General features: G+C 40.8%; 62 protein-coding genes, 2 rRNA genes, 4 pseudogenes, 2 riboswitches and 1 other annotated feature (2 of these 71 only partly in view). Of the genes and pseudogenes, 31 read left to right on the forward strand and 37 right to left on the reverse strand.

Annotation, left to right across the window (positions count from 1 at the left end; all coding sequences use genetic code 11):
• From MUO15_RS07560 to MUO15_RS07570, 3 genes are all read right to left on the reverse strand, one after another.
• A 23S ribosomal RNA gene (locus tag MUO15_RS07560) occupies nucleotides 1-587 on the reverse strand (it extends 2334 nt beyond the left edge of the window).
• Between the two features lie 234 nt (nucleotides 588-821).
• A 16S ribosomal RNA gene (locus tag MUO15_RS07565) occupies nucleotides 822-2387 on the reverse strand.
• The 16S and 23S rRNA genes sit together here, the layout of an rRNA operon.
• Before the next feature lie 390 nt (nucleotides 2388-2777).
• Entirely contained in the window at nucleotides 2778-3653 is an 876-nt protein-coding gene (locus MUO15_RS07570) for a nucleotidyltransferase-like protein (protein ID WP_245034909.1), read from the reverse strand.
• Between the two features lie 133 nt (nucleotides 3654-3786).
• Here MUO15_RS07570 and MUO15_RS07575 point away from each other — a divergent pair, with 133 nt between their 5' ends.
• Nucleotides 3787-4164: a YgzB family protein gene (locus MUO15_RS07575; RefSeq protein ID WP_244752243.1), complete on the forward strand. Its 378-nt coding sequence runs from the start codon at nucleotides 3787-3789 to the stop codon at nucleotides 4162-4164.
• Between the two features lie 87 nt (nucleotides 4165-4251).
• Here the strand turns inward: MUO15_RS07575 and perR are convergent, their stop codons facing one another.
• From perR to MUO15_RS07605, 6 genes are all read right to left on the reverse strand, one after another.
• A complete protein-coding gene (gene perR / locus MUO15_RS07580) occupies nucleotides 4252-4695 on the reverse strand; it encodes a peroxide-responsive transcriptional repressor PerR (protein ID WP_396266327.1) in 444 nt (147 codons plus the stop codon).
• A 126-nt stretch (nucleotides 4696-4821) separates the two neighbouring features.
• Entirely contained in the window at nucleotides 4822-5376 is a 555-nt protein-coding gene (locus MUO15_RS07585) for a cob(I)yrinic acid a,c-diamide adenosyltransferase (protein ID WP_245034912.1), read from the reverse strand.
• A gap of 1 nt (nucleotide 5377) precedes the next feature.
• The gene (locus MUO15_RS07590; RefSeq protein ID WP_245034913.1) at nucleotides 5378-6331 is read right to left on the reverse strand and encodes a D-2-hydroxyacid dehydrogenase; all 954 of its coding nucleotides are present in this window, start codon (nucleotides 6329-6331) and stop codon (nucleotides 5378-5380) included.
• A 33-nt stretch (nucleotides 6332-6364) separates the two neighbouring features.
• On the reverse strand, nucleotides 6365-7474 hold the full coding sequence (locus tag MUO15_RS07595) for an aminopeptidase (protein WP_245034914.1): 1110 nt from the start codon (nucleotides 7472-7474) through the stop codon (nucleotides 6365-6367).
• Between the two features lie 114 nt (nucleotides 7475-7588).
• Nucleotides 7589-8050, reverse strand: a complete 462-nt coding sequence (gene bcp, locus MUO15_RS07600) for a thioredoxin-dependent thiol peroxidase (protein ID WP_245034916.1) — start codon at nucleotides 8048-8050, stop codon at nucleotides 7589-7591.
• 65 nt (nucleotides 8051-8115) lie between these two features.
• Entirely contained in the window at nucleotides 8116-8523 is a 408-nt protein-coding gene (locus tag MUO15_RS07605; RefSeq protein WP_245034918.1) for a potassium channel family protein, read from the reverse strand.
• Nucleotides 8524-8570: 47 nt separating this feature from the next.
• Here MUO15_RS07605 and MUO15_RS07610 point away from each other — a divergent pair.
• The 6 genes and pseudogenes from MUO15_RS07610 (at nucleotide 8571) to MUO15_RS07630 (ending at nucleotide 13984) form a co-directional block, all read left to right on the forward strand.
• A pseudogene (locus MUO15_RS07610) lies at nucleotides 8571-9269 on the forward strand (response regulator transcription factor).
• A complete protein-coding gene (locus MUO15_RS07615; protein ID WP_245034920.1) occupies nucleotides 9266-10267 on the forward strand; it encodes a sensor histidine kinase in 1002 nt (333 codons plus the stop codon). Before MUO15_RS07610 ends, MUO15_RS07615 begins: the two are co-directional and overlap by 4 nt.
• A 116-nt stretch (nucleotides 10268-10383) precedes the next feature.
• A complete protein-coding gene (locus MUO15_RS21885) occupies nucleotides 10384-10827 on the forward strand; it encodes an ABC transporter ATP-binding protein (protein ID WP_318036203.1) in 444 nt (147 codons plus the stop codon).
• An 18-nt stretch (nucleotides 10828-10845) separates the two neighbouring features.
• Nucleotides 10846-11280 (forward strand): hypothetical protein, encoded by a 435-nt coding sequence (locus tag MUO15_RS21890; RefSeq protein ID WP_318036204.1) that lies wholly within the window; start codon nucleotides 10846-10848, stop codon nucleotides 11278-11280.
• Nucleotides 11281-11402: 122 nt separating this feature from the next.
• Nucleotides 11403-12698 (forward strand): glutamate-1-semialdehyde 2,1-aminomutase, encoded by a 1296-nt coding sequence (locus MUO15_RS07625; protein ID WP_245034921.1) that lies wholly within the window; start codon nucleotides 11403-11405, stop codon nucleotides 12696-12698.
• Nucleotides 12699-12916: 218 nt separating this feature from the next.
• A complete protein-coding gene (locus tag MUO15_RS07630; protein WP_245034922.1) occupies nucleotides 12917-13984 on the forward strand; it encodes an FUSC family protein in 1068 nt (355 codons plus the stop codon).
• Nucleotides 13985-14341: 357 nt separating this feature from the next.
• Here MUO15_RS07630 and MUO15_RS07635 read toward each other — a convergent pair whose 3' ends face one another.
• The 5 genes from MUO15_RS07635 to mutY all read right to left on the reverse strand — a co-directional run bounded on the left by MUO15_RS07635 (nucleotide 14342) and on the right by mutY (nucleotide 19799).
• Nucleotides 14342-16114, reverse strand: coding sequence for an ABC transporter ATP-binding protein (locus MUO15_RS07635; RefSeq protein WP_245034924.1), 1773 nt, complete (start codon nucleotides 16112-16114; stop codon nucleotides 14342-14344).
• A gap of 60 nt (nucleotides 16115-16174) precedes the next feature.
• Entirely contained in the window at nucleotides 16175-16702 is a 528-nt protein-coding gene (gene ntdP / locus MUO15_RS07640) for a nucleoside tri-diphosphate phosphatase (protein WP_245035901.1), read from the reverse strand.
• 193 nt (nucleotides 16703-16895) lie between these two features.
• A complete protein-coding gene (locus MUO15_RS07645) occupies nucleotides 16896-17078 on the reverse strand; it encodes a gamma-type small acid-soluble spore protein (protein ID WP_245034926.1) in 183 nt (60 codons plus the stop codon).
• A gap of 164 nt (nucleotides 17079-17242) precedes the next feature.
• On the reverse strand, nucleotides 17243-18274 hold the full coding sequence (locus MUO15_RS07650) for a C40 family peptidase (RefSeq protein WP_245034928.1): 1032 nt from the start codon (nucleotides 18272-18274) through the stop codon (nucleotides 17243-17245).
• A gap of 439 nt (nucleotides 18275-18713) precedes the next feature.
• Nucleotides 18714-19799 carry an A/G-specific adenine glycosylase gene (gene mutY, locus MUO15_RS07655; RefSeq protein ID WP_245034929.1) on the reverse strand — a complete coding sequence of 362 codons (1086 nt, stop codon included), beginning with the start codon at nucleotides 19797-19799 and terminating at the stop codon, nucleotides 18714-18716.
• 59 nt (nucleotides 19800-19858) lie between these two features.
• Between mutY and MUO15_RS07660 the strand changes: the two genes are divergently transcribed.
• Entirely contained in the window at nucleotides 19859-20869 is a 1011-nt protein-coding gene (locus MUO15_RS07660) for a metal-dependent hydrolase (protein ID WP_245034930.1), read from the forward strand.
• 33 nt (nucleotides 20870-20902) lie between these two features.
• Here the strand turns inward: MUO15_RS07660 and MUO15_RS07665 are convergent, their stop codons facing one another.
• Nucleotides 20903-21169 (reverse strand): YfhJ family protein, encoded by a 267-nt coding sequence (locus MUO15_RS07665; protein WP_245034931.1) that lies wholly within the window; start codon nucleotides 21167-21169, stop codon nucleotides 20903-20905.
• A gap of 120 nt (nucleotides 21170-21289) precedes the next feature.
• Here MUO15_RS07665 and sspK point away from each other — a divergent pair, with 120 nt between their 5' ends.
• Complete coding sequence (gene sspK / locus MUO15_RS07670; RefSeq protein ID WP_256464169.1) at nucleotides 21290-21454, forward strand: small, acid-soluble spore protein K; 165 nt, start codon at nucleotides 21290-21292, stop codon at nucleotides 21452-21454.
• Nucleotide 21455: 1 nt separating this feature from the next.
• Complete coding sequence (locus MUO15_RS07675) at nucleotides 21456-21587, forward strand: YpzG family protein (RefSeq protein ID WP_245034932.1); 132 nt, start codon at nucleotides 21456-21458, stop codon at nucleotides 21585-21587.
• Nucleotides 21588-21629: 42 nt separating this feature from the next.
• Here MUO15_RS07675 and MUO15_RS07680 read toward each other — a convergent pair whose 3' ends face one another.
• Nucleotides 21630-21962 (reverse strand): YfhH family protein, encoded by a 333-nt coding sequence (locus tag MUO15_RS07680; RefSeq protein WP_245034934.1) that lies wholly within the window; start codon nucleotides 21960-21962, stop codon nucleotides 21630-21632.
• Nucleotides 21963-22147: 185 nt separating this feature from the next.
• On the opposite strand from MUO15_RS07680, the gene MUO15_RS07685 reads away from it, so the two are divergent.
• Nucleotides 22148-22807, forward strand: a complete 660-nt coding sequence (locus MUO15_RS07685; protein ID WP_245034935.1) for an SDR family NAD(P)-dependent oxidoreductase — start codon at nucleotides 22148-22150, stop codon at nucleotides 22805-22807.
• A 162-nt stretch (nucleotides 22808-22969) separates the two neighbouring features.
• Here MUO15_RS07685 and MUO15_RS07690 read toward each other — a convergent pair whose 3' ends face one another.
• The 3 genes from MUO15_RS07690 to glcT form a co-directional block, all read right to left on the reverse strand.
• Nucleotides 22970-23236, reverse strand: coding sequence for a phosphocarrier protein HPr (locus MUO15_RS07690; protein ID WP_245034937.1), 267 nt, complete (start codon nucleotides 23234-23236; stop codon nucleotides 22970-22972).
• Between the two features lie 15 nt (nucleotides 23237-23251).
• The gene (gene ptsG, locus MUO15_RS07695) at nucleotides 23252-25240 is read right to left on the reverse strand and encodes a glucose-specific PTS transporter subunit IIBC (protein ID WP_396266346.1); all 1989 of its coding nucleotides are present in this window, start codon (nucleotides 25238-25240) and stop codon (nucleotides 23252-23254) included.
• A 337-nt stretch (nucleotides 25241-25577) separates the two neighbouring features.
• Entirely contained in the window at nucleotides 25578-26420 is an 843-nt protein-coding gene (glcT, locus tag MUO15_RS07700; RefSeq protein WP_245034941.1) for a glucose PTS transporter transcription antiterminator GlcT, read from the reverse strand.
• Nucleotides 26421-26603: 183 nt separating this feature from the next.
• On the opposite strand from glcT, the gene MUO15_RS07705 reads away from it, so the two are divergent.
• On the forward strand, nucleotides 26604-27395 hold the full coding sequence (locus MUO15_RS07705) for a Cof-type HAD-IIB family hydrolase (protein ID WP_245034943.1): 792 nt from the start codon (nucleotides 26604-26606) through the stop codon (nucleotides 27393-27395).
• A 37-nt stretch (nucleotides 27396-27432) separates the two neighbouring features.
• Here MUO15_RS07705 and MUO15_RS07710 read toward each other — a convergent pair whose 3' ends face one another.
• Both MUO15_RS07710 and recX read right to left on the reverse strand, forming a co-directional pair.
• Nucleotides 27433-28188: an NUDIX domain-containing protein gene (locus MUO15_RS07710; protein ID WP_245034945.1), complete on the reverse strand. Its 756-nt coding sequence runs from the start codon at nucleotides 28186-28188 to the stop codon at nucleotides 27433-27435.
• A 21-nt stretch (nucleotides 28189-28209) separates the two neighbouring features.
• Nucleotides 28210-29028, reverse strand: a complete 819-nt coding sequence (recX, locus tag MUO15_RS07715) for a recombination regulator RecX (protein ID WP_245034947.1) — start codon at nucleotides 29026-29028, stop codon at nucleotides 28210-28212.
• 112 nt (nucleotides 29029-29140) lie between these two features.
• On the opposite strand from recX, the gene MUO15_RS07720 reads away from it, so the two are divergent.
• The 3 genes from MUO15_RS07720 (at nucleotide 29141) to MUO15_RS07730 (ending at nucleotide 31087) form a co-directional block, all read left to right on the forward strand.
• Nucleotides 29141-30046, forward strand: a complete 906-nt coding sequence (locus MUO15_RS07720) for a TIGR01777 family oxidoreductase (protein WP_245034949.1) — start codon at nucleotides 29141-29143, stop codon at nucleotides 30044-30046.
• 81 nt (nucleotides 30047-30127) lie between these two features.
• Entirely contained in the window at nucleotides 30128-30262 is a 135-nt protein-coding gene (locus MUO15_RS07725) for an amidohydrolase family protein (protein ID WP_256464185.1), read from the forward strand.
• A gap of 273 nt (nucleotides 30263-30535) precedes the next feature.
• Nucleotides 30536-31087 carry a GNAT family N-acetyltransferase gene (locus tag MUO15_RS07730; RefSeq protein WP_245034953.1) on the forward strand — a complete coding sequence of 184 codons (552 nt, stop codon included), beginning with the start codon at nucleotides 30536-30538 and terminating at the stop codon, nucleotides 31085-31087.
• 94 nt (nucleotides 31088-31181) lie between these two features.
• Here MUO15_RS07730 and MUO15_RS07735 read toward each other — a convergent pair whose 3' ends face one another.
• Both MUO15_RS07735 and MUO15_RS07740 read right to left on the reverse strand, forming a co-directional pair.
• On the reverse strand, nucleotides 31182-31853 hold the full coding sequence (locus MUO15_RS07735) for a DUF3298 and DUF4163 domain-containing protein (protein ID WP_245034955.1): 672 nt from the start codon (nucleotides 31851-31853) through the stop codon (nucleotides 31182-31184).
• A 70-nt stretch (nucleotides 31854-31923) separates the two neighbouring features.
• On the reverse strand, nucleotides 31924-32259 hold the full coding sequence (locus tag MUO15_RS07740; protein ID WP_245034957.1) for a hypothetical protein: 336 nt from the start codon (nucleotides 32257-32259) through the stop codon (nucleotides 31924-31926).
• Between the two features lie 88 nt (nucleotides 32260-32347).
• Between MUO15_RS07740 and MUO15_RS21895 the strand changes: the two genes are divergently transcribed.
• From MUO15_RS21895 to MUO15_RS07750, 3 genes are all read left to right on the forward strand, one after another.
• Entirely contained in the window at nucleotides 32348-32506 is a 159-nt protein-coding gene (locus MUO15_RS21895) for a hypothetical protein (protein ID WP_318036205.1), read from the forward strand.
• Nucleotides 32476-33165 (forward strand): GNAT family N-acetyltransferase, encoded by a 690-nt coding sequence (locus MUO15_RS07745; protein ID WP_318036206.1) that lies wholly within the window; start codon nucleotides 32476-32478, stop codon nucleotides 33163-33165. Before MUO15_RS21895 ends, MUO15_RS07745 begins: the two co-directional genes overlap by 31 nt.
• A 286-nt stretch (nucleotides 33166-33451) precedes the next feature.
• Nucleotides 33452-33811, forward strand: coding sequence for a Lin0512 family protein (locus tag MUO15_RS07750; protein WP_245034959.1), 360 nt, complete (start codon nucleotides 33452-33454; stop codon nucleotides 33809-33811).
• Between the two features lie 45 nt (nucleotides 33812-33856).
• Here the strand turns inward: MUO15_RS07750 and MUO15_RS07755 are convergent, their stop codons facing one another.
• From MUO15_RS07755 to MUO15_RS07780, 6 genes and pseudogenes are all read right to left on the reverse strand, one after another.
• A complete protein-coding gene (locus MUO15_RS07755) occupies nucleotides 33857-34498 on the reverse strand; it encodes a TraR/DksA C4-type zinc finger protein (RefSeq protein WP_245034961.1) in 642 nt (213 codons plus the stop codon).
• Nucleotides 34499-34636: 138 nt separating this feature from the next.
• Nucleotides 34637-35773 carry a bifunctional cystathionine gamma-lyase/homocysteine desulfhydrase gene (locus MUO15_RS07760; protein ID WP_245034963.1) on the reverse strand — a complete coding sequence of 379 codons (1137 nt, stop codon included), beginning with the start codon at nucleotides 35771-35773 and terminating at the stop codon, nucleotides 34637-34639.
• 5 nt (nucleotides 35774-35778) lie between these two features.
• Entirely contained in the window at nucleotides 35779-36696 is a 918-nt protein-coding gene (locus tag MUO15_RS07765; protein ID WP_245034964.1) for a PLP-dependent cysteine synthase family protein, read from the reverse strand.
• A 21-nt stretch (nucleotides 36697-36717) separates the two neighbouring features.
• The gene (locus MUO15_RS07770; RefSeq protein ID WP_245034965.1) at nucleotides 36718-37176 is read right to left on the reverse strand and encodes an S-ribosylhomocysteine lyase; all 459 of its coding nucleotides are present in this window, start codon (nucleotides 37174-37176) and stop codon (nucleotides 36718-36720) included.
• Between the two features lie 3 nt (nucleotides 37177-37179).
• On the reverse strand, nucleotides 37180-37821 hold the full coding sequence (locus tag MUO15_RS07775) for a class I SAM-dependent DNA methyltransferase (RefSeq protein ID WP_245034967.1): 642 nt from the start codon (nucleotides 37819-37821) through the stop codon (nucleotides 37180-37182).
• A 217-nt stretch (nucleotides 37822-38038) separates the two neighbouring features.
• A pseudogene (locus MUO15_RS07780) lies at nucleotides 38039-39219 on the reverse strand (DEAD/DEAH box helicase).
• 138 nt (nucleotides 39220-39357) lie between these two features.
• Here MUO15_RS07780 and MUO15_RS07785 point away from each other — a divergent pair.
• A pseudogene (locus MUO15_RS07785) lies at nucleotides 39358-40544 on the forward strand (M14 family metallopeptidase).
• A gap of 16 nt (nucleotides 40545-40560) precedes the next feature.
• On the opposite strand, the gene MUO15_RS07790 reads toward MUO15_RS07785, so the two are convergent.
• The 4 genes from MUO15_RS07790 to MUO15_RS07805 form a co-directional block, all read right to left on the reverse strand.
• Nucleotides 40561-41046: a DinB family protein gene (locus MUO15_RS07790; RefSeq protein ID WP_245034968.1), complete on the reverse strand. Its 486-nt coding sequence runs from the start codon at nucleotides 41044-41046 to the stop codon at nucleotides 40561-40563.
• Nucleotides 41047-41061: 15 nt separating this feature from the next.
• The gene (locus tag MUO15_RS07795) at nucleotides 41062-41349 is read right to left on the reverse strand and encodes a hypothetical protein (RefSeq protein ID WP_245034970.1); all 288 of its coding nucleotides are present in this window, start codon (nucleotides 41347-41349) and stop codon (nucleotides 41062-41064) included.
• 350 nt (nucleotides 41350-41699) lie between these two features.
• A riboswitch (SAM riboswitch) is annotated at nucleotides 41700-41806 on the reverse strand.
• An 89-nt stretch (nucleotides 41807-41895) separates the two neighbouring features.
• A complete protein-coding gene (gene argH, locus MUO15_RS07800) occupies nucleotides 41896-43269 on the reverse strand; it encodes an argininosuccinate lyase (protein ID WP_245034971.1) in 1374 nt (457 codons plus the stop codon).
• Complete coding sequence (locus MUO15_RS07805; RefSeq protein WP_245034972.1) at nucleotides 43262-44500, reverse strand: argininosuccinate synthase; 1239 nt, start codon at nucleotides 44498-44500, stop codon at nucleotides 43262-43264. Before MUO15_RS07805 ends, argH begins: the two co-directional genes overlap by 8 nt.
• Nucleotides 44501-44551: 51 nt before the next feature.
• Nucleotides 44552-44780, reverse strand: a binding site (T-box leader).
• Between the two features lie 299 nt (nucleotides 44781-45079).
• On the opposite strand from MUO15_RS07805, the gene MUO15_RS07810 reads away from it, so the two are divergent.
• The gene (locus MUO15_RS07810) at nucleotides 45080-46531 is read left to right on the forward strand and encodes an MDR family MFS transporter (protein WP_245034973.1); all 1452 of its coding nucleotides are present in this window, start codon (nucleotides 45080-45082) and stop codon (nucleotides 46529-46531) included.
• Nucleotides 46532-46596: 65 nt separating this feature from the next.
• Here MUO15_RS07810 and MUO15_RS07815 read toward each other — a convergent pair whose 3' ends face one another.
• The gene (locus MUO15_RS07815; protein WP_245034975.1) at nucleotides 46597-47079 is read right to left on the reverse strand and encodes a GNAT family N-acetyltransferase; all 483 of its coding nucleotides are present in this window, start codon (nucleotides 47077-47079) and stop codon (nucleotides 46597-46599) included.
• Nucleotides 47080-47790: 711 nt separating this feature from the next.
• On the opposite strand from MUO15_RS07815, the gene MUO15_RS07820 reads away from it, so the two are divergent.
• From MUO15_RS07820 to MUO15_RS07830, 4 genes are all read left to right on the forward strand, one after another.
• Nucleotides 47791-48342 carry a redoxin domain-containing protein gene (locus tag MUO15_RS07820; RefSeq protein ID WP_318036207.1) on the forward strand — a complete coding sequence of 184 codons (552 nt, stop codon included), beginning with the start codon at nucleotides 47791-47793 and terminating at the stop codon, nucleotides 48340-48342.
• The gene (locus MUO15_RS21900) at nucleotides 48321-48503 is read left to right on the forward strand and encodes a peroxiredoxin (RefSeq protein WP_318036208.1); all 183 of its coding nucleotides are present in this window, start codon (nucleotides 48321-48323) and stop codon (nucleotides 48501-48503) included. Before MUO15_RS07820 ends, MUO15_RS21900 begins: the two co-directional genes overlap by 22 nt.
• Before the next feature lie 274 nt (nucleotides 48504-48777).
• A complete protein-coding gene (locus MUO15_RS07825; protein ID WP_245034976.1) occupies nucleotides 48778-49251 on the forward strand; it encodes a hypothetical protein in 474 nt (157 codons plus the stop codon).
• Nucleotides 49248-49754 (forward strand): hypothetical protein, encoded by a 507-nt coding sequence (locus tag MUO15_RS07830; protein ID WP_245034977.1) that lies wholly within the window; start codon nucleotides 49248-49250, stop codon nucleotides 49752-49754. Before MUO15_RS07825 ends, MUO15_RS07830 begins: the two co-directional genes overlap by 4 nt.
• A gap of 24 nt (nucleotides 49755-49778) precedes the next feature.
• Here the strand turns inward: MUO15_RS07830 and MUO15_RS07835 are convergent, their stop codons facing one another.
• Nucleotides 49779-50288, reverse strand: coding sequence for a hypothetical protein (locus MUO15_RS07835; protein ID WP_245034978.1), 510 nt, complete (start codon nucleotides 50286-50288; stop codon nucleotides 49779-49781).
• Nucleotides 50289-50462: 174 nt separating this feature from the next.
• Nucleotides 50463-50507, forward strand: a riboswitch (PreQ1 riboswitch).
• Nucleotides 50508-50638: 131 nt separating this feature from the next.
• On the opposite strand from MUO15_RS07835, the gene queC reads away from it, so the two are divergent.
• From queC to queE, 3 genes are read left to right on the forward strand one after another with little or no spacing between them, the layout of a single operon-like run.
• Nucleotides 50639-51304, forward strand: coding sequence for a 7-cyano-7-deazaguanine synthase QueC (gene queC, locus MUO15_RS07840; protein ID WP_245034979.1), 666 nt, complete (start codon nucleotides 50639-50641; stop codon nucleotides 51302-51304).
• Entirely contained in the window at nucleotides 51304-51777 is a 474-nt protein-coding gene (gene queD / locus MUO15_RS07845; protein ID WP_245034980.1) for a 6-carboxytetrahydropterin synthase QueD, read from the forward strand. The genes queC and queD overlap by 1 nt, the downstream gene beginning before the upstream one ends.
• Nucleotides 51770-52498, forward strand: coding sequence for a 7-carboxy-7-deazaguanine synthase QueE (gene queE, locus MUO15_RS07850; RefSeq protein WP_245034982.1), 729 nt, complete (start codon nucleotides 51770-51772; stop codon nucleotides 52496-52498). Before queD ends, queE begins: the two co-directional genes overlap by 8 nt.
• Nucleotides 52499-52546: 48 nt before the next feature.
• On the opposite strand, the gene MUO15_RS07855 is transcribed toward queE, so the two are convergent.
• Together MUO15_RS07855 and MUO15_RS07860 are read right to left on the reverse strand one after the other, a co-directional pair.
• Nucleotides 52547-52711: a YqaE/Pmp3 family membrane protein gene (locus MUO15_RS07855; protein ID WP_245034984.1), complete on the reverse strand. Its 165-nt coding sequence runs from the start codon at nucleotides 52709-52711 to the stop codon at nucleotides 52547-52549.
• Nucleotides 52712-52772: 61 nt separating this feature from the next.
• The gene (locus MUO15_RS07860; RefSeq protein ID WP_245034985.1) at nucleotides 52773-53474 is read right to left on the reverse strand and encodes a phosphatase PAP2 family protein; all 702 of its coding nucleotides are present in this window, start codon (nucleotides 53472-53474) and stop codon (nucleotides 52773-52775) included.
• A 182-nt stretch (nucleotides 53475-53656) separates the two neighbouring features.
• Here MUO15_RS07860 and MUO15_RS07865 point away from each other — a divergent pair, with 182 nt between their 5' ends.
• From MUO15_RS07865 to cyoE, 4 genes and pseudogenes are all read left to right on the forward strand, one after another.
• A complete protein-coding gene (locus tag MUO15_RS07865) occupies nucleotides 53657-54481 on the forward strand; it encodes a M55 family metallopeptidase (RefSeq protein ID WP_245034986.1) in 825 nt (274 codons plus the stop codon).
• A gap of 121 nt (nucleotides 54482-54602) precedes the next feature.
• Nucleotides 54603-55522: pseudogene (locus MUO15_RS07870) on the forward strand (S66 peptidase family protein).
• Nucleotides 55523-55615: 93 nt separating this feature from the next.
• On the forward strand, nucleotides 55616-56212 hold the full coding sequence (locus MUO15_RS07875) for a phospholipase D-like domain-containing protein (RefSeq protein ID WP_245034988.1): 597 nt from the start codon (nucleotides 55616-55618) through the stop codon (nucleotides 56210-56212).
• A gap of 222 nt (nucleotides 56213-56434) precedes the next feature.
• Nucleotides 56435-56747, forward strand: partial view of a heme o synthase gene (gene cyoE, locus MUO15_RS07880; RefSeq protein WP_245034989.1) — the 5' end (the start) only. It continues 602 nt past the right edge of the window; the window shows 313 of its 915 coding nt (coding positions 1-313); its start codon is at nucleotides 56435-56437; its stop codon lies beyond the right edge, outside the window.

Genomic DNA, 56747 nt, shown 5'->3' on the forward strand with positions numbered 1-56747 from the left:
TGGGCTCCGACTACTTGTAGGCACACGGTTTCAGGATCTCTTTCACTCCCCTTCCGGGGTGCTTTTCACCTTTCCCTCACGGTACTGGTTCACTATCGGTTACTAGGGAGTATTTAGCCTTGGGAGATGGTCCTCCCGGATTCCGACGGAATTCCTCGTGTTCCGCCGTACTCAGGATCCACTCCGGAGAAAAGAAGATGTCGACTACAGGGCTCTTACCTGCTCCGGCTGATCGTTCCAGATCGATTCATCTATCCTCTTTTTTTGTAACTCCAAAGGAGTGTCCTACAACCCCAGAAAGCAAGCTTTCTGGTTTGGGCTGATTCCGTTTCGCTCGCCGCTACTTGGGAAATCGCGTTTGCTTTCTCTTCCTCCGGGTAATGAGATGTTTCAGTTCCCCGGGTCTGCCTTCCCTTACCTATGTATTCAGTAAAGGATCCTGCTCCATTACGAGCAGGGGGTTTCCCCATTCGGAAATCTTCGGTGCATAGCCTACTTACGGCTTCCCAAAGCATATCGGTGTTAGTCCCGTCCTTCATCGGCTCCTAGTACCAAGGCATCCACCGTGCGCCCTTATTCACTTAACTATTATCGTCGTGAAAAGACGTTAAAAAATTGATGTTTGATGTCTTGTCATCCCGTGTCGTCCTCTATCAAAAGAAGATCGCCACGTTCTGATTAATCTTATCCAGTTTTCAAGGTTCACATTGAAAGATCGTTTGATCTCTCAAAACTGAACAACCAACCATGTGCGTCTTCCGTATGCGGCAGCTTCCCGGTGTTCTCGTAAGAGAAAGGGGTTGCCTTGCATAGTTCCTTAGAAAGGAGGTGATCCAGCCGCACCTTCCGATACGGCTACCTTGTTACGACTTCACCCCAATCATTGGCCCCACCTTCGGCGGCTGGCTCCAAAAAGGTTACCTCACCGACTTCGGGTGTTGCCAACTCTCGTGGTGTGACGGGCGGTGTGTACAAGGCCCGGGAACGTATTCACCGCGGCATGCTGATCCGCGATTACTAGCGATTCCGGCTTCATGCAGGCGAGTTGCAGCCTGCAATCCGAACTGAGAATGGTTTTATGGGATTTGCTACACCTCGCGGCTTCGCTGCCCTTTGTACCATCCATTGTAGCACGTGTGTAGCCCAGGTCATAAGGGGCATGATGATTTGACGTCATCCCCGCCTTCCTCCGGTTTGTCACCGGCAGTCACCTTAGAGTGCCCAACTTAATGCTGGCAACTAAGATTAGGGGTTGCGCTCGTTGCGGGACTTAACCCAACATCTCACGACACGAGCTGACGACAACCATGCACCACCTGTCACTTGGTCCCCGAAGGGAAGACCCTATCTCTAGGGCGGTCCAAGGATGTCAAGACCTGGTAAGGTTCTTCGCGTTGCTTCGAATTAAACCACATGCTCCACCGCTTGTGCGGGCCCCCGTCAATTCCTTTGAGTTTCAGCCTTGCGGCCGTACTCCCCAGGCGGAGTGCTTAATGCGTTAACTTCAGCACTAAGGGGTGGAAGCCCCCTAACACCTAGCACTCATCGTTTACGGCGTGGACTACCAGGGTATCTAATCCTGTTTGCTACCCACGCTTTCGCACCTCAGCGTCAGAGACAGACCAGAGAGTCGCCTTCGCCACTGGTGTTCCTCCACATATCTACGCATTTCACCGCTACACGTGGAATTCCACTCTCCTCTTCTGTCCTCAAGTTCCCCAGTTTCCAATGACCCTCCACGGTTGAGCCGTGGGCTTTCACATCAGACTTAAGGAACCGCCTGCGCGCGCTTTACGCCCAATAATTCCGGACAACGCTTGCCCCCTACGTATTACCGCGGCTGCTGGCACGTAGTTAGCCGGGGCTTCCTCGTTAGGTACCGTCAAGGTACCGCCCTGTTCGAACGGTACTTGTTCTTCCCTAACAACAGAACTTTACGATCCGAAGACCTTCATCGTTCACGCGGCGTTGCTCCGTCAGACTTTCGTCCATTGCGGAAGATTCCCTACTGCTGCCTCCCGTAGGAGTCTGGGCCGTGTCTCAGTCCCAGTGTGGCCGATCACCCTCTCAGGTCGGCTACGCATCGTTGCCTTGGTGAGCCGTTACCTCACCAACTAGCTAATGCGCCGCGGGCCCATCTGTAAGTGATAGCCAGAAGCCATCTTTTACCTTCCCCTCATGCGAGAGAAAGGATTACCCGGCATTAGCCCCGGTTTCCCGGAGTTATTCCGATCTTACAGGCAGGTTGCCCACGTGTTACTCACCCGTCCACCGCTCATTCCACAAGCGTCACCCCGAAGGGGGTCTGCTTGCTTCCTGCGCTCGACTTGCATGTATTAGGCACGCCGCCAGCGTTCGTCCTGAGCCAGGATCAAACTCTCCATAAAAGTTGAGAATGACTTGCTCATTTGCACACCGAATGTGCTTGTTTGAATTCTCTCTATATAATAGAAAGAATAATTTGACGTACTGGTTGGTTCGTTCAGTTTTCAAAGATCAAAAATGTTGTTTGTCGCTCCAAAACAGCGACTCAATAAATATATCATGATGATTAAGTTAAGTCAATAACTTTTTTCATAATTATTTTGTTGATTTGTGTGTCTGTCGCGTTTGCTTTGTGCGACGTTTAATAATATACCACGCTTATAAAATATGAGTCAATACATTTCATCAAAAATTTATAAAACACTTCTAAGTTGAAATCAATTAGTAACTTGATTCATGTAAAAAACCCCCTCTTATCTTAGATAAGAAAGGGTGAACACTCCAGTTTAGGATTAGCTTAGCGGAGCTGCTTGATACATTCGATGATAAATATTTGCACCTTTTGTTTCCTGTTGTACAACTTCAATGAGTCCTTTATCTACCAAGTACTCAACCATAGACGACAGATCAAGTGCATACTCTTGAATTTCAGGGTGGATCTTAAGCTCACCAAATGACCACGGCCCCTCCTTACTATCTATTAGCAAAAGCAAATGTTTCGCACTTGTTCGAGACCTTACACTAATGGCATGCTCAACAGCAAGAATCAACAACTGAACTCGTTTATTGGTTTCCTCTTTACTCTCAATGAGCTCTTGGTAAAGCTTATACACTTCAGGTTCTATTCTTCTTACCTGATTCCATACGGTGACTTCTGGATGGAATCCTTTTTCAATAATCGCTAACCTGGCTAGATAGTGTAGAGAGTGGACCATTCGACTGAATGCATCGAGGTATTGTTCCGATTCAAACAAATCTTTAGATTCACTATAACTCCTTATTAATTTAGCAAACTCAATCGCTTTCTTTAAGTCCCTTGTTCGTGTAGGGAAAGATCTTAAGCGTTCTTTTAATTCCGTTACATAATCGTTTCGTTCAAATATCACCGTTCCATTGATCACCCACTCCACTGCTCTTCGATAAGAGCTCGTATCGATCCACTTTTGCAAAAGGATTTCATCTACAATGTGCATGGCAGCGGATTGATCATCAAATTCATAATGCTTTACATACCAAGGGTCTTTTGCATCTTTAACAATTATAAATAGAATGACATCAAAATTATCTGTTACGGGACTGTTTGGTTTCTTTTTTTCTAATATGAGAACTCCCATTGTGTTGGCCTGGCTTGCCCTCTCTTGATAAATCGGGCGCAATAAATCTTCCATTATTTATCCCCCAAATCGTTAATCGGTTCACTGTTTTATTCGATACTTTTTGCTAAAATCCTTTTTTCGAATTATATTTTAATAGGGAAAATATGCTATACTACGTTTGAAGAGTATGTAGGAGGGACTTTAAATGGCTTTAAAGTACAGCAGTAAAATTAATAAAATTCGTTCCTTTGCTTTTTGGTTAATATTCGCCGGCTTTGGTGTTATGTATATTGGTCTTTTGTTTAAAGAAACAGCATGGGCGATGGCTATCTTTATGATTTTAGGTATGGGATTCATCGGACTAAGTACAGTGGTGTACTTTTGGATTGGGATGCTATCAACGAGGACGATTCAAATTGTTTGTCCATCATGTGAAAAACCTACAAAAATGCTAGGTCGGGTAGATGCCTGTATGCATTGTAAACAGCCGCTTACATTGGACAAGTCACTAGAAGGTAAAGAATTTGATGAAAAATATAATTCAAAACGTTATAAGAAACAAGAAGCAGAGCATCAATCATAAAAATACTTACAACAAAAGGGACCTCTCACATACGGCAGAGGTCCCTTTTCTTATGTCATAAAAAACTGGAAGCTCATGCTTCCAGTTTCAGTGGGCTGTTTTCGCTTTACATTCTGAGCATGTTCCATAAACTTCCATGCGATGATGACTTACAGTAAATCCAGTCACCTGTTCAGCTAATGCTTCCACTTCATTTAACTTAGGATAGTGAAAGTCCACAATCTTACCACATGATTCACAAATAATGTGGTAATGATCGGAAGTATTACAATCAAAGCGGCTGGATGAATCTCCATACGTAAGCTCTCGCACCAATCCAATTTCTCTAAAAACGCGCAAATTGTTATATACTGTTGCGACACTCATATTTGGAAACTTGCTCTCCAAGGCCTTATAAATATCATCAGCTGTCGGGTGAGTCATTGCATTCAACAAGTATTCAAGCACCGCATGACGTTGTGGCGTAATTCGAACCCCGGAGCTTTTAAGTGTATCAATCGCTTCTTGTAGTCGTTGTTCAGACACCGTCATGCACCTCGCTTTCATATACTAACTTTTTTGAATTAGAAAATTATTAAATTAGAATCTTTATAATTAGTTTAACCCGTCGATAAAGGTATTGTCAATCATATCATTATCCGAAAAGGCTCATTCTGGTTACACATCCGGGTGCAATGGCAGCTCTTTTCCGCCCAGATGCTGATTGACATATCTTGCTGCTACAAATAACAAGTCAGACAATCGATTCAAATACGACACAACTAGCGGATTGACTCCCTCATCTAATCCAACAGCTGTACGTTCAGCCCTTCTTACGATCGTGCGTGCCATATGCAGGCCGGCTGACGCTTCATGACCAGAAGGCAGGATAAAGTTATTTAATTCTGCTAAACTAGCATCCCACTCATCAATATATTGTTCAAGATCATCAATATGCTCTTTTTTCAATTCCCAGGTCACTTTTTTTCCAATCGGTGTAGCTAGTTCAGCACCGACGTGAAACAGAATCGTTTGTATTTTTTGCATGGAGGTGAGGAAAGCTTCTTTCTCTGTCCAGTCTTCACGCACTAAATGGCTTAAAGCCACCCCAATAGCCGAATTGGCTTCATCACATGTACCATACGCTTCTACTCTTAAATCATTTTTTGAAACACGGTCTCCATAAATCAATGAAGTCTTTCCTTTGTCTCCCGATCTCGTATAAATACGCATGTTAATACCCCCGTTTAGGATCAATAAGATTGTCCATCTCTTCCCTCTTATTCAAAAAGGCATGTAGGTTTCTTTCAAAAATTTCAAATCCACGTGGTAAATATTGTGGAGTTATCCCCGACAAATGCGGGGTGACAGTCACTTTTTCTTCGTCCCAAAATGGATGGTTCTCGGGAAGAGGCTCTTCCTCAAACACATCTAAAACGGCATGACTTATTTGATTTTCGTTAACAGCTTGCAAAATAGTGTGTGAAGCAACCAAGTCTCCTCTTCCCATGTTCAAAAAGATCGCGTGTGAAGGGATCAGCTGAAAATGTTCTTCTTTAAGAAGATAGTTTGTTTCCTTTGTGCTGGGCAATACGGCGACGACTACATCACTTTGCGACAAGGCTTCCTCCATCCGATCCACTGAATAGGTTTCATCAAAATGAGGTTTAATGCTTCCAGACTTCGATACCCCGATCGTCTTCATTCGAAACGCTTGTGCCAAACGAGCTGTTTCTTGTGCAATCGCACCCGTCCCTAGCAATACCATCGTTTGCCCATTAATTTCTCTCATAGGTGTGCTTCGGTTCCATTGATGGTCCTGTTCAGCTTGAACCAGAGCTTTTGCCTGTCTAGACACTTGAAGAATCATCGAAATGGCATATTCGGCCATCGGAATTGCGTGAATGCCTCGGACATTCGTTACAAGGATGTTCCGCCTGGCAATGTCTTTGAACGGCATTCGGTCCATTCCAGCAGACAAAACCATGATCCACTTAAGCCCTGCTGCTTCATCTAACAGTTCAGGTGTGACATCTTCCCCGAATGTAATCAGCACATCCGCTTCCTTTATATGCTGTCTGCCCTCCTTCATTCCGTGACAAAAGTAAAATTCCACTTCTCCAAATTTCTTTATTAACCGTTCTTTTATCTCATCCGGTACTCGTTTAATCACTGATACGACCCGCATAACAACACCTCTATCTCCATTTATCATTGAACTTTATTTTAATTGGCCAGGATTTAATCCTTGTAATTCTTCTTTCACAAATAATCCATTGTCCCTGATTAGTTCACCGTCAAAATAGACTTGTCCACCGCCATATTCAGAACGTTGGATTAAGACCATATCCCAATGGACCGCTGAATCATTCCCATTTTCAGCTTCATCATAGCATTGGCCTAAAGCTAAATGAATGCTGCCAGCAATCTTCTCGTCAAAGAGAATATCCCCCATAGGTTCAGTAATCATCGGATTAAGACCTAATGCAAATTCACCGATAAATCGCGCTCCTTCATCGGCGTCAAGGATCTTATTAAGTTCCTCTGTCTTATCTGCCACAGCCTTCACTACTTTTCCATGTTTAAACGTTAACGTTACATCCCGAAACGTCACCCCTTGATAAGGGCTTGGGGTGTTATAGCGAATCGTTCCATTGACACTATTCTTGACAGGTGCTGTGTACACTTCACCATCAGGAATATTCCTGTTCCCTGCACACATTACGCTAGGTATTTTTTCAATCGAAAAAGTTAAATCAGTTCCTTTACCAGTTACTCGTACCTCGTTCGTTTCGTCCATTAGTTTAGAAAGCGCAGTTTGTGCTTCGTTCATTTTACTGTAATCGATTGTACAAACATCTAGCAGGTAATCAGCATAGTCATCATAAGACATCCCTGCTTTTTGTGCAGCTGCTCTCGTTGGATAATTAAGCAGTACCCACTTCCTTTCTTTTACGACGAATTCATTGGCTGGTTTCATTTCCTTCATCGCCATTTGAAACTGTTTAGCTGGAATGCTGCTCAACTCAGCATCATTCTCCTCCCCGATAATTTGGATGAACGCATCGATATCTTGATTCCTCTCAATTTTCCACTTGTTCGTTTTTGAAAAAACTTCCTGCGAGGCATGTGATACCCACAGACTCATGAGTTCGTCATCATCAATTTCGTAAAAAGCGTGTGCTCCCCTCTCGTGTAGCCTTTTGATCAGTTCTTTTATTAGAGGCTTTGTGTTCACCTGGCCTTGAACCATCACTTTCTCGCCCTCTTTAATCTCTAATGAATGGGATAGTAGAACATCAGCCAACTTCTTTAATCTAGGATTCTTCATATGTACGCCTCCCTTTCCTATCACTCCCTCTTTATCATTCTGTACACCGGCTTGATTTCCCTTCTTTAAGCAACAAAAAAACCGTGATAGACGGATCTATCACGGTTTAATTCGCTATGCTAAGTTTTCACGGATATATTGCAGGGCAGATTCTACGTGACCCTCCACTTTAACCTTGCGATAATCTTCAGCTAAGTTCCCTTCTTTGTCAATAATGAAAGTGGAACGTTCAATACCATAGGTTTCATTCTTCTTCAGTTTCCAAACACCGTACTCTTCGGCCACCTTATGATCTTCATCAGCAAGAAGCAAGAAAGGCAATTCATGCTTATCAATGAATTTCTTATGACTATCGATCGGATCCGGGCTTATTCCAAGAATTACTGCATCTAACTCCTCGAAGCTTTCGTGTTGATCACGAAAATCGCAGGCCTCTGTTGTACAACCTGGTGTCATATCTTTTGGATAAAAGTAAAGCACTACATTCTTGCCTTGATAATCTGATAGCTTCACGGTTTCCCCGCTACTCGCTGTCAATTTAAAATCAGGGGCTTTTTGTCCAGCTTCTACTGTCATTCTTGAATCCCTCCTAATGAGTATCTCTATTTAGGATATCATGATCCATTTATAAACTTCCACTATCAAGAATCTCTAGAATTCTGCCAAACCTTAGCTACAATTGCTGCAGGCAGCGTGTAACCTATTAAAGCTTCGAACACAGCAACTAAACGCCCCCATCCGATCGGCATAAGATCCCCATAGCCAACCGTAAATAATGTGACACCACTAAAATAAACACCACGTGCAACTTCTTTCGTCCACGAGTAGGGGAACACACCCGGGGACTGTGCAAAGATGATTAATCCCTGATAGGAGAGCGTGGCATAAATAATACCAAATCCAACCATTATAATCGTGTACAATAGAAGAAGAGCAAAAAAGATTTGCCCAGAAAATGTCCGATGTTCCACTTCAAGTGATGTTAACAACTGCCGTAAACTGCCTGCAATCAACAAAAGAATCAGGAAAGCAACAACTATGGTAAACACCGTAGATACACTCCCTTTATACAAGAAGCAAGAAAGGTGGATACTTCATGAAAATTTTTATAGTAGAGGATGATCAGAAAATTGCTATGCTGCTCGCCCAGTTCCTAGAGAAGTATGGTTATCAATCTCATGTGGCTAAGCAATTTGACCAAATCCAACAGGAATTCCTTCGGGTGAATCCACAGCTTGTATTACTCGATATTAACCTTCCTCGATTTGATCGATTTTACTGATGCCGCCAAATCCGTACACAATCGAACTGTCCTATCTTGTTTATTTCTGCAAGAGATTCCGGAATGGACCAAGTGATGGTAATAGAGAATGGCGGCGATGACTACATAACCAAACCATTTGATAACGATGTTGTATTAGCAAAAATAAAAGGATTAATTCGTCGTGTTTATGGGGAGTATGCTGAAGCGAAACAAGCATCTGTGATCGAGTTTAACGGATTGACACTTAATTTTTCCTCGATGGAGGCTGTCCACCAGTTTAAAAAAGTTACGCTTACTCAAAAAGAATTTGTTTTGTTAAAAGAATTCATGGACAAACCTGGCCAAGTTCTAACACGCGATCACCTGCTTGAGCTGCTCTGGGATGATATGAATTTCGTCGATGATAATACGTTAACCGTTAACATTACGCGAGCCAGGAAAAAACTTGCGGATATCGATGTAGGACAGGCGATCGTGACGGTAAGAGGAACAGGATATAAGCTCGCCCATCAATGGCAGGTAAAATCATGAAACTATTTATATTAGACAAACTTCCGCTTATACTTTTTTATTATGTAATGACTTCACTGTTTATGCTTGTGCTGAAATTAGCAACCATGAACGTAAACAGTCCACTGCCGAGTGAAAATATTTTTTATTTATTTATCCTTGCAACCCTGGGATTAGCTGCATTCCTAGGTTGGCAATATAGCAAGCAACGCCAATTCTACCAGCTAGATTCTTCTAAAGATGATTCTCTAGAAGATTTAAGCTGGCTGCCTGAGCCTTTTGATCACAGATCAGCGCTATTAAACAATCGTTATTACACCCAGCACCATTTTTATCAAAATCGACTGGAAAGGGAAGATCAAAAGCGACAGCAGCATGTCCACTTCGTGCAACAGTGGGTCCATCAAATGAAAACCCCTTTGTCCGTTATGAAGCTTGCATTAAATCAGGAAAAGAATACGGTGAGTACTGAATTTTATAGAAGCATGGAAGAAGAATATGAAAAATTGCAGCTTGGTCTAGACCTTGCGTTGTATCAGGCGAGAATGGATCGCTTTGATCGTGACTTTTTAGTTGAAAAAGTAAATATAAGAGAACTGGTGCAAACGGCCATCAGAGACTTCAAATCATCCTTTATACGTAATCGTGTATATCCTGTCATTGAAATAGATGATGGAATGATTGTAGAAACGGATGAAAAATGGATGCGATTTGTCTTTCAACAATTGACGGCCAATGCGATTAAATACTCCTCTGAAACGAAAAAACAAATGACCTTTGCAGCTCGAATGGTAGAGGCTACTGTGGAGTTTACTTTGGTTGATCCTGGTGTTGGTATACCTAAGCAAGACCTCACTCGTGTGTTTGATCCATTTTTCACAGGGGAAAACGGGCGTCACTTTCATGAGTCAACAGGAATGGGATTGTATTTATCAAAAGAAATTTGTGATCAAATCGGGCATGATTTTAGCATTGAATCCACAGAGGGGGAAGGTACCTCCGTCCAGATCGTTTTCTAACCCCATTCTTACAAAATTGTAAGCTAAAACAGATAAATTGAAAGGTAATTCGATGGGTAATTGCTGATTTCCCTTCTATACTTAAAGCAGATTAATGACAACAGGAGGTTTTATTAATGTCTGTTTTAATAGCAGAACAAATAACAAAAACATACGGAAGTAAACGGGGAATCAAGCATACAGCCATTGACCACTTAGATTTGAAGATTAGGAAGGGCGAATTCTTAGGTGTCATGGGGCCTTCAGGAAGCGGAAAAACAACCCTTCTTAATCTTCTTTCTTCTATTGATAAACCGACATCTAGAACGATTGAAGTCAACGGTAAGCAAATCTCCACTCTATCTACGAACCAATTAGCCAAGTTTAGACGTAAGGAAATGGGATTTGTGTTTCAAGATTTCAATCTCTTAAATACGTTAACCATCGGTGAAAACATTGTCCTTCCGCTTACACTAGCCGGTATGCCTGTTAAAGAAATCGAGAAAAAGCTTGCTGCTGTAACTAAAAGATTGGGTATTGATACGATTCTAAGAAACCGCACCTATGAAGTTTCAGGCTGACAAAAGCAGAGGGTTTCGATGGCGCGTGCCATCATCCATGACCCAGCAATCGTTTTTGCAGACGAGCCAACAGGAAACCTTGATTCCAAATCATCTAAGCAAGCCATGGAGTCATTGGTTTCTATACATGAAAAAGATGAATCAACAATTATGATGGTTAGTCATGACGCCTATGCTGCAAGCTTCTGTGAACGGATCCTATTTATAAAGGATGGGAAACTGTCTACAGAGATCCACCGCGGAGATAACAAACAGATTCTGTTTTTATTTATGATTCCCTTCGCTGTAGCCGTCGCCCATGCAGGATTCGCCTTTTCTGCCTTGCAGAGCATGCTCGCAGCCTCCGTCCTATGGCCAAGCATCATCATACTAAGCGTATTTCTCATTATACACACTATCAACTTCCTAATCATCAGACGCATCTACATCAATAAAATAGCAACCGTCATGTAGACAGATTATTCCACCTCAGGTCATCCATTTTCTGGATGACCTGAGGTACCTTTCTTTTCCTTTCATTCTTTTGTTTTAAGCGTGATACAATGTGGTGGATGGAATGAATTGGAGGGAAGATCATGAATTTTGCTAAATCTGAACAGTTTTATGAAGAAGCCAAGCAGCATATCGTAGGTGGAGTCAACTCTCCATCGCGCGCGTATAAAGGTGTGGGCGGTGGAACCCCCGTCTACATGGAACGTGCTGAAGGCGCCTATTTTTATGATGTTGATGGACAAAAATATATCGATTACCTAGGTGCATACGGTCCGATCATTACTGGACATGCCCACCCACACATAACGGATGCAATAACAAAAGCAGCCCAAAAAGGTGTATTGTATGGAACACCGACAGTCCTTGAAAATACCTTCGCCAAGATGCTCAAGGACGCTATTCCATCATTAGATAAGGTGCGCTTCGTCAACTCAGGAACAGAAGCGGTCATGACGACAATCCGTGTCGCCCGTGCCTATACCGGCCGCAACAAAATCATTAAATTCGCCGGCTGTTACCATGGACATTCTGACTTAGTGTTAGTAGCTGCTGGCTCAGGGCCATCTACACTTGGCACTCCAGATTCTGCAGGTGTCCCCACTTCGATTGCTCAGGATGTCATCACAGTTCCATTCAATGATATTGGACCTTTTAGAGAAGCACTCGAACGTTACGGTGATGAAATAGCTGGTGTACTGGTCGAACCCATTGTTGGAAATTTCGGCATCGTGGAACCTAAGCCCGGCTTTTTAAAGGAAGTAAACGAACTTACTCACCAAGCTGGCGCACTAGTTATTTACGATGAAGTCATTACCGCCTTCCGTTTTACATATGGAAGTGCTCAGCAGATCATCGATGTTGAACCAGATATGACAGCAATGGGCAAAATTATCGGCGGCGGCTTACCCATAGGTGCTTACGGCGGACGGACCGATATTATGGAACAGGTCGCCCCTTTAGGTCCTGCCTATCAAGCAGGTACAATGGCAGGAAATCCGGCCTCCATGTCTGCCGGAATCGCTTGTCTTGAAGTTTTGCAACAAGAAGGCGTATATGAGGAAATGGATAGGCTGGGTGCATTATTAGAAGATGGGATCCAGCAACATGCCCAAGCTAACAATATTCAAATGACGATCAATCGACTAAAAGGTGCACTTACCGTCTATTTCACCGATCAAAAAGTCGAGAACTATGAGCAAGCAGAACAAACGAACGGGGAGCAATTTGCAAGGTTCTTCAAGCTAATGCTTGATCAAGGGATTAACTTGGCCCCTTCTAAATATGAAGCATGGTTTCTAACAGCAGCTCATACAGAAGAAGACATTAACGAAACACTCAAGGCCGTCAAACATACATTTGAAACGATGGCACAAGAGTGAGCAATTTCCTAGTCGGCCTTTGAACTTTTCAAAGGTCTTTTTTTATAAAAAAACCACCTATTTATATGTCATGCACACTGAGCTCTAGTGCATAGCCTTACCGTATGTCCGATTAACACTGATCATGCACGGGTACGATAGTAAAAATATCTCTTTCATATAATGAAAACTATGGTATATAATGATTTAGATTAAGCAAAGGTTAGGATGATTGTTCAATGAAATTAGGTGCACGAATGATGAAAACAGGATTAGCTGTAGCAGTAGCCCTGTATGTAGCTGAATTACTTGGCTTCGTGTCTCCACTTCTAGCGGCGATTGCTGCCTTGTTTTCTATTCAGCCATCCATTTATAGATCGTACCAGTCGATTGTAGAGCAGATTCAAGGAAATTTAATTGGGGCGGCAGTAGCGATTATAGCTGTGTTCACACTGGGGAACGATCCATTTGTTGTGGCCTTCGCGATTATCATCGTTATTGGTTTCACCATGAATTTAAAAATGAACGAAAGCACGATTTCATTGGCTGCCGTAGCTGTTGTTGCCCTTATGGATTCCACCGACCTAACCTTTATTTACTTTGCAGGTTCTCGTTTGAGTTCATTATTATTAGGGATCTTAGCCGCATTCACTGTCAATCTTGTGTTTGTGCCGCCACATTATGAAACACGACTTTTCACACGAATTGATGCGACTACAACGGATATCCTGCAATGGCTGCGGGTAACAACAAGACAACTGTCAGATGAACCAGCATTAAAATATGAAATCACTCGCATCCAGGATAACTTCCGCTGGATCGATCACACTTACTTGTTATATTCTGAAGAACGGACCTATTTCAAAGGAAAACGGTTTGCTAAAGGGAGGAAGCTTGTACTGTTCAGACAACTTATCACGACAACTAAGAAGTCTTTTGATGTATTAAAAGCCTTTTATCGGCTTGATCATCGAATTGAACAGATTCCAAGTGAATTCCAGGATTCCTTAGTCAACGAATTAGACAAACTAATTAATGCTCATGAAAAAATCGTCCTCAGCTTAAAAGGACGAATTAAACAAACACATAAGCGATCCTTGAGAGAAATTGAAGAACCAAACATTCCTATATTAGTAGAGCAGTTGATGAAGGTGTATGAAGAAAATCATAACCCAGATAAACTTATCTTCCTCCCTTTAGCCTCACAACTAATGGAGTATCATTACCAGCTTGAAAAATTCAAGCGTTTATTAAAAAGTTATGATAAACACCGTCATCACAACTATATTCAAACAACTGAAAAATAAAGAAGGCGTTAGTTATTTTTATATAAATTTGGCTCAACTAAAGTGGCGGTATTATGGAATAACTCCTGTAAGGTCCCCGTCGCCAAATGAGGAGAAAGGGGGCCTAAAGGAGGCTCATCATACTCCCACGGATCGAGTCGTTTCCCCGGACCCTTTTCTCTACTCATAGCAACGGAACAGTTCTTCAACAAATTGGAGCTTTAATTTTTAATTAAATAGGACAATTTAAAACGCATGGATTTCATCATTATCCATGCGTTTTTGTATGCTATTTATATTGTGATTTAATCTACTTATTTTAGTTGCGATTTCCAATGTTTTTTACATTTCCTACTTACGTCAAATGACCTCCTTTTCTTATGTCCCCATATATTCTGTTTTATTATCATCGAGTTGCTGCACTTGGTAAAGATCATAATAATGACCTTTTTGGTTCATTAATTCCTTGTGTGAGCCAACTTCAACGATTTCACCATTCTCTATATGCACAATACGATCAGCATGAGTAATCGTTGCTAGGCGGTGGGCTACAATGAATGTCGTACGGTCAGATGCCAAACGTTCAAGCGCCGTTTGAATTAAACTCTCACTTTCCAAATCCAACGCCGAAGTAGCTTCATCAAGTACTAACAATGGCGGGTTTTTAAGAAATACCCTTGCGATAGCTACACGCTGCTTCTGGCCGCCCGATAGCTTAACGCCACGCTCTCCTACCAAAGTATCGTAACCATTCGGCAAGTTCATAATGAAGTCATGTGCATTAGCCGCCTTAGCTGCTTCAATCATTTCTTCTTCTGTAGCTTCAGGATCCCCCATCTTGATGTTCATCGCAATGGATTCACTAAAGAGAATGTTATCCTGAAGAACCATTCCCACCTTGTCGCGCAATGAACGTGCCTGCACATCACGAATATCTTTCCCATCAATTAATATTTGCCCACCCGTTACATCATAAAAACGTGGAATCAAACTAATCAATGTCGACTTACCCCCACCACTCATACCGACAAAAGCGATGGTTTCACCTTTTTCGATCTGAAGGTTTACGTTATTTAAAACTACCGGCTCATCATCACCATAGCTAAAAGTGACATCTTTAAACGTGACATCCCCATGGACATGCTCTAACCGCTTCGCATCCTCTTTATCAACAATATCGTATTTTGCGTCAAAGAATTCAAACACTCTATCCATGGAGGCTATGGATTGTGTTAATACCGTTGCAGAGTTAACCAAACGTCTTAGTGGATTATAGACAAGATCCATATATCCAACAAACGCTACCATTGTACCTACAGTTAGCGCACCCGTAATAACTTGGTATCCGGCAAAAGTAATTACGAGCAATGGTGCTAGGTCTGTAATTGTGTTGGTAACTGAATACGTATAAGCATTCCAGTTTGTGTGTTTGATCGCTTTATCTAAGAAATTTGAGTTTCGAACATCAAATTGTTTATGCTCATGATTCTCAAGGGCAAAGCTTCGGATAACAGGTACACCTTGAACACGCTCATGAAGATGACCCTGAACCTCTGCAAGTGCTTGAGAACGGTCACGGGTAAGCCTCCGCAAAGTAGCATAAAAGTATTTTACCGCAAATCCATAGAAAGGAAACAATGCAATAGATACGAGCGTCAACCAAGGATCAAGAGTAAGCATGATAATAATAGCAATAACTATGGTAAACATATCTAACCAAATATTCATTAATCCTGTGATGACAAACGTCTTTGTTTGTTCTACATCATGAATGACGCGAGAAATGATTTCACCCGTTTTCGTTTGTGAGTAAAATCGTAAGCTTAGTTTCTGAATATGATCAAATAACTTATCTCTTACATCATATAGCACTTTATTTCCGATCCATTGTGCCAAATACTGACGAGCGTATTCAATAGGCGGACGTAGGATGAAAAACACAAAAAATGCACCTCCCATCAGGAGAAGCAGTTGATCAATTTTCTCTGATTGAGCTAGTGATTCTGCATTAATAATGTCATCAATTACATATTTGATAATTAATGGCATCAATAGTGGAATGGAAAATTTAACGACTCCAATGAGTACGGTTAAAATGATTTTTCCTTTATAGGGTTTAACAAATTTTAAATATCGTTTAATACTATCCAAAGCACATCACCTAATTTCCTTCACCATAATTAAGCGCACCATAATAGTGCGCAAAAATAATTAACGATAAGTTAAGTACCGTTCATACCACTGATCAATAAATTCAGGTGAAAACGGACCTTTCCGCTGTCTTACCCACCGAACCAGTGTATCGACGTTATTGTATAAGATCCTGTCCAAAACATGAGGATAATTCATTTGATGTTTGTGTAATTCATATTCATCCTCATCAAGCAGTTTAAAGGTCATATCAGGAAATACTTTTACATCAAGGTCATAATCAATATATTTGATCATCTCACCCTCATAAATGAATGGCGAACTAATATTGCAATAGTAGTATACCCCATCATTTCTGAGCATACCGATTACATTAAACCAATGCCTTGAATGGAAATAACAAATAGCCGGCTCACGTGTAATCCATATCCGCCCATCACTTTCCTTTACCTTCGTTCGATCATTTGCTCCAATGATTACATTTCTTGTCCCTTTAAGTATGGTCGTACTCTCCCAAACACGATGTAACTGACCATTATGTTTATAACTTTGAATTTCAATTCGCTTACCTGAGGCCGGGCCGGGCATATTCATCTCCCCTTCCCTATTAATGTCCCGTGTCACACCTTCCATCTATTATAACGACAATTGATAATGAATGAAAACAATTGGGTTTACGCAAAATTTAATTCAATAAAAAGAAGCCGCCCACATTTGGACGGCTCCTCGGGAGTTTGATACAGGCTAACTAGCGGCCTGAGTAAGCTTAATCCATCTCAGATTACTTTTTATTAGCCTGAGATTGTTGATTTTGCTTGCGTACTTTTTGTGCATCAGTTTGCTCTGCTCCAAATTCAGTACCAAATTGACCCTGACCTTGGGCAGCTTGTTGGTTTTGCTTTTTAACTTGTTGTGCATTAGTACCAGCTGCTTGCTTACCTGCTTGTTTAGGTTGTTTAGCCATCATAATCACCTCCGCAAAAATTATTGTGCGCAGGTTTTATAATTTAATTCGTGCTTTTCCATATTTTTTTCGTTTTTTTTTCGGAAAATAAATTACCGTAAATGGAACATAAATAAAAAGAACGCCTCGCGAAAGGCGTTCTTTTAAAGAGAAAAGATTTATGATTAGAAGCGTTTTGCACCAATGTAACGTGGGCTCCAGTATGGGTTAGAAAGTGAGCTGATTTCTACACCACGGGAAGATCCAGCGTGGATGAATTGGTTTCCACCAACATAAATTCCTGCATGAGAAGCACCAGGCTTATATGTTTCAAAGAAAACAATGTCACCAACTTGTAGATTGGAAACACTCTCTAAGCGACTATCCGCATAAATGGAAGCCACTGTCCGAGGAGTGTTGATTCCCACTTTTCCAAATACGTATTGTAAGAAACCACTACAATCAAAACCTGCTGGTGATTCTCCACCCCATTGATATGGCGTGCCTAGATGTTTTTTAGCCTCTTCTATTAATCCGGAGTTTGAAACCTGAGTAGTCTGGGTATTAGAAGAAGTATCAACTTTATCCGTAAGTGCTGAACCCTTTAAGCTAAGTTTTTGACCAACGTAAATGATGTGGCCTGAGATGTTGTTCCAGCTTTTCAGTGAAGAAACACCTACACCAAAATGTGAGCCGATTTCAGATAATGTATCTCCAGGTTGCACTGTGTATGTTTTAACGTTCGCACTGGCAGTGGATACCCTGGAAGAACTTTGATTATTATTGGAAGAACTAGTTGAATTGCTTGTACCATTAATCGTCAGTTGATCACCTGTGATGATTAAGGAAGAACTCAAGTTGTTCCAATCCATCAAATTTCTAACAGATACGTTATATTCGCTAGCAATCTTTGATAGAGTATCTCCACTCTTAATTGTATATGTACTAGTATTTGAACCCGAATTGCTTGAAGTTGATTCGTTGGAAGAAGAACCATCTTTAGTTACAACTAGTGACTGACCTACATATATGATATGACTGTTAATGCTATTCCATGATTTAAGTTCTGAGACAGAAGAACCATATTTATTACTAAGATCCCAAAGTGTATCGCCAGATTCTACTTTATGTAATTCATCAGCAAAAACTGTAGTCCCCCAAAGTGATGCTCCGACTAAAGTTCCACCAACAGCAGTTGCTAAACGTTTTTTATTCATCGTAAAACCCTCTCTGTAATTTACTCTGTAATCTATTATTCATAAATAAGTTTTGGTTGTAAATAGCCCTAAACATGAATAATAGACTAGTAATCTATCATACCCCTTGATATGACAAGCTTCATCATGTTTCGTTACATTTAAATTACAGTTATGTTACATAAGCGCTTATATAGTCACTTTTTACCCTTCATCACCTATTAATCAGCATGAAATAGGCTGAAAAAGGTATAATATTAGGAAAGGCAAACGTAATATAATTATCTAAGTCGAAGAACGTCGAATAAGTTGGTTTTGGAAACCATAAAAAGTGATCGGATTGACACCTCAATGTGCAAAGTTTTATCACAAAAAATCAAACAAAAATAAAGTTTCACAGTGGTTTGAATCACCGTGAAACTTTATAAGACGGGGCAAATGTCCATTCAAAGAAGTATAATTATAATAAATGCCTGTGGATTTTCTGATGGGATACTGGGTATGGAAATGTATCGATTTTATCTTTTGATACAAACCTCGCATTTTGTCGATCAAGTTCTCCTTCGACAATAGTTGCCCGAACCACTTCCATCTCCCATATTAGGTGAGAAAAGACATGCTTCACATGGTCTATAGAGGATCCTAGTTCTATTTTCAGCCCATATTCACCAAAAAACCAATGCTTCATATCTTTTTTGTCTACGTCTGCCAAAGGAACCATTGGATATTGCCACATAGAGGCCAAAAGACCTTCATTCGATCTCTTTTCGATGAGTATATCCCCGTCCTGATTTTCAATAACCAGGGCTAGATAAGGAACTTTTTTTTGTTTTTTCTTCGATGACTTAATGGGAAGCTCTTCCTCAATTCCTTTAGCAAAAGCATGGCAATGATCTTGTACTGGACACAGTAAGCAAGAGGGAGATTTAGGTGTGCAGATCAACGCACCTAGTTCCATTAATCCTTGGTTGAATGCAGATGGGTTCTCAGCCGAAATAATTTCATTTATAAGAGCTTCAAATAATTTACGCGTGCCAGCCTTAGCGATATCATCTTCAATGTGCAGAATTCGGGATAAAACACGCATGACGTTGCCATCAACTGCAGGTTCTGGTTGATCATAGGCAATACTTAGGATGGCTCCTAGTGTATAAGGACCTACGCCTTTTAATTTTTTTAGTTCTTGCTTCTCATCTGGCACGATCCCTTCATAACTTTGAACAACTTCACGAACAGCGTTTTGCAGATTGCGCGCTCGGGAATAGTAACCTAACCCTTCCCATGACTTTAATACAGTCTGTTCATCTGCCACAGCCAAATCATAAGGAGTGGGAAAAAGGGTCATAAAATGATTAAAATATGGAATTACTGTATCAACACGTGTCTGTTGGAGCATAATTTCTGATACCCAGACACGATAGGGGTCTTGATTTTCTCTCCACGGAAGTGTTCGTTGCTCTCTTTTAAACCAATTAATTAACTGATCCTTGAATTGTTCCTGATTGAAATGTTCTACTATTTGAGGGACTCTTTCTTCTACTTTCATTCTAGATCATCCTTCGTGATACACTATAGATTGTCGCCCTTGCCAAAGGAGGTAGCTTTATGGACACTGGCACACACGTTGTTATGGGAGTTGCATTAGGCGGCTTGGCTACATTGGACCCTGCTGTTCAAGCTGATCCAATGTTGTTTAATGCCGTTTTAGTTGGTACCCTGGCGGGCTCCCAAGCACCAGATTTTGACACCATTCTCAAGCTCAAAAATAACGCCGTTTATATTCGGCATCACCGTGGAATTACTCATTCGATCCCGGCTGTTATCTTGTGGGGGTTGAGCATTCCTTTTCTTATACATTTATTCGCACCTGAGGTAAGCTTCTTGCACCTTTGGCTTTGGACATTTTTAGCTGTTATTCTTCACGTTTTTGTTGACGTATTTAATGCTTATGGGACCCAAGCTTACCGTCCCTTTACAAAAAGGTGGGTCGCTTATGGATTTATTAACACATTCGATCCCTACATTTTCATTATGCACTTAGCAGGTATTGTAGCATGGAACCTAGGTGCAAACCCAGGATATACATGGCTGATCATTTATTTCGTCATTGCCCTCTACTATGTTAAACGATATTTCGAAAAACGTGAACTCGTTAAAATAGTATATAATTATTTTGACAACGTAGAGCAAGTAGCGACTTCCCCAACGCTCAAGCAAAATATATGGCGTATTGCTATTACGACAGCAACGAATTACTACGTAGGCCGTGCTGTAGATGGTCATATTACCATCCAGGATGAGTTTGTGAACAAGAGAATTGATTATGAAGATCCCGTTGTTCAAAAAGCCTTAACTGATCATAATATAAAGGCCTTTTTATCGTTTTCACCTGTGTATCGTTATGACATTAACTATTTTGATGAATTTACGGAAGTCCGCTTCACTGATTTACGTTATCGCTCAAAAGGGCGCTATCCGTTCGTTGCCCTCGTCCAAATAGATGATGAACACGGGGAAGAACTTGACCAACTAAAAATATTAAATTCCTATACAGGCTGGGTTTTTACTGAGGAAAAGCTGCAAAATAAGCTATCCGTGGTCCCTGATTCGAAATGATAAAAAATCCGCGCTATCGTTAGCGCGGATTCCTTAATGAATAGGGCCTTTCCCATTTAAAAGCTCCTTATATTTAGGGTTCGTTGCCACGAAATCGTGGAGCCTTGGCCCATAATTTTCAATCCACCTTAATACAATTTGCTCTGTCATTTGTTTTCCTCTATATTGTCGACCAGCTTTGGCATAAGTCGCTTCAAAATCTTCCCAAAGGAGTTCAACCCAAGTCTTTGCTTCGTCAATCGTCAAATGGTCATTTTTACGATATAAATGTTCAGCTAACCTCTGAAAAGTATCATCCATTACTATATTCACCTCTAAAGTGGCAAAGTTTTCATTGCCATTGTAGCACATAGGGACAGTATTTGTAACACATACTAAGTTTGTTCACATACTTGATGTGAGCAATAGGAGGAATGACAATTGCGTAATAAAGCAAAAGGATTTCCAAATAAGAAAATGACAAGTGCCCCAGAGGATCAAAGCGAATATTTAGCCTTAAGACCCGATGGCAGCATTAACTCTAACCCACAGAAACGCGCGCTGCACTCAAGAGAACGTGAAGTGAATCAAGGAGGTAAATATTAAAATGGCTCACAATAAGAGCAAGAAACATTTCCCTCGGCGAGGAACAAAACACTTAAGAGACAGGGTGAACGGCGAAACGGAACAAACGCAATCTGAACGCATTACAGAAGTTCAAATGCGCAAAAGAATGTAAAGCAAAACCTGTGTACCTTTTTCGGTGCACAGGTTTTTATATTCATTTTCTCTCCCCAAGCATTGATATAGGAAGTGCTTCCTCCTCATTTCCAACACGGTCACCTTGTTTATCTTTGCGATAGCCCCATGCAAATACACCATTCATATACTCAATATAAAACGCATGCGCTGGATCGCCTTCTATCTCATAAACTTCTCTCGCTTTAAATTGGTTTGGATCCATCATATACGACTTAGCCATAATTATTTTCCGTTCATGAACGGCGTATTCATTCACCATGCCTAATTGCTCGGCTTTTAGTGCCTTTTCTTTAAGTTCTGCCACCTCAGCCCTTAGCTCCTCATAACTATAGTCACTATATCTGCGTTCCATATTGACTCCCCTTTTTATATCTAACGCGCTTTTCCGCTTAGCTATTGCACTGCTTCAAACTCAAGCCCCTATCGACATAAGTCAATCACCTACGCCAGGATAGAACACCTTTCCGCTTTACTATTTACATTTTATCAGTCTTTGGTCACAATATAAATGTTGACTATCTTTTTGGGGGATCAGGAATGAAGAATGTTTTAATTACTGGTGCTGGCACAGGACTTGGACGAGCGTTGGCACATCAATATTCTAAAAATGGCTATCGCGTATACTTATCCGGTCGTACTGAACGGAAGCTGCTCATTGTAAGAAATGAAATTCGCCAGGCAGGCGGAGAATCAGAAGTATTGATCTGTGACGTTACCGAACCTGCCTCAGTAACTGAAGCTATAAAACAATTTGAACAGCTTGATGTACTCATAAACAATGCAGGAGTCGGAATTTTTAAAGATGTGGGGTCCTATTCAGAAGCAGAGATCGACAAAATGTTTAACACGAATGTGAAAGGCACGATCCTTATGACTAAGGAAGCCACCTCAGTACTTAAACAATCTAATGGTCGGGTTCTTAATATTATTTCCACTGCAGGTTTAAGAGGGAAAAAGAATGAGAGTGTTTATTGTGCTTCAAAATTCGCTGTACGCGGCTTCACGGAAAGTCTTCACAAAGAATGGGAACAAGCATCAATGTCGGCAACTGCAGTCTATATGGGAGGCATGAACACTCCTTTTTGGGCTGACAGCACACACGTCACAACTCCCGAGAAATTGAAAGGACCTGAAGGGGTCGCTGAACAAATTTTTCAAGAAGATGATGGACGACCAGAAATCATTATAGATAAGTAAGAAGAACCAGCCGTTCCCGATTGGGGGGCGGCTATTTTAATGTAATTGCGCCCTATCTAATGATCAAACGATAATTGCACGAATTGGGAAGACATTTGCGGATTTTGAAAACAAAATAGAAAAAGACTGGTCACGAGGGACCAGTCTTTTTCATAACTTAACTTATTCTCCAAGTTGTTCTTCTTTTACTTTTGCTACGACCGCTTCAACAGCTTCCGCTTCATCTGAACCTTCAGCTGTAAACTTCACTTCCGCACCATTAGGAATACCTAGTGACATGACACCCATAATAGACTTCATGTTTACCGACTTGCCCTTATACTCAATATTGACATCTGATTCATATTGACCGGCAATTTGGACTAACGCTGTTGCTGGACGTGCGTGAAGCCCATCTGCGGATGTAACCGTTATTGTTTGTTCTGTCATAAAAAATCTCTCCTCTTACTTCTTAATTTGAATAATATCGGGATCGTTGTGCTTGACTTCACCAGTTGCTTTCACTTCAACAGACTGGCCTTCACTTAAATTAGTAAAGACGATCGGTGTCATTATAGAAGGAGCATTTTCCTTTACATATTCAAGGTCAACTTCCATCAGGGCTTGACCTTGTTTAATTGTGTCTCCTTCTTCAATAAGAGCTGTAAAACCTTCTCCTTTAAGCTTCACAGTATCTATTCCAATGTGGATCAGAATTTCCATTCCATTATCCGCTTGAAGCCCGATCGCGTGCTTTGTAGGGAAAACATTCAGCACTTTACCGTTAATCGGTGAAATGATTTTACCATCTTCCGGTTCGATCGCAAATCCATCCCCCATCATTTTACCAGAGAATACTTGGTCTGGCACCTCTGTTATAGGCAAGAGACGTCCCTTCATCGGACTGATGAACTCTAAATCACCTTTTGTTACAGGTGCTTCGGCACTTTTTGCTTCATTCACAATTTCAGCAACGTCATCTTTAGAACGAGGTGTTTTGCCATCAATAATATCTTGGATTTGCCCTCTTAGTGTATCAGATACAGGGCCAAAGATCGCTTGGATGTTGTTTCCAACTTCCATTACGCCTGAAGCACCAAGTTTTTTCAAACGATTCTTATTAACGTTTCCTTTATCGTTAACCGATACACGTAGCCGCGTAATACACGCATCTAAATGATCGATATTTTCCTGACCGCCCATTGCTTCGAGGATTTCAAATGGAAGATCGCCAACTTCACCGTCATCTTCAGCATCCTCTGCTTCATCCTCGCGACCAGGTGTAGCAAGGTTGAACTTAAGAATAGCCCAGCGGAAGCCAAAGTAGTAAATAACAGAGAAACAAAGACCAACGATGATCACCCACCACCAGTCGGTACGGTTTGGCAGAACACCGAAAAGAATGAAATCAATCAGACCGCCTGAGAAAGTCTGTCCAATCTTAACTCCTAAAATTTCCATGATCATAAAGGAGAAACCTGCAAATATACAGTGGATTCCGAATAGTAACGGTGCCACAAATAAGAATGAAAATTCAATTGGCTCTGTTATCCCTGTTAAGAAAGATGTCAATGCAGCTGATGCCATGATACCGCCAACAACTTTCTTACGTTCAGGCTTAGCAGTATGATAAATCGCAAGTGCCGCTGCAGGCAGACCAAACATCATGAACGGGAATTTACCGACCATAAATGTACCTGCCGTAAACTCAACACCATCTTGTAACTGAGCAAAGAAAATGGCCTGGTCGCCTCGTATCACTTCTCCTGCAGCGTTCGTATACGTTCCAAACTCAAACCAGAAAGGTGAGTAGAAAATGTGGTGTAATCCAAATGGAATTAATGCACGTTCAATCACACCAAAGAAAAATACGGAAATCGTTTGGTTCGTTTCTAACATTAAATAAGACAGTGCATTCAGACCAGATTGTGCATATGGCCATACGAAAAGCATAATCATACCAAGGAACAATGATGTAAATGCTGTAATTATCGGAACAAATCGCTTCCCGGCAAAGAAACCTAAGAACTGAGGTAGTTCAATATTATAATACCTATTATACATCGATGCAGCTAATATACCGACGATAATCCCGCCAAATACACCAGTCTGTAATGTTGGTATGCCTAGAACTTCTGCATAGGCTGGATCTGATGTCATATCGGCAGTAACCCCACCGAGCACCCCCATGACGACATTCATAATTAAGTAACCAATGATCGCTGCGAGGCCGGCAACCCCGTCCCCTTTTGCCAAACCAATCGCAACACCTACAGCAAACAGTAACGGTAAGTTATCAAAGACAATCCCACCAGCTTCAGCCATGACTAGAAGTAAAGTTTGGACCCATGGCGTACCGAAGAATGGTACTTTATTAACAAAATCGTCTTGAGCAAAGCTTGTGCCAAAAGCAAGCAGAATACCAGCAGCTGGCAGCAACGCTACAGGAAGCATTAAAGCTTTACCGACTTTTTGCAATGTACCAAAAGCATTTTTAAACAAGTGAATCTCCCCCTAATTTTTTATTGTGATGAAAAACAGCTATTGTCAGAAAAATAAAACGGTTTCATAATAGCAGAAAAGAAAAGGGACATCTTAGACAAGAGTAAAACCATCCTGTAACAGGAGTGGAAAGACTATTCTCCTAAAGTCGTCCCTATCAGAACTTTTTACAGCAATAAAAAAGGCATGAGTATAGAGCCCCCTATAGAAACATTTGGATACACTTCTTCCAAGTGGTTCTATAAGATTCTCCGATACTCATGCCTGATCGAATCAGTAACACGTAACGTTAAGATTTATAGGTTAACCTGTGTAAATGAATCGTTAAGTAGATTGCTTCTGACTCATCTACAGGCTTATTCAGCTGTTTTTGCATCACTTTAATTAACTTCCAAGCTAAATTATAGCATACAGGATACTCTTGTTTCAACATGTTAGCGAGTCGAATTTCATCTCTTGTATTCTCCTCCTGATCGACACGATCTACAGCCCTGTGCAAGTGTTGTACCAAACGATGGTAATCCACACTATGACGATCAATGGTTACCTCCATGGTTTCTTCAACTAATTGGACAAGTGTTGTAATCAACTGATTGTGCCGATTAATTTCACGAAGAGTTTTGTCTGTCACTGCACTATGAATATGTAAGGCAATAAACCCTATTTCACCTTCAGGGAAATGAATTCTCATCTTATCATAAACCATTGTGACCACTTCCATTGCCACTTGGTATTCTTTCGGGTAAAGCGACTCGATTTCGGGTAAAAAAGGATTGTTAAATTGCATGCTCTTTTGTGAACGACTAATAGCAAAAGCTAGGTGGTCGGTTAAGGCAACATGAATGTGTTCGTTTAACTCCTGGCCCATTCTAGTTTCAATATGATAAAGGATATCATTCATAAAATCGATAAAATCTTCATCGATATATGGAAGAAGGTTGACATACTGCTCTTTCTCCTTCTCACTACTAAGCAGAAACGTTTTATCAGCTTTATTAAACGAAGCGAAATCTCCCTTTTTCTTCCCGAATCCTATTCCCTTGCCAATTAACACCACCTCTTCATACGAGGGATGTTTTGCAATAACCACATTATTATTCAATACTTTGTCAATCGTCAAACCTTCATCCATATTCGTTCCTCCACACCGTAACACCAGTCTTTTTTACTAATATTATTTATCTCTCTACTCCTTATCGTATAGTGCCTTCTCTTTTTTGACAACAGCTCTGTACTAAATCTTTTGTTTCTCCAAAGCCAAAGATGTAAAATCTATAAGGGATTTAAATTTGGAATTTAGGAAGGAGTTCCACACATGATCAAATTATTCATCACAGACCTAGATGGAACGTTGCTTGGAATGGACCATTATATTAAACAAAAAGATATCGATTCCTTTTATCTACTTATGAATCATAATGTTGAGCTTGCGGTCGCTACAGGGCGGATGGAGCATGAAATTGCAGAAGTTCTCCGAAGAATGGAACTCAAAGGGCATCGCATCAGTCAAAATGGTGCATTTGTCTACGGACAAGATGACCTGCTCATCCACTCAGAAACATTTACTAAAACAACCGCTGACCATGTCATAGCTACTATTCAAGACTACCCTATGGTTACGACTGTTTCTACTGCAACAGACACCTATACATCCGAACACAACGAATGGATTGACGTAATCAATGAACAGCTTTTTCACGATATTATTGTTAAACCGAGTTTTGTTGAAGAATTTGGACAAACACTCCATCCCTCCAAATTCACCCTGCACGGAAATGAAGAGGACATAGCCCATACACATGAGCAGGTAAGCAATCAATTTGGAGAAACGGTAGATGCTTTTATTTCACACAAGAATGTGATTGATATTATGCCCCCTTCAATTAATAAAGGGAACAGTATTTTAGCTCTATTAAGCCACCTCAGGATTAGGCCGGACGAAATTGCTTGTGTCGGGGATTCTTTTAATGATCTCCCTATGTTTGCCGTGACACCAAACAGCTATGTGATGTCTACAGCACATCCTGACGTCCAGGCAAAAGCAAATACTGTTGTTGATCATGTTTATGAAGCCATTGAGGATTTAGATAGCAAGGGAATGCTATAGTACATGGAACCGCTCATCTCTCTATAGGATGAGCGGTTTATTGATATGATTCTAACCTGTGCACAAGCGTATATGGTTTTACATAATAGCTTTCCACTGCCGCCCCCTCATTTTTAAGGGCATCCTCCAGGCGAATCAAAAAATGCTCTCGAGTGATCCACTGTCTCCTATTTTCATCTGTCATCTTTTGAAAAACAGCATTTTTAGTCTCACCTGGCTGAGGACGAATCTCCCCTGAATGATACGTCCCTTTAAAAACAATACATACTACGCCTAACGTCATATTGTGATAGACACCCGTTATCCCTTCCACTTTCACAAAAACCCCTGTTTCTTCTAACACTTCTCGCTTGATTGCTTCCTCAAGGCTTTCGTTGTTTTCTAAACGTCCCCCGGGCATTTCATACGTGTCTGGACGGTGCTCATTCTGCACAAGGAGCACCTCCCCTTTTTCATTAACAAAACATCCTGAAACGGAAACGATGTGTTTTTGAAGATGGTAACCCCCTCCCTCTTCTAAAAAATCTTCCTGCAGATGATGGTACAATCGTTCTGCCTTTAACGATTTTTTATAAAGTGTCGACTCGTTAATTTTACGATCGATAACTAGATAATCTTCATAGCTGTCATATTCCCATATTGTTACCACTTCAGTATGGTCTAATGTCGTATAATGTCCGGCTAAACGAACACCATGAGCTAGTTGAATTGGTAGCACATACTCATGGAAAAAACGGGTGAACGGCTCATATTGATTTGGAACTATCTTGTATGTTGCTCTCCTATATAACATCTTTCCCTCCTAGTGAATTGGTTATTTGTTATCAATATTCTCATCAATAAACTGATCGATTAAATCAAACGGAAAACCTTTACGGTATAAACCTGTTTTAACCTTTTGCTTTAACTCAAACCCCTCCGCTTTACGCTCATACTTTCTCAACAATTTCTCTCCTTGATAAACAATCGCCTCCCATTCTGAATGCTCTTCTTGCTCCTCTTCAGGCAGCTGACCAATAACTTCTTTAATAACATCAGTTTGAAAACCTTTCTGCATCAAGGTTTGCTGCACATTTTGTATTTGTTGCCGATGTGATTTTTTCCTGTCACTATTCAGCTTTTTCTTAGCAAATTTCAGCGCTTTTTCCACTTGTTTATCAAAAGAGAAATAGTCCAGTGCCTCTTCAGCTAATTGCGACTGAACTCCTTTTTCAATCAATTCTTTCTTTACTAAAAGCGGTCCCTTGCTTGAGGTTTGCATACGTGTTCTAACAAGAGAAATCGCAAACTCCTGATCGTTAAGCAATTTCTCTTTCTTCAAACGATTAATAATCTCCTCAATATGAGCCTCGTCAGCTTCTTTTTTAAGTAAATAATCACGAATTTCTTTTTCTGAGCGCATTCGGTAGCTTAAATAGTTGATAGCTAGGGTATATGTCTTATGTATCGTATCTTTTTGGACTAAAGCGTTAATACTTGTTTCTTCAAGCTCCATCGATTTTTGGAGCTGAAACTTCACAAGAATATCTTCGCCAACGCTAAAACCGTAGGCCTCCCCTTGACCTCGGTCCAAAAAGATATTATAACGATTCTTATTTCTTTTTTGTGTTGTAATTCGAGTAATTTTTGCCAAGCGAAATACACCCCTTTTTTTTATTGTAGCATGAGAACAATGTGTTCGGTCACGGGAAGAGTCGTTTCCCTTTTATACTACTTTGCAGAAAAATATAGAGGAGGAGATTATCTTGAAGATAGCCATTACCGGCGGAACAGGCTTTGTAGGATCAAAACTTACCCAGAAACTTATTAACGAAGACCATCACGTGTACATACTCACAAGAAGCCCGGACAAGCATGAAAATACTGATCATGTTACACATATTGGGTGGCTAAGAGATGAATACACTCCATCGCATCAGCTTCCTTCAGTAGATGCTATCGTAAACCTTGCTGGTGAATCATTAAATAGCGGGCGATGGACGGAAAAACGGAAAAAATCTATTATGGACAGCCGCATTCAGGCGACTGAAGGAGTGATCGACCTGATTGAACGCATGAACCCTAAACCAGAAGTGCTAATCAACGCCTCAGCCGTAGGCTTTTATGGACAATCAGAAACAAAAACTTTTACAGAAGAGACAGATAGACCCGGAGAAGATTTCTTAGCAAACGTCGTCGTTGAATGGGAAAAACGAGCAGCGAAAGCACAAAGCCTCGGTGTACGTACTGCGTTCGTTCGCTTTGGCGTGATTCTTGGAGAAAAAGGAGCGTTACCCAAAATGACCATTCCCTATAAACTTATGATTGGAGGAAATTTAGGATCTGGTGAACAATGGATGTCTTGGATTCATATCGATGATGTGGTTGAACTCATCGACTACTCATTAAGGACTTCTTCGATCGAAGGTCCTGTGAATGGAACAGCGCCTAATCCTAAACGCAACAAAGACTTTGGTCAAACCCTTGGAACTGTGCTTGGACGCCCACACTGGATTCCAGCCCCTTCTTTTGCTTTAAAAACGGTTCTTGGTGATATGAGCTCATTATTACTGAACGGCCAATCCGTCATACCAAACAAAGCAATATCACATGGTTATTCATTTATTTTTCCCGAGTTAAAGCCTGCCTTACAATCGCTTTTAAAATCTTAACGAAGCTTTTCATGCTTTTTTGTGTACCTTTCTATTTCCCATTCAGTATAATACAGGAAAAAGATAGCGGAGGTTAAGAACCTGGGAGTAGATGATCGAGTGGGATCAATTGAGAAAGGCAAGGATGCCGACCTTGTATTATGGGATGGCCATCCTTATGACTTTGTGCCCTCTCCTGTATGGACCATGATTGATGGAAAAGTGGTATATGATTAAAACAGACCTCTAAAAGCAATGAAAAAATTCATAAAACGCCTATTCCCTTTTTAAATAAAATCGATTATTATTACCTTAAGTAAGACAATCTGATCGTAATGTAGGGAGGCAAATGGTGCGCCACCAGTCATGTAGATTGGTTCTAGTGGGTTCGATTCCCACCCCGAATTTTTGTGAGCAATTGATAAAAATTCGAGGGTGGTCCGAACCAACAATGCACGCTATCTCCCTGCGTTCAGACTGCCCTCCTCTATTCACAAGGAGGGGTTTTTTGTGCTAAAAAAACGTGATTTGCATGACTCTAAAGCTCTGTTTGAATTGATGAGTCACCCCGAAGTATTTCCATACGTCCGCCACAAAGCCACAACAAGTGATGAATTCTATTTTCTGACAAAACAAACGATTGAAGCAGAAGAGCTTGGTGAATCCATTTCGCGCACCATCCTTGACGAGTGGGGACAACCGATCGGTACAATCAATTTATTTAATATACAAGAAAATAAAGGCTTTCTCGCCACATGGATTGGGCAGCCATATTTCGGTAAAGGGTACAATCAATTGGCAAAAGATTTATTTTTCGAGGAGTTATTTTTCCAGCTTGAGATTGAAGCGATTTTTCTGAAGATCCGTCGTACAAATGTACGCTCACTGAAAGCCGCATTAAAAATCCCATATGCAAACAAAGCAAATAATCTTTATCCTGAGGTATTATCCTGGATAAATCGTGAACAGCCCGTCTATGATTTATTTGTTATTACAAAAGAACAATATCTCTTCCACTATTATGGTGAGCAAGAACAAAGTGGGGGAATTTTAGAAGCATAAGGTGACTTATGCTTCTTTCTAACTATCTAAACAGTTGTCTTTGTTTAACGAAACATCCCATTCCGATGTTGACTTTAGCCAAACCAGTCTCTAATTAAATAATCTGCGGAAAAGGGACATTTGTTTCTTTTGAAGATTGGTTCTTCCTCACCTTTTCTAAAGGTACACTAATTTCAGGAGTACCATATACGCCTGGTGCAATCTCATACTTATCAAATATGAGAACAAGTTGTTCACCATTAATATAAAAAGCTGTATCTTCTCTTACGGAATTAAATGATTGGTGAAAATAAGTATCCGGTTCATTTGCCATTTGTTTTTTCACTTCTTGATTAAGCAATGGCATCTTCACCACATCCTTCAATGTAATCACCCTGCCATTATCTCCGTTACTAAAGTTAATTGACCTCACTGTCGAGTTATAATTGTTTCCCCTTGAAATATTCGATGTCATGACGACAGAAATCATCTTATCGTCCTCGATCACTTCTTCTTCCTCATAATAAAGAACTGGAAACCCTGTTGATTGTTCAGCTACACGCTTCACTTCTCTAACTGTATCCTCAAGTTTATTACTCACTTTTTTATTGACCTGTTCTTGAAGCTTTTCATTAGGGAGACCATTAAAAACGGGGTAATCAATATGGATTTCATAGTCCTGCATGACTTTATCCTTATGCTTAATACTGTATAGACTACCTTCAGCGAATATATTTGAACTGTACACTAAAAACAGCAATAAAAACCATATACTTATCTTTTTCAATGGTCCATTCCTCCTTTAGCAATTAGTTTGACCCAATTATTAAAAACTAAAGGGGAATGATGAAGATAACTTATTTTTCCAAGCGTTGAACCATCTTTTCATTTGCCACATAAATAGCCTCGTTTTCAACTTCTGCAAAACCATACGCAGTAACAAAACCTAAGCATTCATATTTGAACGCTGTCTGCCATATATCCAATTTATTCGTTATTTCAGCAATGGTAATAAGACCAGCATTGGATGAATCTTGGCTTACTAAGTTTGAGCCAAAGTGTTCCGCCACATCCTTTGCGACTTCAGTTGTTTTCTGCTGTGCCACCCTTACAATTAAACAGCCTATCATATCACACATCCTTTCAATAAATAGGAACGTTTGTTCTTTTTCATTATATCCATTCCCTTCCAACAAATCAACTCCTATTCAAAAAGTTATTGCTTTTTTATGAATATTTGATAAACTGTTAAACGCTTTACTATGAAAGGGGAGGGATTTTATGATTCGCAGACTTACCCAAAAAGATGATCCGGCTTGCCAACACCTGCTTTCTGTTAAACCAGCAGAAAACTTATTTATTATCGGAGATATTGAGAACTTTGGTTATGACCAGGATTTTCAAAAATTATGGGGGATTTTCACCGAGATGGTCAGCTAAAAGCAGTATTATTAAAGTATCATAACAATTACATTGCCTATGCAAATGAGTCCTTTGATGCCAAGGGTTTTGCTGCAATTATTAACGAAGATCCTGAATTTATGCAGTTATCTGGTCTGCAGGTCATTACTGAAAAAATTCTTCCTTACATTAAAGTCGGGAGTTTACGTACTCGTTCCTTATATTATGCCAAATGTGACGGTGCTGAAAAGCTAAGCATAGATGTAGATATTAGTCAGGTAAAACTGGCAACGACAAATGATGTACAAAGAATCGTTCATTTACAAAACCAGATCCCTGAATTTGAGCGAGATAATACTCGTGAAGATAGCATTCGAAAAGGAATGGAACAGAAATCTGCGCGAGTATATTTTAGTGAAGACAACGGTACGATGATTTCAAGTGCCTCCACTACAGCGGAAAATTCGATGTCAGCCATGGTAGTAGGGGTATGCACCCATCCAAATTATAAACGTAAAGGTTATGCGAGTACCTGTATGCATAAATTATGTCAAGATCTACTAGCAGAAGGAAAAATGCTATGCTTGTTTTATGATAATCCCGAAGCAGGTTCTATTTATAAAAGGCTTGGCTTTGAGGATATTGGAATGTGGATGATGCACATTTTTGAAAAAGCAGAAGAAACTTCAGCAGTGTAGGCAAGGGGGTGAAAAGAGGAACAAATTCGATGGTTTTTATGTTTTCGTTTCTTTTTAGTAAACCGATGGTACTCTCATAAAATTTTGAAGTCTTTTCTAGATCAGTGACTCTCACTGTCACAACACCTACACGAGCATCTCGTCAGTGTTATTTCCACCTAATAAGTTACTTTTTGTAAGTTGATTATACTTATTCACTATGTAAAATTCAACTGATAAAGGTTTAAATCCTTTACAAAAAGTAAATAAGGAGAAAGAACACGTTATTTTAGGAGGAGGAGATCTAATGGAACAAGTCATGTTCATTCAAACCGGAACAGGAACAGATGTGCACGGCCAAAATATAACAAAGGCCTCTGTTCGGGCAGTAAAAAATGCTATTCACTCTAATTCCATGCCAGGAATCAGATCAGCGTTACCTAACCAATCCCTCGATGAGATGAAAATACACGTGAGACTCGCTTTGCCAACAGATCATGAACAGTTAGATGAGCAAGAAGTTAAACAGGCTATTCCTTATGGACAGGTTACGTTAGAAAAGATCCAAGGCGGAATGCTGACATCAAGCCGGATTTTTCTTGAAGACAAAGAAGATAAAAATGACATGATGTACATTGTAAATGCGGCCGTTGAAGTCGGCTATTAACGAAAGAATCCCCAAGGAATGACTGGCTCACTCCTTGGGGTATAATTATTCTGAATCTTCCTGTTCACGTTGATCCATGTACTCTTTATAATATTCACTTCGCTGGAAATTAACTTCATCCGGTCCTGTATATCCGTCCATATCTGTTGATACAAACGATTCAAATTCCTCTACATAACCACCATTGTCTTCCTCTTCATCCATCAATGATGAGCCTTCATAAGTCATACCATTTTCATTAAAATTGGCAACCACTTCATAGCTGTCGTTTCCGTCATTCCACTCTAACTCATTAAGAACATCTTCTTCCACTGGACGATCACCCGCTACATGATCATCTCCAGCAGACCGAATGGTACGAGCTGTTGGTACGGCTTCCAGTCTTTCTAACGGAATCTTTTCCCCAGTTTTCTCACAAATCCCATAAGTGCCTTGTTCGATTTGCTTTAATGAGTAGGATATTTCTGACAGTTCATCTTCAAGATGGGTTAACAAGGCCATATCCTTTTCTCTTTCATAAAGATCTGTGCCTGAATCAGCTGGGTGGTTATCATACTGGGACAACTCACCAGATGATCGGCTGCTAGCTAAGCCTTGCTCTAATCCAAAATGATTATTGTCGATTAATCGTTGCTCTATTTCCTGTTTTCTTTCTTCTAATTGTTTTTTAAAATGTGTATAATCCATTTTCTCACACTCCAGTTCTTCTTACTGGTTAGTGTGGCTATCTCAATCCTCTCTATACAGGCAACGGATCGTATTATTTTGACATGTATAATTGATTACAAAAAAAGAACGACCCGCAAAAAGGCCGTTCTCACTTTACTATTTGCGTAAGGCTTGTAAAAAGTCTTCCTTTAAATCTTCAATATCTTCGAGTCCAATGGAGACACGAACTAAACCATCAGTGATCCCCAGTTCGCTGCGGCGTTCTGCAGGAATCGATGCATGCGTCATTTTTGCAGGAACCGAAATTAAGCTTTCCACTGCTCCAAGACTTTCAGCTAGTGTGAAGAAGCGAGTATTCTTGAGTACTCGATCTGCTTTCTCCCCACTTCCAACATCAAAAGAAATCATTCCGCCGCTACCACGAGCTTGACCCTGGTGAACTTGATGGCCTTTATGACTTTCAAGACCAGGGTAATAAATGTTTGTTACCTCTGGGAGTCCTTGTAAGAACTCGATAAATGCACGAGTATTTTCTTCAATCTCCTCCATGCGAATACCTAGGGTTTTGATCCCGCGCATCAATAACCAGGAATCCTGCGGTCCAAGAATCCCACCAGAAGAATTTAGTACAAAATGGACATTTTCAGCAAGCTGCTGTGAATTGACGACAACTAACCCGGCTACAACGTCACTGTGTCCACCAAGATACTTCGTTGCACTGTGAAGAACGATATCGGCACCAAAGTCAATTGGATTTTGCCAGTATGGTGTACTGAAGGTGTTATCAACAATAAAAGTTAGATCCTTTCCTTTCGCTAGATCAGACACTTTTTTCAGATCAGTGATTTTTAGTAACGGGTTGGTTGGCGTCTCGACATAAATCGCTTTTGTGCGATCAGTAATGGCCGCTTCGATATTCGCAACATCACTTGTATCCACAAATGTTGCTTCTAATCCAAACCGGTTAATCACATTAGAAACAAGACGATACGTACCGCCATATACATCATCAGTGAAAACGACATGATCACCTTGATTGAAGGTCATAAGCACTGCTGTGATCGCTGCCATTCCTGAACCAAAAGCAAATCCCGCATGCCCACCTTCCAGCTCCTTGATCAATTCTTCGAGAGCAAATCTCGTTGGGTTGCCTGTTCTTGAATATTCATAACCACGGTGCTGACCAACTCCGTCTTGAGCGTACGTACTTACTTGATAAATCGGCACAGAAACCGCACCTGTTTCCTTATCTCCTGTAATCCCGCCATGGATTAACTGAGTTTTCTTTCTCATTGACATCACTCCTCGTAAATCCCTTGACTTAAGTATCGTTCACTGCTGTCAGGGAAAATCGTAACAATCTTCGTACCTGGCTTCGCTTGCTCAGCTTCTCTTAGCGCAGCTTCAAACGCAGCGCCAGAGGAACTGGCCACAAGCAGCCCTTCGTTAAGCGCAAGCTCTCTCACACGATCAAATGCCACTTGATCTGGAACCGTATGAATAGCGTTGAAATATTGCTTTTCCATATAGAAAGGCAAAAACTCCATTCCTATTCCCTCTGTACGGTGAGGTCCAGGCTCTCCTCCGTTTAACACCGAACCTTCGGGCTCAACGATCACAGTTTTAATGGCCTCATTTTGTTCTTTAAGATAACGAGACGTTCCCATAAAGGTTCCACCCGTGCCCGCACCTGCTATAAAAACGTCGACCGCGCCGTTTAAATCGTTATAAATTTCCGGACCCAACGTTTCATAATACGTATCTGGATTAGCACGATTGTTAAACTGTTCCGGGCTAAATGAGTTCGGAATTTCTTTACAAAGCTCATCTGCCCGTCTAATCGCCCCGCGCATTCCTTGTTCTGTCGGGGTATTTACCACTTCGGCACCGAGGGCCCTCATTAATGTTTGTTTTTCCTGACTAAACTTTTCAGGAGTTACAAACATAACACGAAACCCTTTGCCGATTGCCGCAAGGGCTACACCAATTCCTGTATTGCCGGCCGTTGGTTCAATAATAGTACCGCCCTTTTTCAATAAACCTCTTCCAAGTGCATCCTCAATCAACTTTAAACCCAGACGGTCTTTAACACTACCGCCTGGGTTCATGAATTCAAGCTTAGCAAAAATACGTGCCTGATTCGGTATCGATGAGTGGGTCAGCTCAATCATTGGGGTATTGCCAATTAATGATTGTACGTTTTTGACGTAAGCCATAGGTTACCTCACCCTCCGAATTTAAAAGACTTGATCCCATTCATCGCGTCTATCCAGCAAGTCTTTCGCAAGTCCTTTTGCACCTTCTAGGCTGTGACTAGCCGCGAATCCACACTGCACCTCATTACATGCCGGAACTTCATCTGCTTCAAGCACATCTTTCAATGTATTTTCCAACAGCTGAAGGACATTTTCATAACTGTCATCATTGAGGACTGCTAGATAAAAGCCTGTTTGGCATCCCATTGGTCCAATATCGATAATTCGGCTGTGATGGTCACGACTCTTCTCTGCCATCAGGTGCTCTAAAGAGTGCAAAGCAGGCATATCCATGTACTCTTTATTGGGCTGTTTTACACGAATGTCGTATTTATAAATTTTATCCCCATGGTCTCCTTCGGTCACACCGACTAGGCGTACATATGGTGCTTTCACTTTCGTATGGTCAAGGTTAAAGCTTTCTACATTCATCTTAGGCATAAACTATTCTCCTTTTTTAGCTTGTATTAACCAAGCGAATTTGTTCTTCTGTTTAAAGGATACCTCAAAACCTGCTTTGAGAAACATTTGTTCAAGGTCATTGAGATAGGCATAATATTCTTCCTGTAAATCTTGTGCCAAGTTAAGATAACCTTTTTCCTCAGCATCCTTTACTAATGACAGTTTGTGGGCTTCATCCTTAAAAAGTGTATCGATGAAGATAATCTTCCCACCTTCTTCAAGTTTATCATAATACGATTGTATTGCTAATCGTTTCTCACCTTCGTTTAAATGATGAAACGCGAAAGAACTAACGATTGATTTGATTGGCAACTGTAAGGAAGGAAAATTAATAAAGTCCCCTTCATACACAGCCGCTTCCGGGCACTTCACGTTTGCAATCCGACGCATTTCTTCAGATGGCTCAACTCCCGCAACCACTTTATTTTGGGCAACCATCTTTTTCGTTAAGTTGGCCGTTCCAACCCCAAATTCTAAAACTGGTGAAACCGCTAAATCAGCCAGCTCCTGGAGCATAGCCTCATAGCCCTCAAAAACCTCTTTATATTCAGGATCTTTTCCAGATACCGTATCATCATAAGAACTTGCCCATTGATTGAAAAGGTCGACAAATTCAACTCCCATTAGCTTCAACCCCTTATTAATGATAATTCCTATCTATATACTCGGAATTATATATTTAATTTATCATATTTAACGGACTGACTCAATGTTATTGTTTTTTGAAAAGTTTTAGAGGAAAGACACAAAGGCAATTGCTCTCTAAGCCGTATCGATTGTCCCCTAACCCCATTTTTCCATAAAAAGAGTGCAGCCTGTCTCTGAGCAGGCTGCACTCTTTTTATCTTTTTCTTCGTTTAGACGAGCGTTGCTGTTTTTCCGAACCAAACCGTTCTGTTTCTTTCCGAGGAGATAGAGCGTCTAATGTTCTTCTGTGGAGCTTCTCCCCAATACCTTTTTCTATAACTTTTAGTGCTTGTCGATCTTTAGGCGCGATAAAGGTAATAGCGAGTCCTTTTCCGCCGGCTCGGCCTGTTCTGCCAATTCGGTGGATATAACTCTCGGCATCTTGCGGCACATCATAGTTAAAAACATGGGTAATCCCTTCGACATCCAGCCCCCTTGCTGCTACGTCTGTCGCAACCAAATATTGAATTTTCGCATCACGGAAACGCTTCATCACTTTCTCTCGTTTCGCTTGAGACAGGTCCCCGTGAAGCTCATCAGCTTCGAATCCTCGACTGAGCAAGGCTTCATTCAGCTTTCTAGCCCTCCTTTTTGTCCGGCAAAAAATCAAGGCTAGAAAGGGCGGTGTTCACCCATAATCTTTAGTAAAGCATCTTGTTTAGCCCGGTCCGTTGTTTCATAGACAAGCTGCTTAATCTCTGACAAGGTAACTGTCTCTGATTTAACCGTTACGCGCTCCGGATTTGTTAAATATTTTTTCGCTAGGGAGTTAACCTGCTGTGAAATCGTAGCAGAAAAGGCGCTCGTTTGCCGGTTTGCAGGTGTTTGCTGTAAAATAGCGGCCACATCAGGGAGGAAGCCGGCTTCAAGCATTTGATCTGCCTCATCCAACACGACATGTTCAACAGCGCCCAAGTTTAACGTCTCCCTGCGTAAGTGATCAAGAAGGCGCCCAGGCGTAGCCACAACCAGGTGAGCTCGTCCATTTAATTTATGTGCCTGCTTGGCGACATCTTGTCCACCATAGACGGCCAGCACATTCACATCCTTAGGGAGCAGCTTTTCCGCTTCACTTGTTATTTGCAGGGCAAGCTCCCTCGTTGGGGTAACAATCAACCCCTGAACTTCAGATCTCCCGACATCTATTTTTTGTAAAATTGGCAGTAGAAAGGCAAGCGTCTTCCCTGTTCCAGTCTGTGCCTTTGCAATAACATCCTTCCCATCCAGAAGCCTCGGAATTGTTTTTTCCTGAATGGGGGTGGGGGCCGTTACTCCATGGATTCTAAGCCTTTCAACTAATGCGCCTTCTATCTCAATATCTTTAAATGTTTTCATCTCATTCACTTCTTTCCTCATTTCCTCCTTCTATTCTAACTGAAATCTTTAAGCTGTGAATGCTTTTGTAAAAATAACCTCATGTACTCGTTTCAAAACCCATATAATATAGGGAACAACAATGTTAGGGGGCCATAAATGGATATTCAAGTAAGACAAGGAGATACACTTTGGTACTATGCCAATACATTTAATGTTCCTTTATCCTTAATTATTGATTCTAATCCTTCTGTTATTCCTACTAATTTAAATGTAGGCCAGACTGTAAGAATACCTGGATACCGTTCCTCCATCTACCAAATACGGCCAGAAGACACGTTTTATAAAATTGCTACAGCTCATCAAATTTCTTTAGACAATCTGCTTCTATTGAATCCAACTGTCAATCCAACCTCACTACAAGTGGGACAAACGATACAAATTCCCAAGCGAGTGACCACACCTGTTGTGAATGGCAATCAGAATTATGACTTCCAGGTTTTAACGAATCATTTAAACCAGCTTTATGAGCTGTATCCTTTTATTAGGAGAGAAGCGATCGGAAATAGCGTTATGGGGAAAGACTTAGTGGAGTTACAAATTGGGCGAGGACCAAGGGTGGTTCACTGGAACGGCTCCTTTCATGCTAACGAATGGATAACGACAGCCATCATTATGGAATTTTTAAACACATATTTACTATCACTAACGAATAGAGAAACCATTCGTGGAAGGCTGATGAATCCTTTTTATGATCAGATCACCTTATCTATTGTTCCGATGGTTGATCCCGATGGCGTTAACCTCGTACTAAACGGGCCTCCTGAAGGTGAATTCGGAGAGCTCGCTCTACAAATTAACAATGGCAGTTCCGATTTTAGTGGATGGAAAGCTAATATACGTGGAGTTGACTTAAATAACCAATATCCTGCCATGTGGGAGGTAGAAGCTGCCCGCAAACCAACGGAACCAGCCCCCGCGACTTTCCAGGTTATCAGCCGTTAACGGAACCGGAGAGTATTACAATGGCAGAATTAGCCGGAACTCGTTCCTTTGATAAATTGTTGGCTTTTCATACGCAAGGGGAAGTCATTTATTGGGGATATGAAGGGCTTGCCCCACAAAGGGCTGAAGTGATTGTGAATGAGTTTGAAAGAGTAAGTGGTTATGAACCCATCCAGTTTATTGATAGCTATGCTGGATACAAGGATTGGTTTATTAAAGTATGGCAGTGTCCAGGTTATACAGTTGAATTGGGAAGCGGCGTTAACCCCCTCCCGCTAAGCCAATTTGAAGAAATTTATCAAGAAACACTGGGGATATTTTTAGCGAGCATTTATATGTAGATAAGATGCCTGCTCCTCAGGCATCTTTATCATTGAGAACTTGTTTAATTTGCTCAAAGTGATGCACGTCATGCTGCATAATCCCTTCCAAGTATTCATATAAACTTACTTTACTGGATTGCAAAGATATCGCCTCTTCGTAGCGAATATCCTCAATATCATTTAATCGATTCACAAGCTCACGTCTCGTTTGCTCGAATAAATCAACCGTTTCTTCCTTACTGTCATTGCGTGCTTGAATAGCTGCTTTCTCATTCATTACTTCAACATCAGGCGGCACTGGCATATCCTGTGAGGTGAACAGGTACGGCAAACGTTTATTTATAATAAATTCATCCCATAGCACAAGATGGCGTACAACTTCCGCTACGCTCCATTTACCTTGTTCAATTGGCAGCCTCCATGATTCCTCCGGCAGTTGACTTAAGGATTGTACCCAATCAATCGAATCTTCGAAATGTCCAATGACCTGCTGTTTTTTTGAAAAACCTTGACCATTCATAACGCCACTCCTACTCTAGTTACTTTCCACTTCAGACTGATCCATATGTCCGTCATGCTCCTCAATAATGCTTAAGGCACTTTTGTACCCCTCTTCCTTCACATCAAATTGTAGTAGATGGGTCAAATGGCGATCTGAGCCAGGATTTTTGAAATTGCTTAATGGAACTAATCGAGCCAACAGCGATGAATCATCTGGGATTGGTTCAACAAGCTCGTTCTCAATTTCAATCTTTTGCAAGGAAGCTTTAGCACTTTCAGCATCATTCTCCGTCTTAAAATAGGCCTCTACGTGTTTAGTCATATCGTCATATCCTTTCATCGTTTTTACTGTTATAATAGCCCTTTTTCACCCATCTCAAACATACTGCCGTTTATCCTCATAAAACATGACTAACACACAGGTATGGTATGACGAGATGTTTTAAGAAGTGACAGTTGGCCTTAACCGTGATGCTTCCAATGCTATTGGCTAGCACTTTAATTACCGCATCCTCCATGGGGATTGTGTAATCCTAATCGTACGTCTCGATGAGTTACTTTCGGTTCCTTAGACCGCTTTAGCCACTCGTCCTTATTCATCCCATATCACCCGCTTCTTGAATAATAAAAAGCCCCTTTCAAAATGAAAGAGGGTGAAGGTTGTACTTCGACCTCTCATCTTCCGAACACAAACTATGTCCGTTGGAAGTAGCACCGTGTCGATAGACCGGTTGCCGGGCGTCAAAGGGCCAAATCCCTCAGCCTGCTCTAGATAAGAGTAAGTAAACGTTATTAAGTTACTTGTCATGTTACAAATAAACCATACTAAAGTCAATAGTATTCAGAATATTGACAAAGTTAAATTACATTATTTAATGTGCTGCTTTGCCAACTCAAGCTGTTGTGCCACCTGTTCAAATCCTGTGCCACCTTCACTTTTCCGGGCAGCCACAACCTGTTCGGGAGCTAGTTTTGCAAAGATGTCCTTTTCAAACAGCTCAGAAAATTCCTTATACTCATCAAGCGTCAAATCAAGCAAATATTTATTCTTTTCAATTGCATAAAGCACAATCTTACCGATCACCTCATGAGCCTGGCGAAACGGCAACCCTTTTACGGCCAAATAATCTGCAATATCGGTTGCATTCGAATAATCCTCGTTCACCGCCTGACGCATATTCGCCCCCTTCACTTCCATTGAAGCAAGCATCGGAGCAAGCAAGGAAAGCGCCCCATCAAGCGTCTCCACCGTATCGAACATCCCTTCCTTGTCCTCCTGCATATCCTTATTATAGGCAAGCGGAAGACCCTTCAGAAGCGTGAGCAGCCCCATCAGATTACCGTAAATCCTTCCTGTCTTGCCACGCAGCAGCTCAGGCACATCCGGATTCTTCTTCTGCGGCATAATGCTCGAACCCGTACAAAACGCATCATCAAGCTCAATGAAATCAAATTCCTGACTGCTCCAAAGAATCAATTCATCCGACAGTCTTGAAATATGTGTAATTAAAATGGATGAGATCGACAAAAATTCCAGGATGAAATCCCGATCGCTGACGGCGTCCAATGAGTTTGGATAAACGTTATCAAATCCGAGCGTCTCCGCCGTCATCTTTCTATCGACAGGGTAAGGCGTACCAGCAAGTGCCGCCGCACCAAGCGGCGACCAATCAATCCGTTTCACACTGTCCTTAAGACGCTCCTTATCGCGCTCAAACATCCAAAAATAGGCAAGCAAATGATGGGCAAACGAAACCGGCTGTGCTCGCTGCAAGTGTGTATAACCAGGAATGATCGTTTCGACATGAGATTCCGCCTGGCTGACAAGCGCCTCTTGCACCGCTTCAACAAGCTGAATGAGATAAGTGGTTTTTTCCTTCAAATATAAGTGCATATCAGTCGCTACCTGGTCATTCCGGCTTCTCCCTGTATGGAGCTTGCCGCCAACAGGACCAATCTCATCGATCAACAGTTTTTCAATATTCATATGAATGTCTTCATGTTCAACAGAAAACGTCACTTCTTCGTTCTCAACTTTCTTTTGGATAATGTTTAATCCTTCTATGATTTGTGCAGCTTCCTCCTGAGAAATGATCCCACACTTTCCAAGCATATCGACATGCGCAAGACTGCCTTTTATGTCCTGTAGAGCCAGCCTGTCATCAAAACCGATCGAAGAGGTGTACTCTTCGACCAGCTTATTGGTTGGTTTAGTAAATCGTCCGCCCCAAAGTTTACTCATGCACACTCACCGGCTGCTCATCAGCCTTCTTCGCCCCTGCTTTATGCACATCAGCATGCACTTTCGTCGGCAGTCCCCATAATTTAATAAATCCGACCGCGGCATCATGGTCAAAGGCATCTCCTTTCGTATACGTGGAAAGCTTCTCATTATAAAGGCTCACTGGAGATTTTTTCCCGATCACCTGATGATGTCCCTTGAACAGCTTCACCTTAACCGTACCTGTCACCACCTGCTGTGTTTCCTCAACAAAAGCTTGCAAGGCCGGTTGGAGTGGGGAATACCATAGACCGTCATAAATCAATTTTGACATTTGCTGATCAATCGTTGCTTTGTACTGGGATACTTCTCTCGTCAATGTCAAAAACTCAAGTTCTTTATGGGCATTGATCAAAATCATCGCCCCCGGGTTTTCGTACACTTCTCTTGATTTAATCCCGACGAGACGATTTTCAGTATGGTCAATACGTCCAACCCCATGCATGCCGCCTAAATCATTCAATTTCTCAATCAAAGGAACAATATCCATTTGCTCGCCATTTAAGGCAACAGGAATCCCACTACTAAACTCGATATCTATGATATCCGGAGTGTCAGGTGTTTTTTCAATCGGATTCGTCCAAGCATAAGCCGCTTCTGGCGCTTCCATCCAAGGATCCTCCAGAACGCCCGCTTCACAAGCACGTCCCCAAATATTCGCATCGATTGAAAATGGGTTATCCAAGTTAACCGGGATTGGAATACCTTTTTCCTCAGCGTACTTAATTTGCTCATCACGCGTCATTCCCCATTCTCTGACAGGTGCAATGACTTCAAGATTCGGGTTGAGCGCTTGAATCGATACTTCAAATCTAACCTGATCATTTCCCTTTCCAGTACAGCCGTGCGCGACGGCAACAGCACCCTCCTGCTCAGCCACCTCCACTAATAGTTTTGAGATTAATGGACGCGATAGGGCAGAAGATAGCGGATACTTCCCTTCATATAGAGCATTTGCTTTAAGTGCCGGCATTAAATAGCCCTCGGCAAGAAGCTGTTTCGCATCTACCATGATCGCCTTGATTGCCCCAACATCAAGCGCCTTTTGGCGAATCGTTTCAAGATCCTTTCCTTCGCCTACATCCAAGCCAAGAGCAATGACGTCATACCCGTATTTCTCCTGAATCCATTTTACCGAAATTGATGTATCAAGTCCTCCTGAATATGCCAATACTACTTTAGGTTTTGTCATAGTAAATGCCTCCTTGTAAAATTCCATTAAAAAAATCCGCCTCTAACTATTGTAAGAGACGGATTTCGTGTGTGTGATTCATCCGCGGTACCACTCTGATTGTCTATTTTAAAATAGACCCACTTGAATCCTGATAACGGGGGGTTCCCGGCTCAGACTACTTTATTTCGTCTGAACTTCTCTGAAGGGCGTTTCGATACGGATTGAATCACCAGGCTTCCACCACCCCCGGCTCGCTGACATTCTTATCCGATCTACTTTTCTTCGTCTTTGAATATGAATGTATATTTATTATTTAATATTTATTATTTAATATTTATAATTATACATATACATTTTTAGATGTCAACGTGTATGTCCCATTTTAATTTTAAAAGATTCCTTCACCAATTAAAGACTATTTATTTTCATTAAGGCGTTATGGCCTATCGTTAAGTCCTTATGTAAAAAGTTAATCAATTTATTTGTAAGCTGGGCCCAAACCAAGTATAATTTGATAGTTAGTTTATGGAATACTAATTCCTTTGAAAACGATTAAGTTCTCCATAACATTAATGAATAAAGACAGGGGGAATATGAATGACGACTACAAAAGATTATAACAAAACGTTAATGGCAGCATTATTACTCGCGGGTTCATTTATCGCTATTTTGAACCAGACGTTAATGATTACTGCTATTCCTCCGATTATGGAAGAAATGAATATCTCAGCTAATACGGCCCAATGGCTGACAACGGTATTTATGCTCGTCAATGGGATCATGATCCCGATCACTGCATTCTTAATTGAACGGTTCACGACACGACAGCTGTTTATAACGGCCATGAGTGTTTTCACGGTCGGTACCGTTGTTGGCGGCCTTGCACCAAATTTCTCCATCTTATTATTAGGAAGGATCATTCAATCTGCTGGAGCAGGGATTATGCTGCCGTTAATGCAGACCGTCTTCTTATTGATTTTCCCTGTTAATAAACGTGGAGCAGCCATGGGTTATATCGGACTCGTCATCTCTTTTGCCCCGGCAATTGGTCCATCTTTATCGGGCTGGATAACGGCTAACTACTCCTGGAGATTTTTATTCTTACTTATATTGCCTTTGGCTATCTTAATTATCTTTATTGCTTATTTTATACTGAAAAATGTAACAGAACTCACTTATCCTAAAGTCGATTTTTTATCGATTATATTATCTTCCGTTGGTTTTGGAGGACTGCTGTTTGGATTCTCGAGTGCAGGGAACTACGGATGGGACAGCACACGGACCATTCTCATTCTTACAGCCGGCGCCATTACACTCCTAGCCTTTATTATTCGTCAATTCCGCATGCATCATCCCATGCTTGAATTTAGAGTATTCAAATATACTACATTCTCGATAACGACTGTAATCGGGATGATTTGCTTCTTAGGTTTGATTGGATCTGAAACATTGATCCCGTTATACATGCAGAATATGAGAGACTTTACCGCACTTGAATCAGGTCTCGTTCTCTTGCCAGGTGCACTCATCTCAGGCTTCATGTCTCCGATTACAGGACGGATTTTTGATAGGATTGGAGCCAGGTTGTTAGCGATTGTCGGGCTTATCATCATGACAGGTTCAACCTTAGCTTTCTCCTTTTTAGACACAACGACGACACTGACGTTCCTTATCGTTACGTATGCTATCCGTATGTTCGGGTTCTCAATGGTGATGATGCCTGTCACAACAGCTGGTTTAAATCAATTGCCACAGAAATTGATCCCGCACGGAGCGGCTATGAATAACACAATGCGGCAAATTGCAGCATCAGTAGGTACTGCCATTCTTGTCACGGTTATGACCATGACCGCACAAAATGCCCAACAGGAGCCATCCATTTCAAACCCTGGAATTCATGGCGTCAATGTCGCCTTCATCGTTATCACCGTACTCTCGTTTATTGGGATTATCTTATCAATCTTTGTAAAAAGGACCTACCCACCTATAGAGGAAGAATTCGAACCAGTGGAAACGGATTACGGAAAGAAAAAAGCGGAAAACATGTAAAACATCCATTAAAAAATGAGAGGAGATACATTCGACCGTATCCCCTCTCATTTTTTAGTTGATACTCATTTATAACCTTTCTTCACTAGTAGTAACTCATCACAGATCGGAATACCATTCTCTGCAATAAGTGGGATTTCAGGCTTCCACCTTCTTGCTTTCACCACCGCATTTTGATGAATCTCCATCAATCGGAACCCTTTTTTTTGATAAAATCTCATTGCATTTACATTATCATTTGTAGTTACTAAGCGAATCTGACGAATACCGTTTTTACGGACTTGTTGCTCCACCTTTTGTAATAGTAGTGTGCCAATCCCTCTATTTTCTAGCACACTATCCAAAGATATAATTTCACACTCATCTGCTTCGGTGATGTAGGTAATCAAGCCAAGAATATCACCCTTTTCTCCTAACATAGAAAAACCCTCCAACTGATCACACTGAAATATTCCACTTGATGTGACCATCTGTGAACTCCCCCAGTGGCTGATAAAAAATTCGGTTACCACACTTCTATCTAATTTATGATTTGGAATGATGCCCATTGTTCTACCCTCTCCCTGTCATCAACGCTGCTTCCATTATATTAAAATTCAAATGTTATTTCCTATAATAGTGAGTGTTCAAAAAGCTGCCAAATTAGAAGGTCGAGGCGGCGTAGTTTTGAACATCAAGGAAACCTTCTCCGAATCGACCTCGCACGAAGGTGCTCACGCTCAAAAGCAAGCCAACGAAGAGATTGCCTCTTATCATTTGGTGACTTTTTGAACTCCTCTAATAATAGGAAAGTTATATAAAAAGAGCACCCTGAGGCAGGTGCTCCTAAAAACTATGGGGAAATGATGGTTTTTCATTTAACCTCGTCACATACATAGTCTACTGACAGCACGAAGTAAATGATGTAGGAGGTTAGAAATAGAATCAGCAGAACGATCAAGATCGGTACGAGGAATCCTGCTTCAGTGCTATCCCATCCATCGTTAGCGGGAAAAATGCAGCAAAGTAACTAATGCTAGCCACAATCAGCGCCAAGAATAGCGTAAAGATCGTTTTACTTAAACCTTTTCACACTGTTTTAAATTCTGCCACTGTTTCTAACCAACTGATTGCAGTGTATGTAACAAGAGAAAACATTCTTGTACTACTGTCTAGTAATGGTAGAAAACAGGTACTTTCAACAATAGATTACTATAAACAGTGAAACTCAAAAATTCTACCCATAGCTCACAGCACATTTATACAAAAAGCTGGGTTTAGTGAAAGATTTAATAGGATATATACGATATAAGATACATTTTGCAATTTTCATAATAGGAGTGTTTAAAAAATGGAGCAAGATCAGACCCAAACGATATGCCTGCCTCGTATCGGCGAAAAAGCACCAGACTTTACTGCTAATTCTACACATGGTCAACTATCCCTCGATTCCTATAAAGGAAAGGTTCGTTTTATTTTCCCATCCGGCTGACTTCACGCCAGTCTGCACAACAGAATTTGTTGGCTTCCAGGGAATCTATGATCAACTAAAGGAATTAAATACGGAACTCGTCGGTTTAAGCATTGATAGTATCTCGTCACATATTGCTTGGATCCGCAACATTGAAGAAAACTTTAATACAAAGATTATGTTTCCTGTTATTGCAGATCTGAATAAAAATGTTGCAACGAAATTTGGCATGATTATGCCTGAGAGTAACGGTACTGAAACCTCCCGGGCTGTATTTGTAATCGATGACAAAGCCACTGTTCGCTCTGTTATTTACTACCCCTTACCACAGGGCGCAACATGGCCGAAATTGTTCGTCTAGTCGAAGCTTTAAAGACTACAGATGAACATGGGGACCGGACAAAAGGTGATCAAGTTATTGCCCCTCCTCCAAAAACACAAGAAGATGCCGAGAAGCGGGTAAACGATTCGAATTATGATTGTGTCGATTGGTGCTTCTGTAAAAAGAGTCTTGATTCATAAGTGAAACTTGCGGTATCTGTTATGATGCCGCAAATTTTCTTTTGAAACAAAAAGTGCCTCCCACAGTGTGTGAGCTGTGAGGAGGCACTTTTTGTAACTTACAGCAATCAGGGCTTCTCTCCATTACTCAAATTGGTGCGTTGCTTAATCGAATTTGGATAAGATCCCTGGTTAGTAGACACTTATTACCGGTAATAAAAGTAAAAGTGGGAGAGTACTCCGTATATTTTCTAGTCATGAACAAAGAATATGAACACAGAAATGGAGGGTATTTATGGGATTTGCAGTGTTTTTCTTTGTGGCATGGCTGATAACAGCTTTATTTTTCGTTACACAGAAAAAATTATCAATTACAGAAAACACCTTTGTCTTCATGTTCATACTTGTGATCAGTATTAATTGGACATGGATTATTTATGAAGGATTAAAATACATTAAAATAACAGAGCAGCCAATGAATTATACAGCTTTCTTATTTTTTAGAAGTTTAATTATTCCGATGCTATTAGTGATGCAATTAAACATGATTCATAAGACAAAAACTTTTGCCAGGTCTGTTTTAATAGCCATGGTGTCCATAGGCATATTGCTTTTACTAACCGGGCTTTCCCTCTACTTCGATCTTACGAAATATGTGAAATGGAACATTGGCTACGATATCTTATACTTTTCCGCACTTCATTTGATAGCATACTATTCCCACCAAATTTTCAGAAAGATTACCTATCGTGAGGTGAGTTACTCATGATTTTATGGGAGGTTTTTGATAAAAACGAACTATTTATATTGATCATGAATATAATTGCTTATTCCGTCTTCTTTCTACTCCCTAAAAAATTCACTCGTGAGATAACAGCATTCCTTTTATCATGGGGGTTCACGATTGGAATCTTATTTGACTTTACAATTGGTGGTGGATTAATTGATTATTATAAGCTAAATGATTCAAACCAATATGGAGTAAACGATCTATTTTATTATTTCACCTTTGCTCCCTTTGGCTACTTTTTTATTTATTTTTATGAATCATTTAAAATTAACCCACGCACACTTATATTGTATGTACTGGTGTGGTCACTCTTTGGTGTAGGGCTTCAGTGGATTTTCACCTTGGTCGATATTGTTACCTTTAAGAACGGATATAAACTTGTTTATTCTTTCCCGGTGTTCATTATCACCCAAACCATGACCGTCTATTACTATCAGTTGGTAAAAAAAAGCCGTAATACCCTAGAGTTTACTGAAAAGTAGTGTGGCTTTTGGAAGGTACGGAGTTCATCTATGCATAGATTCCGCCGCGTCTACCAGATCATTCAGCGAGTACTTCCCTTCGGCTTCTGCTGATATAATCATACCTAGTGTAATGGTTGAACCATCATCACCTTCCCATTCAAGCTGCTTAACTTGCTTTTCATCATTTTTAATTTTTGTTTCTATCCCATGAATATCTATCGTTTTATACGTTTCCTCACTATGGTCCTGGTTTCCATTGTGCCAATGAACAACATGGAGATTTGCCTCATTATTAGCAAACAGGAACTCTGTTCTAAATACATCACCTGACTTATCATCTGATGCGTCTGTCGAATCATAACTAAAATTTACATAAATAGGTTCGAACGGAAGTTGGTTAGGTATGGTTAAATTTTGCTGAACGTCTTTTGGAAGCTTTTCCACCTTCTCCTTAATAGCATTTGGGTGGTTTTCCTTGAGCTCTTGAAGACTCATTTCATAAGAACAGGCAGAGAGGAGTAGAACCACAAGCAGAATCAGGAGCTTTTTCATAGATACATCCTTCCAATCATAGGAATTTCAGTTGTATATTTATATGTACAAACATATTAATCATGCGATTTCCAAGAGTTTATTGGTATCTAAAAATCAAGTGGCTATGTTTTCTCTATCGTCTGTGATATAATCTTTCATATGCAAAAAGTTAATGACAAATCTGTTAATAATACAGGAGAGGTTCTAGCTACACCCTCTATAAAAAACTAAGGATGGAACTATACCTTGCCTTAGGTATGGTTTTTTAATGTTTTTTGGGTTAGTTGGATTCTCTCTTTCATTGATGTCTAGCTCCAAGCGCCTCTACTCGTGCGCTTTAAGCTTTTCCTTGAAAGGAGAATTTTTTTATGAATAAAAATAAAGCCGTTGTTGTGTTTAGCGGGGGACAGGATAGTACGACTTGTCTGTTCTGGGCTCTTGAAAAGTATGATGAAGTCGAGGCTGTAACATTTGATTATAATCAACGGCACAATGAAGAAATCGAAGTGGCAAGAGAGATTGCTGCTGATCTTAATGTGAATCATCATGTGTTGGATATGTCTTTGTTAAGCCAGTTAGCACCAAATGCCTTAACAAGAGATGACATTGACGTAAAAGATGGCGAGGACGGAGAATTGCCTTCCACTTTCGTACCTGGTCGTAATTTATTGTTCTTATCCTTTGCTTCTATTCTCGCAAAACAGGTCGGGGCAAAGCACGTGATTACAGGCGTTTGTGAAACAGACTTTAGCGGCTATCCAGATTGCCGTGATGTCTTTATAAAATCACTAAACGTAACATTGAACTTATCAATGGATGATCAATTCGTCGTTCACACACCGCTCATGTGGCTTGATAAAGCGCAAACGTGGGAGCTTGCTGATGATTTGGACGCCTTCACCTATGTTCGTGAAAAAACGTTGACGTGTTACAACGGTGTTCGTGGGGATGGATGCGGAGAGTGCCCAGCTTGCAAACTCAGACAAAACGGCCTTGAAACCTACCTCGATCAGCGGAAAGAGGTGAATCGCTAATGCATCAATATGGTTTTACCATTGTCGAGAACTTGCAAAAAATTGATGAAGATATTAAACGTCATGAATTGAAATATCATAACAGGCGTGTACTCGTCAGCAAAGAGTTTACCTTTGACGCCGCCCATCACTTACATTGCTATGAAGGAAAGTGCAAAAATCTCCACGGACACACGTATAAAGTCATTTTCGGCATTAGCGGCTTTGTTGATGAGATTGGCCTCGTCATCGATTTCGGTGATATTAAGAAGATTTGGAAAGAGCAAATCGAAATTCATCTTGATCATCGCTACCTAAACGATACGCTGCCTCAAATGAATACAACGGCAGAGAATATGGTCGTCTGGGTTTATGAAAAAATGGAAGAAGCCGTACAACAAGAACGAGACGATCTGCGGGTTGAATTTGTTCAGCTTTATGAAACACCCACAAGCTATGCTGAAGTAAGACGGGAGTGGATGGGTCATGAATAAGTTTCCCATATTAGAAATTTTCGGTCCTACGATTCAAGGGGAAGGAATGGTTGTAGGAAGAAAAACGATGTTTGTTCGAACAGCAGGATGCGACTATAGCTGCTCTTGGTGTGATTCCGCCTTTACGTGGGATGGCAGTGCCAAGGAAGAAGTCCATCGTTTAACGGCTGAAGAGATTGTGCAGCAGCTTCGAGAAACAGGCGGTGACCATTTTGACCATGTGACTATTTCGGGCGGCAATCCTGCCCTGCTCAAAAACCTTCATGAGTTGATCAACTCCCTTCACGAATTGGACATTGAAGTTGCACTTGAAACACAGGGCAGCCGCTGGCAAGACTGGTTTCTTACCATTGATGACTTAACGATTTCACCTAAACCCCCAAGCTCGAAGATGAATACAAATTGGCATGTGTTAGATGAGATCATTCAGCAGCTGGAAACCAATGATCGACTGTCACACACAAGCCTGAAGGTAGTTATTTTTAGTGAAGAAGATCTCGCTTATGCGGAACAGGTTCATCAAAGATATCCTTCCATCTCTTTCTTCCTCCAAGTGGGGAATGATGATTTAGAGGAATCTCAAGCCTCTCGCCTGGCTACAGATCTTTTAACAAAATATGAATGGCTCATTGATCAAGTTGTCGCATCAACAACACTCAATCATGTCCGTGTCTTACCACAAGTACATGCATTACTTTGGGGAAATAAACGCGGTGTGTAAATGAAAAAAGGAGTTCACAGATTACCTTCTCGTGAACTCCTTTTATATTTATCCTTTTCGACTATCATAATGACCTTTTACAACAACGGCAGCATGAACGGCGCCTGGCACGTAAAAGATCAATGTTAAGATCAAATTCAGTAAGGCTTTCATTGGTTTTCCAGTCAATAGCACAGCTAACGGCGGTAGTAGTATCGCTAAAATATATAACATCCTTGTTCCAACTCCTTCTTTACAACTTGCTTATCTTACTTATACCCATCAATTGACTTACCTAACCTACCGATTTTCTTTGACGTCTTCTCTGTCTCCATATCGTTAGTTCTAACGCCCCAATACAAATGAATAACCAGGAAAGACCTAGCAAAAGACCAGCTATTATGTCTGTAAAGAAATGGACACCTAAATAAACACGACTAAGAGCGACGAGTAAAATGACGGTTGCCAATAGAATATTAATCGGCCATTTCCATCTTTTATCTAAAGGGCTGATGACAGTAAGGTAGATCAAGAATCCATAAAAAGTTGCGGCCCCTGTCGTATGACCACTTGGAAAACTAAAGCCTGTTCCATCATATTGCACCAACGTATCAGGACGCTGTCTTTCAAACATCAGCTTTAATCCTTTAGTCAACAGACTAATTCCGATCATATTTACACCAAAATAGACGGTTACCCATGCACTGAACGAGGAGAAAAACAGTAAATAGATCGCTAACACTATAGAAGCTACTGTAATAATCGGTACTGCCCCTGCTTCCGTGATCCAACCTACCACAATAGAAAGCTGCCCTGTACTGATCGTATTCACTAGATCTGTGGCAATTTGATCAGCAGCGAATTTCTCCTTTTCCATTACATCTTCAGCTATTTCTATAAAAATAAAAAAAGCACTACCAACCGATATAAACCCTGCTATAATCAAAATGATAGCTATACGAGGAAGATCAGAAAGCCTCGTCCCGGAAAATAACATAAAAAAACACCTCGCACGAAAATACCTGACTGCTATTCTTATATCCTTACTATTCCCCTGCCATCTTTAAATAAAACACAGTTTAAAATCTATAATTTTTCACTTAATAAAATTTGTCATATCTGTTATACATTGATACTATTATTTGAAAATTAATGAAATTAAAAGGAGATGCTATTCCTATGAAATTGTACATATCTGTGGACATGGAAGGAGTAACTGGTCTGCCCGATGCCACCTTTGTAGAGTCAACCAAACATAATTACGAACGTGGTCGTAAACTAATGACAGATGAAACGAATGATGTGATCCAGTCTGCTTTTGACGAAAAGGTTTCAGAAATAATCGTTAACGACAGCCACTCCAAAATGAATAATTTGCTGGTAGAATACCTTCACCCAGAAGCCCAGCTCATCACTGGGGATGTCAAACCTTTTTCAATGGTGCAAGGGTTGGATCACTTGTATGATGGTGCAATCTTTGTAGGCTACCATGCCCGAGCAGGCCAAAGAGGTGTCATGTCACACTCCATGACTTCTGCTGTCCGAAACTTTTTCATCGATGAAGTCGTTGTCGGTGAACTTGGACTGAATGCCTACTTTGCAGGGTACTTTGGAGTTCCCATACTTATGGTTGCGGGTGATGATATGGCGACACAGGAAGCGGAAAAGCTGATTCCTAACATTGTCACAGCCCCTGTAAAAGAAACCATTTCACGCTCCGCAGTTAAAACGTTATCACCGAAAAAAGCCGGTGAGCTACTTAAGCGTAAAACGGCGGAAGCGATCGATAAACGCAGTCAAATTCAACCACTGGTTCCTCCTTCCCACCCGACGCTTCGGATTGAATTTGCTAATTATGGTCAGGCCGAGTGGGCAAGCCTCATGCCAGGCACAAAAATGGAATCAAACTCAACTATTGTTTCATTTAAAGCAAAAGACATTCGTGAAGCCTATCAAGCGATGTTGGTGATGACAGAACTTGCTACACGTACAACATTTAGTTAATGAATATGACAGTACTTCTCTAAAGATTCACACGCATATAATAGCTGTGTAGCCTGTGTAAAACAGAAAGAGGGCCCGTTTACGCGCATGGGGTCTCTTTTTACTATCGGAGGGAAAACCTATGTTACTTCCTAAAAGACTAAAGCATGGAGACACAATTGGTGTAATCGCGCCTGCCAGCCCGCCAAATTTGGAAAGCTTACAACGTTCCATCCACTTTTTAAATCAACTAGGCTTACAAGTCAAAATAGCCCCACATGTTCATTGTAAATATGGATATTTGGCTGGCACAGATGAACAGCGTCTCGAAGACCTTCACACAATGTTTGCAGATCGGTTCACTAACGGGATTATATGTGCAGGCGGTGGGTACGGAACGAGCAGAATTGCTTCCATGATTGATTACAAGTTTATTAAACGGAATCCAAAAATCTTTTGGGGCTACAGTGATATTACGTTTTTACATAATGCTATTCGCCAAAAGACTGGGCTCGTCACTTTTCACGGGCCTATGCTTAGTTCAGACGTTGGCAAGGAAAACTTCGATCCATTTTCTCAATCAATGTTTAACCAGCTCTTTGAACCCATGTTTTTGACTTACTCTGAAGCCATCACTCCTCTACGTACCATCAGTCCTGGCGAAGCTAGCGGGGAAATCGTCGGGGGAATTTATCTTTACTCGTGAATTCAATTGGATCAGCTTACGAAATTGATACGAAAAATAAACTACTGCTGATTGAGGATGTTGGTGAAGAGCCTTATCGGATTGATTCCTTTTTAAGCCAGCTAAAACTTGCCGGCAAATTAGAGGAGGCAGCCGGGATTATTGTTGGTGATTTTAGTAAAGCTGAACCGAAGAAGCCTGACGAATCATTAACACTACAACAAGTTTTCAATTTCTATTTCTCTCACCTTAACAAGCCTGTGCTGTCAGGATTTAAGATCGGTCACTGCTTGCCACACTTTGCTGTGCCATTAGGGACAAAGGCTACACTTTCAAGTTTAACAAAAACATTGCAGATTGAACCCGGTGTAACTTGACGGAAGTGCTGCTTGTTCTCATATCAATGTTTCAAAGAATAGGACAAAAAGGAGGAAACATATACTTAATCATCATCAAAAAGGGGCGATATTATGGAATTGTTAGCTGCCGCAGGTGCAACAACTGTCATCATAGGTTCCATTACTTATGGATTCTACAAATTTGCAGGAAAAGACAAACCTGTAGAAGTGGAACCAGCCCAAGTAGACTACATTTTTTCTAAATCAAATAAATCCCCAAAACAGAAAGTAATTAATGTGATCGATAACTCGGAAAAGTCTTTAGATATTGCCATGTTTTTGTTAACGGAAGGTGATTTTGTCACACATATCTCCAAGGCTACACAAAGAGGGGTAAATGTCCGAGTTATTACGGATAAAACACAGGTTGTTGATCAAACAAAGCAAACAGCAAATATCCAAAAGTTAATTCAATCAGGTGTACCTGTTAAGATTAATACCCATGAAGGCAATATGCATCTAAAAGTTATGATTTCAGATAAAAAGCTTACCACCTCAGGTTCCTATAATTTCACATATTCTGCCGAGAATAAAAATGATGAAGTCCTCGTTATTATAAAAAGTAAAAAGATTGCAGAGGAGTGGACCGATAAATTTAATGAAATGTGGAACGACAGCACACAGTATAGCCCCTATCCTTATGACTCCCAAGAAAAGCGCGCATTGTGAAAACAAGCTTGCCATCTACTTAAGATGGCAAGCTTATTTTTTTGTAAGGAATGTACTCCCGAGAAATCTAAAAAGTCTAAAAATGTATAAAAATTGTTCACAAAGGTTCGACATCTTTTTGACTAAAATAGGATTCCCCTCCCCCTAAAACAAATTCCTGTTAGAATGGTATAAATGACTTAGATTAATTCATGTGAGATTTAATAGAAAAGGGGAACCAATATGAAGAGTAGAGAAGCCATTGTAGAAGATTCTCTTTCTATAAAAACATCTATTACCTGGGGCATGTTGAAGGCTATCGTAAAAGATGGAATCGTCAAGTCTAACCTTTTAGGAATGTTTGCCGGACTGTCTGTGGCTCTATCCATCTATAATGTGAGTTTTGTTAATAATATTTTGATCATATTCCTGGCGTTTTTCGGTACAACATTTGTCGTTGGCGGGGCTGGAGCAATTAACAATTATTATGACCGGGATATTGATGCCATCATGAAAAGAACGATGGAAAGACCAACAGTCACGGGTTCCGTTACAC

Origin of the sequence: Halobacillus amylolyticus (genome assembly GCF_022921115.1) — a bacterium.
Taxonomy (GTDB): domain Bacteria; phylum Bacillota; class Bacilli; order Bacillales; family Halobacillaceae; genus Halobacillus_A; species Halobacillus_A amylolyticus.

Coding starts and splice junctions, on each gene's coding strand:
- MUO15_RS07570 (WP_245034909.1), bottom strand. CDS start 3,653: ATGGAAGATTTATTGCGCCCGATTTATCAAGAGAGGGCAAGCCAGGCC.
- MUO15_RS07575 (WP_244752243.1), top strand. CDS start 3,787: ATGGCTTTAAAGTACAGCAGTAAAATTAATAAAATTCGTTCCTTTGCT.
- perR (WP_396266327.1), bottom strand. CDS start 4,695: ATGACGGTGTCTGAACAACGACTACAAGAAGCGATTGATACACTTAAA.
- MUO15_RS07585 (WP_245034912.1), bottom strand. CDS start 5,376: ATGCGTATTTATACGAGATCGGGAGACAAAGGAAAGACTTCATTGATT.
- MUO15_RS07590 (WP_245034913.1), bottom strand. CDS start 6,331: ATGCGGGTCGTATCAGTGATTAAACGAGTACCGGATGAGATAAAAGAA.
- MUO15_RS07595 (WP_245034914.1), bottom strand. CDS start 7,474: ATGAAGAATCCTAGATTAAAGAAGTTGGCTGATGTTCTACTATCCCAT.
- bcp (WP_245034916.1), bottom strand. CDS start 8,050: ATGACAGTAGAAGCTGGACAAAAAGCCCCTGATTTTAAATTGACAGCG.
- MUO15_RS07615 (WP_245034920.1), top strand. CDS start 9,266: ATGAAACTATTTATATTAGACAAACTTCCGCTTATACTTTTTTATTAT.
- MUO15_RS21885 (WP_318036203.1), top strand. CDS start 10,384: ATGTCTGTTTTAATAGCAGAACAAATAACAAAAACATACGGAAGTAAA.
- MUO15_RS21890 (WP_318036204.1), top strand. CDS start 10,846: ATGGCGCGTGCCATCATCCATGACCCAGCAATCGTTTTTGCAGACGAG.
- MUO15_RS07625 (WP_245034921.1), top strand. CDS start 11,403: ATGAATTTTGCTAAATCTGAACAGTTTTATGAAGAAGCCAAGCAGCAT.
- MUO15_RS07630 (WP_245034922.1), top strand. CDS start 12,917: ATGAAATTAGGTGCACGAATGATGAAAACAGGATTAGCTGTAGCAGTA.
- ntdP (WP_245035901.1), bottom strand. CDS start 16,702: ATGCCCGGCCCGGCCTCAGGTAAGCGAATTGAAATTCAAAGTTATAAA.
- MUO15_RS07645 (WP_245034926.1), bottom strand. CDS start 17,078: ATGGCTAAACAACCTAAACAAGCAGGTAAGCAAGCAGCTGGTACTAAT.
- MUO15_RS07650 (WP_245034928.1), bottom strand. CDS start 18,274: ATGAATAAAAAACGTTTAGCAACTGCTGTTGGTGGAACTTTAGTCGGA.
- mutY (WP_245034929.1), bottom strand. CDS start 19,799: ATGAAAGTAGAAGAAAGAGTCCCTCAAATAGTAGAACATTTCAATCAG.
- MUO15_RS07660 (WP_245034930.1), top strand. CDS start 19,859: ATGGACACTGGCACACACGTTGTTATGGGAGTTGCATTAGGCGGCTTG.
- MUO15_RS07665 (WP_245034931.1), bottom strand. CDS start 21,169: ATGGATGATACTTTTCAGAGGTTAGCTGAACATTTATATCGTAAAAAT.
- MUO15_RS07675 (WP_245034932.1), top strand. CDS start 21,456: ATGGCTCACAATAAGAGCAAGAAACATTTCCCTCGGCGAGGAACAAAA.
- MUO15_RS07680 (WP_245034934.1), bottom strand. CDS start 21,962: ATGGAACGCAGATATAGTGACTATAGTTATGAGGAGCTAAGGGCTGAG.
- MUO15_RS07685 (WP_245034935.1), top strand. CDS start 22,148: ATGAAGAATGTTTTAATTACTGGTGCTGGCACAGGACTTGGACGAGCG.
- MUO15_RS07690 (WP_245034937.1), bottom strand. CDS start 23,236: ATGACAGAACAAACAATAACGGTTACATCCGCAGATGGGCTTCACGCA.
- ptsG (WP_396266346.1), bottom strand. CDS start 25,240: ATGCTTCCTGTAGCGTTGCTGCCAGCTGCTGGTATTCTGCTTGCTTTT.
- glcT (WP_245034941.1), bottom strand. CDS start 26,420: ATGGATGAAGGTTTGACGATTGACAAAGTATTGAATAATAATGTGGTT.
- MUO15_RS07705 (WP_245034943.1), top strand. CDS start 26,604: ATGATCAAATTATTCATCACAGACCTAGATGGAACGTTGCTTGGAATG.
- MUO15_RS07710 (WP_245034945.1), bottom strand. CDS start 28,188: ATGTTATATAGGAGAGCAACATACAAGATAGTTCCAAATCAATATGAG.
- MUO15_RS21895 (WP_318036205.1), top strand. CDS start 32,348: ATGATTCGCAGACTTACCCAAAAAGATGATCCGGCTTGCCAACACCTG.
- MUO15_RS07745 (WP_318036206.1), top strand. CDS start 32,476: ATGGGGGATTTTCACCGAGATGGTCAGCTAAAAGCAGTATTATTAAAG.
- MUO15_RS07750 (WP_245034959.1), top strand. CDS start 33,452: ATGGAACAAGTCATGTTCATTCAAACCGGAACAGGAACAGATGTGCAC.
- MUO15_RS07755 (WP_245034961.1), bottom strand. CDS start 34,498: ATGGATTATACACATTTTAAAAAACAATTAGAAGAAAGAAAACAGGAA.
- MUO15_RS07760 (WP_245034963.1), bottom strand. CDS start 35,773: ATGAGAAAGAAAACTCAGTTAATCCATGGCGGGATTACAGGAGATAAG.
- MUO15_RS07765 (WP_245034964.1), bottom strand. CDS start 36,696: ATGGCTTACGTCAAAAACGTACAATCATTAATTGGCAATACCCCAATG.
- MUO15_RS07770 (WP_245034965.1), bottom strand. CDS start 37,176: ATGCCTAAGATGAATGTAGAAAGCTTTAACCTTGACCATACGAAAGTG.
- MUO15_RS07775 (WP_245034967.1), bottom strand. CDS start 37,821: ATGGGAGTTGAATTTGTCGACCTTTTCAATCAATGGGCAAGTTCTTAT.
- MUO15_RS07790 (WP_245034968.1), bottom strand. CDS start 41,046: ATGAATGGTCAAGGTTTTTCAAAAAAACAGCAGGTCATTGGACATTTC.
- MUO15_RS07795 (WP_245034970.1), bottom strand. CDS start 41,349: ATGACTAAACACGTAGAGGCCTATTTTAAGACGGAGAATGATGCTGAA.
- argH (WP_245034971.1), bottom strand. CDS start 43,269: ATGAGTAAACTTTGGGGCGGACGATTTACTAAACCAACCAATAAGCTG.
- MUO15_RS07805 (WP_245034972.1), bottom strand. CDS start 44,500: ATGACAAAACCTAAAGTAGTATTGGCATATTCAGGAGGACTTGATACA.
- MUO15_RS07810 (WP_245034973.1), top strand. CDS start 45,080: ATGACGACTACAAAAGATTATAACAAAACGTTAATGGCAGCATTATTA.
- MUO15_RS07815 (WP_245034975.1), bottom strand. CDS start 47,079: ATGGGCATCATTCCAAATCATAAATTAGATAGAAGTGTGGTAACCGAA.
- MUO15_RS21900 (WP_318036208.1), top strand. CDS start 48,321: ATGGCCGAAATTGTTCGTCTAGTCGAAGCTTTAAAGACTACAGATGAA.
- MUO15_RS07825 (WP_245034976.1), top strand. CDS start 48,778: ATGGGATTTGCAGTGTTTTTCTTTGTGGCATGGCTGATAACAGCTTTA.
- MUO15_RS07830 (WP_245034977.1), top strand. CDS start 49,248: ATGATTTTATGGGAGGTTTTTGATAAAAACGAACTATTTATATTGATC.
- MUO15_RS07835 (WP_245034978.1), bottom strand. CDS start 50,288: ATGAAAAAGCTCCTGATTCTGCTTGTGGTTCTACTCCTCTCTGCCTGT.
- queC (WP_245034979.1), top strand. CDS start 50,639: ATGAATAAAAATAAAGCCGTTGTTGTGTTTAGCGGGGGACAGGATAGT.
- queD (WP_245034980.1), top strand. CDS start 51,304: ATGCATCAATATGGTTTTACCATTGTCGAGAACTTGCAAAAAATTGAT.
- queE (WP_245034982.1), top strand. CDS start 51,770: ATGAATAAGTTTCCCATATTAGAAATTTTCGGTCCTACGATTCAAGGG.
- MUO15_RS07855 (WP_245034984.1), bottom strand. CDS start 52,711: ATGTTATATATTTTAGCGATACTACTACCGCCGTTAGCTGTGCTATTG.
- MUO15_RS07860 (WP_245034985.1), bottom strand. CDS start 53,474: ATGTTATTTTCCGGGACGAGGCTTTCTGATCTTCCTCGTATAGCTATC.
- MUO15_RS07865 (WP_245034986.1), top strand. CDS start 53,657: ATGAAATTGTACATATCTGTGGACATGGAAGGAGTAACTGGTCTGCCC.
- MUO15_RS07875 (WP_245034988.1), top strand. CDS start 55,616: ATGGAATTGTTAGCTGCCGCAGGTGCAACAACTGTCATCATAGGTTCC.